The sequence below is a fragment of the Salipiger sp. D13 genome, assembly GCF_003703915.1.
In the GTDB taxonomy this organism is placed as follows: domain Bacteria; phylum Pseudomonadota; class Alphaproteobacteria; order Rhodobacterales; family Rhodobacteraceae; genus Salipiger; species Salipiger profundus.
This window is the reverse complement of record NZ_ML112598.1, coordinates 56,425-112,825: the sequence shown is the minus strand read 5'-3', so window position 1 is coordinate 112,825 and position 56,401 is coordinate 56,425. Positions and strand designations below refer to the sequence as shown.

Below are 56,401 nucleotides of genomic sequence, written 5' to 3'. Positions count from 1 at the left end.
GCGCGGAGGCGGTGTCTGGAGGGGGCCCGGACGGCATGTGCCTCCGGGTGCAGGCCTGCGTGCAGAGCGCCGTTGGGCAGGGTGGCTGCGCGCTTCATGCGCATTGCGCATGCCCCTGGTCCGATTGGTCATTAGGTTCTTTGCGCCTGTTTGCGGGATAGTCGCATACGAACACTCCCTGATTGCGACGAAAAGCCGGGCGTGCCCGGTTGTCCTGCGGCCCCCGCAGGGCAGTGCCGCTCCGCCCCCGGTGGCGCGCGCCCTCAAAGGCCAGACATGACGAATTTCCTCAACCGCGCGCGCCTGTCCCGGACGCCTCTCGCCGGAGCGGATCCGCGAGACGGACTTGCGCGCTGCTGCAGTGCCCTGGCGCTGACGATGATCGCGACGCAGGTGCTGGGCCGGCTCGGCGAGGCGCTTCTGCCGGCCGCCTTCCTGCCCGCCACCGGCACGCTTCTCACTGCCTCGGCCTGTGCCGCCGTGGCGCTGGCCGCGTTGCGCCTGCCCGACGTGCAGCGGCTTACGCAGGTTTTCGCGTTCATCGCCCTGTTCTGCGCTGCGCTGCTGCTGATCACGACCCCCGGGGCCGCACCGGTCCTGCGGCAGGCGCTCTACCAGGGCACCGCCTTCGGAGCCTTCCTGACCGCGCTGGGGCTGGTGCGTGCGCCCGTCCGCCGGTCGCCGCTCGTGGCGCGGGCCGCGGCGCGGCTTTTCGCCTTTCCCGCCCGGCGACAGGGCGCGGCGGTGCTCTACGGCACGCAGGTTCTCGCGGTGCTGTTCAACCTCGGGACCATCGGCATGATGTCGGACATCGCCCGCAGGCAGGCCGACACCCGAGACACCGGCGAGACGCCCATCGACCCCGACGGACTGACCCTCGCGGCCCAGCGAGGGGCGATCCTGGCGACGCTCTGGAACCCGATCGGCGTGGGCTTCGCCATCGTGACCTCGGCCATTCCGGGACTGGAGCCCGGACGTTTCCTGTTGCTCAGCCTTGCCTGCACCACGCTTCTCACCGGCGGCGTGCTGCTGGCCCTGCCCGCCCGGCGCCCCGCCGCCGGGGCCGGGACCGCACCACCGCACGGCGTCATTCCGAACGGGGCCCCCGGCGCGGAAGACCGGGCGCTCGAGATCCTCGTCGTGGCGGTGCTGGCGTTGATCGCGGCCACGCTGCTGCTGCACTGGCTGCTGTCGGTCAGTTTCATCGTCGCCGGCTGCATGGTCCTGCCTGCCCTGGCGCTGGCCTGGTCGCGACTGGACCCGGCCGTGCGCTCGGAACCCGGCACCCGCCCTTCCCGGGCCCTCGCCGAAGCCTCGGCGGGCATGGCCAACGAGGCGACGATCTTCCTTTGCGCAACCGTGATCGCGGCGGCCGTGTCGCTGTGGCTCACCCGGCTCGGTCTCGGCGGGCTGCTGCAGGCCACGGCGGTGCCACCGCTGATGATGCTGCTCGGCGCGATGCTCCTGCTGCCGCTCAGCGCAGCGCTCATGGTGCCGCCGTCCGTCGTCATGGTCATGGCCGCGCAGGTGCTGGGTGCCGGTGCCCTCGGTGCCGACCACCCGGTGGCGCTCGCACTCGCGCTCTGCCTCGGCTGGGCGACGGCGATCGCGGGCTCGCCCCTCTCGGCCATGACGCAGCTTGCCGCGCGCCTGCTCCGGGTGTCGCCCGCCCGCCTCGCGTTCCGGGTCAACCGGGGATTCAGCCTGTTCTGCCTCGGGGTCGGCGCGGTGATGGTCAGCCTGACCTACGCCTTCGGGTGACCCCGGTCAGGCAAGCGGGCGGAACGACACGGCGCCGATCATCCAGTCGCGGAAATCCCGGGCCTCGTCGGCGCGGCCCTCGGGGGTGGCGATGTAGTAGGCCTTGTCGGTCGACAGCGGGATGTCGAGCGGTATCTTCAGCTCGCCCCTCGCAAGCTCGCTCTCGATCAGGTAGCGCGGCAGCAGCCCGTAGCCGAGCCCGGACTTGACCGCCTCGATGGTCAGGCTGAACTGTTCGAACCAATGCCCCTCGTTGGGCGCCTGCAGCTCGACCTCGGCGCGCTTGAACCAGTCCGACCAGAGGTGCGGGCGCTCGGTCTGGTGGATCTTGGGCGCCTCCGCGAGATCGCGGGCATCGCGGACCATCGTGTCCAGCAGCGCCCCGCCGGCAACCGGCACGACCAGCTCGCTGCACAGGTAGGTGCAGACCGCGCCCGGCCAGATCGGCTGTCCGAAGTGGATCGCCAGGTCGCATTGCGTGGTCGCGAAGTCGAAGACATCGCGGCGCGTTCCGATGTCGAAGCGCGTGTGCGGGTGATGCGCGAGGTAGCCCGACAGGCGGGGCACCAGCCAGCGCGAGGCAAAGGTCGGCGGCGCATTGATCGCGAGCACGCGTTCGCCCTGCGACCCGGCGGTGACGTGGCGCATGGTGCTGTTGGCCATGTCGAGCAGGGTTTCGACCTCGGCAAGGAAGGCCCGCCCGGTCTGCGTGGTGATCACACGCCCGCGCACGCGCTCGAACAGGGGTTTGCCGATCTGCGCCTCGAGATCCCGGATCTGGCGGCTGACGGCGCTCTGCGTCAGCGCCAGTTCCTCGCCGGCGCGGGTGAAGTTGCCGTGACGGGCGGCGCATTCGAAGGTCAGCAGCATGCGCATGTCGGGAAGGTATCGGCGTTGCGAGATCATTCCGGGGCTCTCCGTTGGCGTTTTGCACGCGTCCCGATGCATGTAACGCAAGCCGTCAGGGGAACTCCATGCGTTTTCGGAATGGGGTGATCGTCAGGGGTCGTTGGGCGGTCGGGTAAAACGCCTCTATCATGCTCACAGATCATTGTTACGAACGGAGCGGACATATGGCTGCCGAACACGCAAACCCCGATGACATCCGCGCCCTCTTCTCGCGCGCCATGTCGGCGATGTATCGCGACGAGGTGCCGGCCTATGGCACGCTCATGGAGCTGGTGCGGGACGTGAACGCCGATGTCCTCGCGACCGCGCCCGATGAACGCGCCCGTCTCGAGGCTCTCGGCGAGCTGGAGCGCATCGACGAGGAACGCCACGGCGCCATCCGCCTCGGCACCGCGCGCGAGCTCTTCACCATGCGGCGGCTGTTTGCCGTGATGGGCATGCACCCGGTCGGCTACTATGACCTTTCCGTCGCCGGGGTGCCGGTGCATTCGACCGCGTTCCGCCCGCTCGACGAGGCGTCGCTGCGGCGCAACCCCTTCCGGGTCTTCACCTCGCTGCTGCGGCTCGACCTCGTGGCCGATGCCGAGCTGCGCGCCGCCGCCGCCGAGGTGCTGGAGGCGCGCGAGATCTACACCCCGGGCTGTCTCGCGCTGATCGACAGGGCCGAGGCCGACGGCGGCCTGTCGCAGGCCGATGCCGAACGCTTCGTGGCCGAGGCGCTCGAGACCTTCCGCTGGCACGCCGAGGCCAACGTGCCGCACGATCTCTACCGTCGCCTGCACGACGCGCACCGGCTGATCGCCGACGTGGTGGCCTTCAAGGGGCCGCACATCAACCACCTGACCCCGCGCACGCTCGACATCGACCGCGTGCAGGAGATGATGCCCGGGCGCGGCATCACCCCCAAGGCGGTCGTCGAGGGCCCGCCGACCCGGAGCGTGCCGATCCTGCTGCGCCAGACCTCGTTCAAGGCGCTGGAAGAGCCGGTTAGCTTCCCCGCGTCTGCCTCCGTTTCCGCCGCGGACGGCGATGCGCAGGCCACGACCGGCCGCCACACCGCCCGCTTCGGCGAAATCGAGCAGCGCGGCATCGCCCTGACACCTGCCGGGCAGGCGCTTTACGACAGGCTGCTGGCCGAGACCCGCAGCCGCATCACCCCGGCGGCCGACGGCTCGAACGCCGACGCCTATCGCGCGACGCTGGCCGAGGTGTTCTCGGCCTTCCCCGACGACCTTGAAACCCTGCGCAAGGACGGGCTCGGCTACTTCCGCTACTCGGCGACCGGCAAGCCCTGCGCCGATCCCTCGCGCGGGGTCGATGCGCTGGTCGCGCAGGGCTGCCTGCGCGCCGACCCCATCGTCTACGAGGATTTCCTGCCGGTCTCGGCCGCGGGGATCTTCCAGTCCAACCTCGGCGACGGCGCAGCGCAGGCCTTTGCCGCCAATCCCAACCGGGCGCGGTTCGAGGAGGACCTCGGCGCGCCGGTGCATGACCTCTTCCGCCGCTACGCGGAGACCGAGGCGCGCTCCCTTGCCGAAGCCCGGATCGCGCTGAACCCGGCACCGCAGACCGCCTGATCGCCGGCGCATTGCCGCGCCGAACCAACCGACAAGAAGTCCAGACCCCAAGGAGCTCCCGATGAGCACGTCCCTCAAGCAGACCGCCGCCGAAACCATGGCCGCCTGCGGCGCCACCGCCGATCTTGCCGTCGAGGGCGGCATGACCGTCATCTCTCCCATCACCGGCGAGCCCGTCGCCAGCCTCGCCGAGCATTCGGTCGCCGATACCGAGGCCGCGATCGCGCTCGCCGCCGACGCCTTCCGCGCGTGGCGGCTGGTGCCCGGCCCGCGCCGCGGCGAGCTGGTGCGGCTCTTTGCCGAAGAACTGCGCAAGTCCAAGGACGATCTCGGGCGCATGGTCTCGATCGAGGCCGGCAAGTCGCCCTCGGAAGGCGCCGGCGAAGTGCAGGAGATGATCGACATCTGCGACTTCGCCGTGGGCCTCTCGCGCCAGCTTTACGGGCTGACCATCGCGACCGAGCGCCCGGGCCACCGCATGATGGAGACCTGGCATCCGCTGGGCGTGGTGGGCATCATCACCGCCTTCAACTTTCCCTGCGCGCCGTGGTGCTGGAACTCGGCGCTGGCGCTGGTCTGCGGCGACCCGGTCGTCTGGAAGCCGTCGGAAAAGACCCCGCTGACCGCGCTTGCCTGCCAGGCCGTGTTCGAGCGCGCCCTCGCCCGCTTCGGCGACGATGCGCCCGCCGGTCTCAGCCAGGTGCTCGTCGGCGGCCCCGCCGTGGGCGAGGCGCTGGTCGAAAGCGAGAAGGTCGCGCTGATCTCGGCCACCGGCTCGACCCGCATGGGCCGGATCGTCGGCCCCAAGGTCGCGGCCCGCTTCGGCAAGTGCATCCTCGAGCTGGGCGGCAACAACGCCGGCATCGTCTGCCCCTCGGCCGACATGGACATGACGCTGCGCGCCGTCGCCTTCGGCGCGATGGGCACCGCCGGGCAGCGCTGCACCACGACGCGCCGCCTGTTCGTGCATGAAAGCGTCTACGACCAGATCGTGCCCGCCCTGAAAAAGGCCTACGCGTCGGTCTCGGTCGGCAACCCGCTCGAGACTCAGGCACTGGTCGGCCCGCTGATCGACAAGAGCGCCTACGACCAGATGGTCGCGGCGCTGGCCGAAGCCGCCGAGATGGGCGGCACCGTGCATGGCGGCGCCCGCCAGGATGTCGGCCCCGATACCGCCTATTACGTCAAGCCGGCCATCGTCGAGATGCCCGCCCATGACGGCCCGGTCCTGCGCGAGACCTTCGCCCCGATCCTCTACGTCATGAAGTATTCCGACTTCGACGATGCGCTCGAGCAGCACAACGCGGTCGGCGGCGGCCTCAGCTCGTCGATCTTCACCACCGACCTGCGCGAGATGGAGACCTTCCTTTCGGCGCGGGGCTCCGACTGCGGCATCGCCAACGTCAACATCGGCACCTCGGGCGCCGAGATCGGCGGTGCCTTCGGCGGCGAGAAGGAAACCGGCGGCGGCCGCGAGAGCGGTTCCGACGCGTGGCGCGCCTACATGCGCCGGGCGACCAACACCATCAACTACTCGACCGAACTGCCCCTCGCACAGGGCGTGGTCTTCGACATCGACTGACCATGAAGGACGCAGTCGCATCCGACTTCCGGCCCGCCGAGCGCATCGAGTCGCTCGGCGTGTCCGAAATCCTCGCGATCGGGGCACGCGCGGCAAAGCTGCGCGCCACGGGCCGGGACATCGTAAGCCTCGGGGCGGGCGAGCCCGACTTCGACACGCCCGACCACATCAAGCGGGCCGCATGGGAGGCGATGCAGCGCGGCGAAACCAAGTATACCGCGCTGACCGGCACCGCCGCGCTCAAGACCGCGATCATCGGCAAGTTCGAGCGCGAGAACGGGCTGACCTTCGAGCCCTCGCAGATCATCGCCAGCACCGGCGCGAAGCAGGTGATCTACAACGCGATGATGGCGTCGCTGAACCCCGGCGACGAGGTCATCATTCCGACACCCTACTGGGTCACCTACTCCGATGTCGTCGAGCTGTGCGGTGGCGTGCCCGTGCTGGTGCCCTGCGCCGCCGAGCAGGGCTTCCGGCTGGGCGCCGATCAGCTACGGGAGGCGATCACGCCGCGCACCCGGTGGCTGATGCTGAACTCGCCGTCGAACCCCTCGGGTGCGGCCTACGCGGCCGAGCACCTGCGCCCGCTGCTCGACGTGCTGCTCGAGGCGCCGCATGTCTGGCTGATGGTCGACGACATGTACGAGCATATCGTCTACGACGGCTTCCGCCATGTCACGCCCGCCGCGCTGGAGCCGGCTTTGAAGGGCCGCACGCTGACCANTCACGCCCGCCGCGCTGGAGCCGGCTTTGAAGGGCCGCACGCTGACCATCAACGGCGTGTCCAAGGCCTATGCCATGACCGGCTGGAGGCTGGGTTACGGCGGCGGGCCCGAGGCACTCGTCAAGGCCATGTCGGTCATACAGAGCCAGTCGACCTCGGCCCCGAGCTCGATCGCTCAGGCGGCTGCCATCGCCGCGCTCGACGGGCCGCAGGACTTCCTCGCCGACCGCGCCGAGGCCTTCCGCCTGCGCCGCGATCTGGTTGTCGCCGCCCTGGATGCCATCCCCGGCCTCGCCTGCCGCACCCCCGAAGGCGCCTTCTATGCCTTCGCCGAATGCGACGGGGTGATCGGCCGGCGCACGCCGGAGGGCCGCATTCTGGAGACCGACCGCGACTTCTGTGCCTGGCTGATGGAAACCGCCGATGTCGCGGTGGTGCCGGGCACGGCCTTCGGCCTGCCGGGTCATTTCCGGGTGTCCTATGCCACCGACACCGAAACCCTGAAGACCGCCATGGCGCGCATCGCCGCCGCCTGCCGGACACTGGGCGAGCCGGCCTGAACCACGAAGGCATCCGGGCCATGCGGAGCCGGAATGCCATGCGCCTTGACCGGCTCTCCGACCCGGCGAACGGTGCTCGCAACAGCAATGAAACCGACCGGTTGGCATCGTGACCACGCGCCGCCCGTCAGGGGAGATCGCCGATGTCAGACACCCAAGGCCCGCAGGATGCAGGCGCGCCCGGCCAAGACCGGCTGCTCTACCTGTCCTCCGCCGATGTCGAGGCCATCGGGCTTTCCCCCGGTGAGCTGCGCACCGCCATCGCCGACGCGATCCGGCAGCGTCGTGCCGTTGTCGACGGCGGCCGGAAAATGCGCGTGCAGGTCGACGAGGCGCGTTTCTTCATGTCGATGGCCGACGCCGATCCCGGCCTCGGGTTCGGCGTCACCAAGTGGATCGGCTACGCCGCCGACAACGCGGACCGGGGGCTGCCGGCGATCAGCGCGCAGATCATCCTCAACGATATCGAAACCGCCCGGCCCGTGGCGATCATGGACGGCGCCTGGATCACCACCCATCGCACCGCCGCCATTTCGGCGCTCGCCGCCCGGTCGCTCGCCCGGCCCGGCGCGACCGACCTCGGCATCCTGGGCTGCGGCGTTCAGGGGCACAGCAACCTGATGGCCCTCGCCGACGCCCTGCCCGGCCTGCGCCGCGTCCGGGCGGCCTCGCGCAGCACCGCCTCCGCCGAGGCGCTTGTCCGTCGCGCGCAGGCCATGGGGCTCGAGGCCGAGGTGGTGCAGGACCCCGAAGCGGTGGTCGCCGCCAGCGATGTGGTGGTCAGCGCCCTGCCCAGCATCGACGGCATCACGCCGATCGTGCGTCCGCAGGCCATCCGGCCCGGAGCGCTGGCGCTTGGCGTCGACCTCGGGCGGGCATGGCACCGCGACGGCCTCGCGGCGCATGTCGACCTTTTCTTCACCGACGACCTCGCCGCGCTCGCGCGCAACGGAGGCAACCCGGCGCTGGCGCACCAGGGGAGCTACGACGGCGATCTCGCCGCGCTTCTGGGCAGCGCCCACCCCGGTCGCACCAGCGACACGCAGCGGATCATGTTCCTTTTCCCGGGCATGCCGCTGGCCGACCTCGCCGTGGCGCGGCTGGTCAGGAGCCGGGCCGCGGAGCGTGGTCTCGGCACCCGGCTGGCGCTCTGAGATGGCCCGTATCGCGGTCATAGGCGCGGGCATCGTCGGCAGCTGCATCACCGCGATGCTGCAGCGCGAGGGCCACGCCGTCACCTGCTACGACAGCAGGGGGCCCGGGCGGGCCACCTCCTTCGGCAACGCCGGCAGCATCGCCCCCGGCTCGATCGGGGGCACCTCGGGCCCCGGCATCCTCGGCGATGCGATCCGCTGGAGCCTTGCCGGCAATGGGCCGCTGCAACTGCACTGGCCCCGCCTGCCCGCCGCCGCGCCCTGGCTCTACCGCTTCGCCCGCGCCGGCAAGCCCGAGGGCATGCAGGCCACCGCCGCGGCCCTGCACCAGCTGCACCGCGACGCCATCGGGGATTACGCCTCGCTGCTCGGCCCGCGTCACGCCGACCTGCTGCGCACCAGCGGCCAGCTTTACGTCTACGACAGCGACACGGCCTTCGCGAAGGACGCGCCGGGGCGCGCCCTGCGACGCGACCACGGCGTGCGCATGACCGAGCTTTCGCCGGAAGAGGCGCTGGAGATGGAGCCGTCGCTGCGCCCCGGACTGGCGCGGGCGCTGCACTTTCCCGAGTTCGGCCAGACCCCGAACCCCGGCCGGCTCGTGCGCACCATCGCCGAGGACGCGGTGCGCGCCGGCGCGCGGCTCGTCGTCACCCGGGTTCACCGACTGAGCCCGGTTCCGGGCGGGCCCGGGATGCGCGTGCTGACCGACCATGGAGACATGGCCTTCGACAAGGTGGTCGTGGCCGCCGGGGTCTGGTCCAACCGGCTGCTGAAGCCGCTGGGGGCGGCGGTCCCGCTGGAAAGCCTGCGCGGCTACCACGCCACCTTCGACATGCCCCGGATGCCGGGCCAGCCCGTCTATCCCATTGCCGAGAAGGTCATGGCGACCCCGATGGAGGACGGGCTGCGGGTGGTCGGCGTCGTCGAGGTGGCGGGCCTGCGCAAGCCGCCCGAGTTCGAGAACGCCGACCGTCTCAGGGCCGCGGCCGGACGGATCTTCCGCGATGTCGGAGAGCAGCGTTCGGTCTGGATGGGCCACCGGCCGTCGACCCCGGACTCGGTGCCGGTGATCTGCCGCGCGCCGTCGCACCCCGACCTGGTGCTGGCGCTGGGGCACGGGCAGACGGGCATGTGCGGCGCTCCGGGCACCGCCGTGCTGGTCTCGGACCTGCTGGCGGAGCGGCAGGGCAGGATCGCGCCGCATCACTTCGACATCGCCCGCTTTCGCTGAGCTGTCCCGAAATGTGCAGCGCGGGAAAAGGGCGCGAGACGCGCCCTCCCCCCCCCTGTCCGCCGTGGATCAGGCGGTTTCCGACATCAGGCGGTCGCGCAGATCGAGCATCCCGGTGCAGACCGTCTCGAGATCGGCGACATCGAAACCGTCGGCATGGGCGAAGCCCTTGGCCCGAAGCAGCTCTGCAAGCCGGCCGTTGTACTGCGCCCGTCCGCCCGACACGGTAAGCCCGCCCTTGTGCTCGAAGGCGTCATTCCAGGCGATGGCCTCTTGCTCGGTGACGGTGTTCGGCAGATCGAGCGCCATGGCCCCGTCCTGCGATACCTTCACCGGGTAGCCGCCGGGCAGACCGTTCGGACCCGGCACGTGTCCAGCCCACTCCTTGCGCGCAGCAAGGGCGAGGATCAGGGTCACGCCGCTGGCGCCGGAAATCTCGATGGCAGGTTCCGGGGTCAGCTTGCAGTCGGCGAAGGTCTCGAAGGGGTCCGGGATCTCGGTGTCGTCGGCGAAGACACGCGGCGCGGGGCCGGTGCGGTCCGCCGCCGGCTGGCGCCAGGGCATCAGGCACTGGTAGTGTGCCAGCACCCGAAGCGTGCCACCCGGGCGACCCGGTGCCCCGCGGAACACGTTCGACAGGATGGCGACGTTGCCGGTGCCGCACAGCACGTCGTGGCCCATGGCCGTGATCATGCCGTTGACCACGTCGGGGAAGGAACAGTTGATCAGCGGCGTTCCCGGGCACAGCCGGGTGATCGCCGCGGCCATCCGGGACGAGATCAGCGCCTGGAAGACCGCGGTGGCGCTGAGCCCGCCCTCGGCGACCAGCTGCGTCCAGCGCGAGCCCTTGTCCGAGATCACCGAAGAGGTCTGGATGGAGGCGGCCTGCACCACGATGCGCGGCTTCAGCTCGGACAGGAGCCTGTCGCTGGCCCCCTCCTCCATCAGGTCGATCCGGTGCGCCCGGAAGGTGGCCGGGGTCCCGAACATGGCGGCGCGGGCGTTGCCCGCGGTCTGCAGCCAGTGCAGCCGGTCGAGGTTGCGCCCGGCGATGACCACGCTGACGGGCTCGGTCGCCGTGGCCGCGATGTCGAGAGCGATGCGGCCGGCGAACAGTCCGGTGCCGGTGATGAGAACGTCGGTGGTCATGCGGTATGGGCCTTTCTGGTGGTCTCGCGCTCCCAGCGGTCGGGCTCCTTCGGCAGCAGGTGCTTGCGGATCCGCTGGCTGGGCGTCTTGGGAAATTCGTCGATGAAGGCGATGAAGCGCGGCTGCTGGTAGGGCGCGAGCTTGTCACGCAGCCAGGCGCTGATCGCCTCCGCCTCCAGCGTGCTTCCGGGGGCGCGGCGGACAAAGAGCTGGATGTCGTTCTCGCCGATCTCTGCCGGAACGCCCACCATGGCGGTTTCCTCGATCTCTGGGTGACGGTTGGCGACGCTCTCGACCTCGTGCGCCGAGACGTTCTCGCCCTTGCAGCGCACGCTGTCGCCGACACGGCCGTGGAAGCGCAGCATGCCGTCCTCGCCCCAGGAGCCGAGATCGCCGGTGTGGAAGCCGTCGGCCTGCAACGCCTTGGCCGTCGCCTCCGGGGCGTTGTGATAGCCCGAGAAGATGGCACCTTCGATCGTCGAGGTTATCACCATCTCGCCCCGGCCTTCACCGGCGCCGAGGCGGCGTCCGTCCGCGTCCTTGACCTCGATGCGGAACCACGGAAGCGGGCGCCCGATGGCGCCGACGACACCTTCGGAGTTGGCGCAGCTGATCGACGAGGCCTCGGTCTGGCCGTAGCACTCGGTGATCGTGACGCCGAAGCGGTCCTCGAAATCGCGCCATGCGGAGGCCGGGCAGCCGCCGCCCCAGGCGATGCGCACGCGGTGCGCCCGGTCGAGCGGGCCGGGCGGCTGCTTGAGCAGGATCTGCAGGATGCCGCCGAGGTGGTGGATATGGGTGCAGCCCGCATCCGACACCTGTTGCCAGAACCGGCTGGCAGAGAAGCGGTCGGCGATGGTCAGGCTGACATCCCGAAGGATCGGCAGAACCATGACCTGCGCCCCGCCGACATGGTAGAAGGGCTCCCACATGAAGAGGTTGTCGCCGGATTGCAGTTGGCCGACCTCCTCGACCCCGCGGGCCGCGATCTCGAGCATCGTCTGCGTGACGCGCACGCCCTTGGCCGGGCCGGTGGTTCCCGAGGTGAACATGATCGCCGCGAGCCCGGTCGGCCCGGCGACCGCGCAGGCCGGTCGCGTCTTCGGCGCGGGGGGAAGCGCGCGATCGTGCAGGACGAGGATTCCCTCGCGCGGCTGCGCCTCGCAGGCCGACAGCGTGGCTTCGAGCTCGGGATCGCAGACCGCGATGGCCGCATCCACGAGACGGATGGCATGGACCAGCCCGTCCCCGACGAGCGCGGGGTTCACCGGCACCCAGACCATGCCCGCCCGCAGCAGGCCGTGCACGAGTGCAAGCGTGGCCGGGCTGTTGCGCGTCATGACGGCCACGGTGTCGCCGGGCCGCACGCCGTGCTCCGCAAGCCATGCGATCATCGCGTCCGCCGCGTCGGAAAGGGCGCGGAAGCCGAGTTCGGTGCCATCGGTGGTGCGGGCAAAGATGCGGTCCGGGGTCTTGTCGGCCTGCTCGATGAAGCTTTGGGCCAAGCCTTTGATCTTCATGTTCTTCCTCGAAATGGAGAAGGGGGCCGCGCCACCGGACGTGGCGCGGCCGCGGGAGATTGCCTCAGGATTTCTGCACACGCTGGGCCAGCAACAGGATCGCCGTGACGATCACCAGCACCACGACGGACACTGCGGCCAGCGTCGGGTTCAGCTGAAGGTACATGTCGTCCCACATCTGCTTGGGCAGGGTCGATTTCAGCCCGCCCGAGATGAACAGCGCGATGGTCAGCTCGTCGAAGCTGGTCACGAAGGCGAAGAGCGCGGCCGAGATGATGCCCCCGCGCAGCAGCGGCAGGGTGATCAGCCTCAGGACCGTGAGCCGCCCGGCGCCCAGCGTGGCAGCCGCCTGGTCGAGCCGCCAGTCGTAGCCCTTCAGCACCGCGCCGATGGCGATGAAGGTGAAGGGGATCGCCAGCAGGGTGTGGCCGATGATGAGACCGATGTTGGAGGCCACCAGCCCCATCTGCGCCATCAGGTAGAAGAGCCCCACGGCAATGACGATGCGGGGCACGATCATCGGCGCCAGCATCAGGCCGAAGACGGCCTTGCCGAAGCGGCTGTCCGAGCGCGCCAGCGCCAGCGCCGCCATGCCGCCCAGCACCGTGGCGAGGATGGCCGTGACGAAGGCCACGCCGAAGCTGCGGATGGTGGCCGAGATCCAGATCGGCGAGCCGAAATATTCCTCGAACCAGCGGGTGGAGTACTCCGGCGGCGGGAAGGTCAGGGTCTGATCGGCGGTGAACGCCAGCGGCAGCACGATGATGGCGGGGGCCAGCAGGAACAGGAACAGCAGGCAGAGATACGCCGCGCGCACCGGTTTCGGGCCCTCGGTGCCCCGGTCGCCCAAGTGGTTGAAGGGCGAGCAGATCAGGGCGAGGCCCTCCAGCACGCGCTGTCCCGCGCGGCGCAGCCATTTCGCGCCGCGTTTCGAGCCCTTGGGTCCGGCAGAGCTCGCCTGGGTCAGCGAGGACAGGCCGAAGAACTGGTCGTAGATCCAGATCGCCACGAGGGCGGCGACCACCAGCATGACCGACAGCACCGCGGCGAAGGCCCAGTTCACCAGCTCCTGCACCTGCATGATGATGATCTGCGCCAGCATGGTCTGGCCGCGTCCGCCAAGGTAGGCCGGGACGATGAAGAAGCCGAGCGAGGTGATGAAGGTCAGAAGCCCCCCGGCCGCGACGCCGGGCATCGCCAGCGGGAACTCGATCAGCCAGAAGCGTTGCGCGCGCTTGGCGCCGAGGCTGCCGGCGGCAAGCGGCAGGCGCTGGTCGATGCCCGTCATCACCGGCACCATCGTCAGGATGGCGAGCGGCATCATCGCGTGGACCATCCCGACCAGCACGCCAAGCTCGTTGTACATGAGGTCGAGCGAACTTTCGGTCACGCCGGTCCCGGTGAGGATCGACTTGAACAGCCCGCGGTCGCCCAGCATGATCATCCAGGCGAAGGTCTTCACAAGATACGAGGTCCAGAAGGGCAGCAGCACCAGGAACAGCCACTTGTTGCGGCTGGCATCGGGCAGCCGTGCCAGCCAGGCCGCGACCGGGTAGCCCAGCACAACCGAGAAGAACGCCGTCAGGAGCGAGATCCGGAAGGTGATCCACAGGATCCGCAGGTAGATCGGCGTGCTCGCGAGGTGCTCGTAATGTTCGAGCGAAACGCCGGCGGTGTCCTCGCCGGAGAAGCTCAGCCCGATCAGCCGCAGCATGGGCAGAAGCAGGAACACGGCGACAAAGGCCAGCGCGGGCGCCGCGAGCCACAGCGGGCCGGGCTTCAGGCGCGACAGGGTGCCGGCCCGGGTGATCGGGGTATCGGCCACGCTGCTCATGACACCACCCGTCCCGCCGTGATCGGCCAGTGAACGGTGACCTCCTCGCCGATCCCGGCGCCGATCTCGCTGCCGGGGTCGAGCCGCAGGGTGAACTCGGTGCCGTCGGGCAGGACCAGCATCAGCCGGTTGTCGGACCCGATGTAGACCACGTCGCGCAGCGTCGCGCGAAGCTCGTTCATGCCGGGGCCCGTGGCCGCGCCGAGGGTCACCCGCTCGGGACGCACGATCAGCGCGTGTTCGGCGGCATCGGCATCGCGGGCGCCCATGCGCCCGGCAAAGGTGCCGGCGGCGGTCCGGATCAGGGCGTTGCCCTCGGCGTCGGTGCCCGCGAGCGTGCCGTGCAGCAGGTTCGAATGGCCGATGAAGGTCGCCGCAAAGATCGTCTCGGGGTCCGAGTAGATCTGGCTCGGGGTGCCCAGCTGCTCGACCTTGGCGTGGTTCATCACGCAGATCCGGTCGGACATCACGAGCGCTTCTTCCTGGTCGTGGGTGACGTAGATCAGCGTCGTGCCGAATTCGCGGTGCAGGCGCCGGATCTCGAGCTGCATGGTCTCGCGCAGGGCCTTGTCGAGCGCGCCCAGCGGTTCGTCCATCAGGATGATCTCGGGGCGGAAGACGAAGCAGCGCGCAAGGGCCACCCGCTGCTGCTGACCGCCCGAGAGCTCGCGCGGGAACCGGTGCGCGAAGGCGTCGAGCTGCACCTTGGCCAGCGTCTCGGCCACGGCGGTGCGGATCTGGTCGGCCGGCTGATTGCGCATCTTCAGCGGAAAGGCCACGTTTTCTTCCACCGTCATGTGCGGGAAGAGCGCGTAGTGCTGGAACACCAGCCCCATGCCGCGCTCGTGCACGGGCCGGTTGGTCCAGTCCCCTCCGTCGATGCGAAGCCGTCCCGAGGTTGCGGGGGTCAGCCCCGAAACCATCTGCAGCAAGGTGGTCTTGCCCGAGCCCGAGGGCCCGAGCAGCGTGAGGAATTCACCGCGCTGCACATCGAGCGTCGTCGGTTCGAGCGCGGTGAACGTGCCATACATCTTTGACAGTCCGTCGATCCGGATCTTGGCGGCCGTGGCGGCGGGAGAAGGGGAAATATTCATGTAGATGTTGCCTCTGTCGGAGCGTGCCGGGCACGAGGGCTGTATCGGCGGCGGGCCGTGCTTGAGGCTCAAGCAAGGGGAACCGGTCACCGCGCGGGCGGACGTCCAGGGGATAATTTCAGTCAGGGCCCTGCCAGCGGCCACCGCGACGGCGCCGCTGGCAGGAGGTCGATCACATCAGGAGCCAGAGGTTGAAGCGCTCGGTCATCTCGGCGCGGTTCTCCTGCCACCAGCCTTCATCGGCCAGCACCATGCCTTCGAGGTTCTCGGGCGCGGTGGTGAGCACCGCGGCGCGCTCCGCCGGGATGTGGTCGTAGGCCGCGAGGTTGGTCGGGCCGTAGGACAGGTCGTCGGTGAACAGCGCCTGCTGCTCGGGGCGCGTGCAGAAGGCAAGGAACTGCCGTGCGGCCTCCACGTTCGGGCCGCCCTTGGGCAGGCCCCAGCCCTCGATCGAGTAGAGCCCCTGGTCCCAGACCAGTTTTGCCGGGGCGCCGGTGTCGATGGCCGACTGCAGGCGGGCGTTCCAGCCGGCCAGCATGTCGACCTCGCCGCTCTGCAGCAGCTGCGAGGACTGCGCGCCGCCGGTCCACCAGACGTCGATGTGCTCCTTGATCTCGTCGAGCTTGGCAAAGGCGCGGTCGACGTCGAGCGGGTAGAGATCCTCGGGCGCGACGCCGTCGGCCATGAGCGCCTGCTCCAGCGTGTCGATGGGATTGCGGCGCAGCGCGCGGCGGCCCGGGAAGGCCTCGGTGTCCCAGAAATCCGCCCAGTTCGAGGGGCCGTTTTCCAGGCTCTCGGTGTTGAAGGCAGAGATCGTGGCATAGACGTCGGTGCCGAGGAAGTTCGAGTGCACCGAGCCCGGCATCATGTTTTCGGCAAGGGCGGGATCGAGCTGGATGTCGTCGAGCAGGTCTTCCTGCTCGAGGATCAGACGCGCCGAAAGGGTCAGGGTGCAGACGTCCCAGATGTAGCTGCCGGTCTCGACGATCGACTTGAACTGCGCGGTCGGTTCCGCGTCGCGGGCGACGTTGACGATCTCGATGCCGGTTTCGGCGGTGAAGGGCTCGTAGAACGCCTTGCGGAAGCCTTCGCTGAACGGACCGCCCGGGTCCGCCACGGTCAGCGACGTGTTCTGCGCATTGGCGCGACGGCCCAGCATCGGGGTCGCAAGCGCGGCGGTGCCGATCGCCAGCATGCTGCGCCGGCTGAGGCGCGATCTGTCAGTCTTGGTCATGGTGTTTACCTCTGTTGGAAGGTGGGGTTGGTTTCTTTTGTTATTCTGCGGGGCCCGGCGCCCGCCGGTCGGGCGGAAACCGGGATCGTCGAGGGGAAAGCCGGTCACGGGCCGCTCAGGCCTTGGCGCGTTTCGCGAAGAACTCTTCCATCATCCGCTGCGGCTCGCCGGTGCCGTAGGCCTCGAGCTGGAAGCGGATGCCGGCCTGCATCGCGTCGTCGTAGCCTTCCTGGGTGATTTCCCTGATGCGCTGGCGGTTGAGGCGCATCGCCACCGGGGGCCTGGTTGCAAGGTCCCGGGCCAGCTCCATCGAGGCGGCCATCACCTGGTCCTCGTCCACGAGGCGGCTGATCAGCCCCCAGTCATAGGCTTCGCTGGCATCGAGCATGCGGCCGGTGAAGGTCAGGTCGATGGTGCGGGCGATGCCGATCATGCCGCGCATGATCCAGTTGCCGGTGACGGTGGGAATGCCCGAGAGGATCTCGGGCTGGCCCATGCGCACGCCGGGGTGGCCAACGCGAAGATCGCACAGAAGCGCCACCTGGAAAGCAGAGCCCGCCGCCACGCCGTTGAGCGCCGCGATGATGGGCTTGGAGCTGTCGCGCAGGCAGGCGTAGAGCTTTTTCCACTCGCCCATCCAGACCTCCGCCCGGTCCGCGTCGAAGCTCTTGCTCTCGCTCAGGTCCTGTCCGGCGCCGAACGCCCGGTCGCCGGCGCCGGTGAGGATGATGACCCGGACGTCGTCATCCGCCTCGGCGGCGGCGAAGGCCTCGATGAGCATGTCACGCATCGGGGCATTCCACGCATTCAGCTTCTCGGGACGGTTCAACGTGATGGTCAGAACGTTGCCGGATTTCTCGGTGAGGATGAAGTTGTCCATAGTAACCATTGCATTGTGATAGTTGTTATTGAATAGAATGACTGACCGTGCGTTTGTCAATCGTCTTGCGGCTGTCGGTTGAAATTCCTCTCTGCAATACTGAAGAGGGCGAGGCGCCTGCACAGGCAACGGGCGCGGATGAGTTCGGGAGCGAGAGGCGAGTTGGTGACAGACGAAAACAAGAAACCTGCAAAGCGGTCGGATCCGCTGATGGTGCAATCTGTGGCCAAGGCCTTTCGCGTGCTCGAGGCCTTTGACGGCAAGCATCCCCAGATGACCCTGTCGGACATCGCCGAGCAGACCGGCATGGACCTCAGCGGCGCGCAACGCTTTGCGCATACGCTGGAATCCCTCGGCTACCTCGAGAAGGACGCGCGCACCCGGCAGTTCCGGCTGTCGGTCAAGACGCTCGACCTCGCGCATCACTTCACCCGTACGTCGCGGCTCGTCGATCGGGCGATGCCGGTGCTGCAATACCTCAGCAAGGAAACGGAAGAGACGGTGAACCTGACGGTTCTCGACGGCACCGAGATCGTCTTCATCTCGCGCTTTCTCAGCCGCCACGTGCTGCACACGGACGTGACCATCGGCACCCGCCTGCCCGCCTACTGCATGGCGCCCGGCCGGGCGATGCTCTCGCGGCTGCCCCCGGAGGAGGTCGCGTCGATTCTCGAAAGATCGGATATCCGGGCGCACACCCAGAACACCGTGACCGACATCGACAGGCTCAAGGAGATCATCGAGGAAGCGCGTCTGAAGGGCTATGCCACCGCCTTCGAAGAGGTCTACCACGCCGACGCCTCGATCGCGGCCCCGATCCTGGGTGCCCAGGGCGAGATGATCGGGTCGGTGTCTTTGGCCCTCTCGACCTTGCGCTACACCGCCGAACAGCTCGAGACATCCTTTGCGCCCATGATCCTTGCGGCGGCCCGCTCGATCTCCTTCGCCTGACCTGCGATCCGAAGGCCCGGAACACCGGGTCTTGACGGTGGCGCAATTGTGCCCTCTCATACTGCCATAGCTACTATTGCATGGTAATATACATGGCAGACCGTCTCTTCCACCCCATCGCCGCCGGCGCGCCCCGCCCGCTGCGCTTCGAGTTCGACGGCGCCGAGATCACCGCCCGGCCGCACGACACCGTCCTTGCCGCCGTGCTGGCAGCGCAGGCGTCCTGCGGCGCGTCCGAGTTCGACGGCGGCGCACGGGCGGGGTTCTGCCTGATGGGCAGCTGCCAGGAATGCACCATGTGGGACGAGGCGGGGCACCGCCTGCGCGGATGCATGACCGAAGCGAAGGATGGCCTGCGCTTGCGCTCGCGCCCCTTTGACGGGGCGGTCTGAGCATGGACGACACCGCGACAATCGTCATCGTCGGCGCGGGTCCGGCCGGGCTCGCGGCTGCCCGGGCGCTGGTCGAGGCCGGCTTGCGGCCCATCGTCATCGAAGAGGCGTCGCAGCCCGGCGGGCAAGGCACACGGCGCCTGTCCCCCCTGACGGAGCCGCACCGCGAGGCGCTCTTCGGCAAGGCGGCCGATGCAATGGCCCGGCGTGAAGCGGCCGAAGACGCGCTCCTGCGCCGTTGCGACGTCCGCACGGGCACCCTGGTCTGGGCCTGCCATGACAATCGGCTGGAGCTGCTCGGGCCGGAGGGGTTCTCGAGCCTGCCCTACACCCATCTCGTCATCGCGGTCGGTGCGACCGACCGGTTGATGCCGGTGCCGGGCTGGACGTTGCCCGGCGTGTTCACGCTTGGCGGCGCACAGGTCGCGCTGAAACGCCACGCAAGCTTCATCGGGCAGAAGGTGGTCTTTGCCGGCTCCTCGCCGCTGCTCTATCTTGCCGCGGCCCAGTATCTGCGGCTGGGGCATCGCGCGCTGACCGTGCTCGACACCACCCCGGCGCGCGGCAAGGCGGGGGCGTTCCCGGCGATGCTGCGCCATGCCCCCCGCAGCGCGCTGCAGGGGTTGGCCCTGATCACCGAGCTCCGGCGCGGCGGCGTGCCGATGCACTGGGGCGTCCAGCTGGAGGCGATCGAGGGGGCCGGCCGTGTCGAACGCCTGCGCTACACGACGGCCCGGGGCGGGCCCGGCACCGCAGAGGCGGACGCGGTTGCCCTCGGACACGGCCTGAGGGCCGAAACCCAGCTCGCCGAGCTGGCAGGGGCCGCCTTCGATTACGACCCCGCGTTCCGGCAATGGTTCCCCCGGACCGACGAGATGGGCCGGGCAGGCGACCGGCTCTGGCTCGCCGGGGACAGTGCCCGCACCGGCGGCGCCGAGGCGGCGGATGCCGCGGGCCACCTCGCGGCGCGAAGCCTGCTCGAAAGCCTCGGACACCCGGTCGACGCGACCGCCGCCGGCCGGGACAAGCGGCGGCTGCGCGCACAGCAGTCATTCCAGCGGGCGATGACCGGCGCGTTCCGCTGGCCCGCCGAACAGGCGGCGGCCCTGTCCGACGACGTGCTGGTCTGCCGCTGCGAACGGGTCACTGCCGGCGAGATCCGCTCGGCACTCGCGACGCCCTCCGGCCCCACCGAGGTCAACCGCGTGAAATCCATCACCCGCTGCGGCATGGGGCGCTGCCAGGGCCGGTTCTGCGGCCAGGCGCTTGCCGAGATCGTGGCCTCGGCGACGGGCACCACGCCCGGCCGGCTGCGGGCGCAGGCGCCGATCCGCCCGATTCCGCTGGTCTTCGATTCCCCGCACCGGGAGGGCAAGGCTTGACCCGGACCACCGCAAGCGACGTCATCGTGGTCGGCGGCGGCCTGTTCGGCGCGTTCACCGGCCTCTTCCTCGCCCGCGCGGGGCTGCGGGTGACGCTGCTCGAAAAGGGACAGGTGGGGGCGCAGGCCTCGGCCACCAACTTCGGCAACCTGCGACTGCACGGACGCTCCGCCCGGCAATACCCGCTGTCCATCCGCGCCCAGGAGTTGTGGGAGGCCTACGAGACCCTGACCGGCGAGGGCTGCGAGATCATCCGCACGGGTCATCTCTACTTTGCCGGTGGCCCGCGCGGCGAGACCCAGCTGCGCAAGGACGTCGAGACCGCCACCCGCTTCGGCGTCGAGTCGCAACTGCTCGAAGGCAGAGCCCTGCGGGACCGGTTCGGCTTCCTGTCGCCGCGCATCCGTCTCGCCGCCTTCAGTCCGCGCAGTGCCGTGGCCAACCCGCGCCTCAGCACGCCGCCCGTGGCCCGGGCGCTGGCCCGCGCCGGCGGCACCGTGATCGAGGGCTGCGAGATCGCCGGCTTCGAGCTCACCGCGTCGGGGTTCGCGGTCACAAGCGCCGACGGCCGCCGTTTCGAGGCCCCGAAGCTGGTGAACGCGGCCGGGGCCTGGGCGGGCAAGCTCGCGGAACAGGCCGGGGAACCCGTGCCCATGTTCAGCGCGGGCCCGCCGCAGTTCGTCACCGAGCCCCTGCCCCACCGGCTGCCCCCCTCGGTGCACATGGTCGAGGGCGATGTCATCGTGCGCCAGATCGCGCGGGGCAACATCATCTTCTCGGGCTACCCGCGCACGCATTCCCTGCCGTCGGGCGAATTCACCCATGTTCCGCCCGCCAAGACACTTCGGGGCATGCGCGAGCTGGTCGACTGCATTCCGATGCTGGCGCGGGCCGAGATCATCCGCGTGTGGTCCGGTGTCGAGGGATACCTGCCGGACATGCTGCCGGTGATCGGGGCCAGCACCACGACGCCGGGGCTGTTCCATGCCTTCGGCGGCAGCGGCGGCGGCTTCCAGATCGCCCCGGCCGTCGGCGAAAGCCTCGCCGCACTGGTGCGGGGCGAGGCACCGCCGGTCGACGTCGCGGGCTATGGCATCGACCGCTTCACCGAAGACTCGGAGGTGTCCGAGAAGATCCACCTCGAGTTCGACAAGTGAGTTCCTGACAAAGCCCGCTGCACTGGCAGCCAACGGGCAACGGCAGTCCGTCGCGCTGAACTCTTGTCACCAGCGACCAGGACAACTGGCCGGACTCGTTCTGCACCGAGGTGGTCGCCATTTCCTCGACAGGTTCGCAGCGCTTCCGGGCTTGACTGTTGATCTTGCCGCAGCCTTGAGGCCAGGGCCGTTGAGGGCCTCGACCGGCATTCTGCCTCCGAGAGACGCACGCGGGCGCCCGGTGTTGCAGAAGGTCATCCCTCTGCCGTTCCCTGCCCAGGCCGCGGGCCCGGTTTCGAAGGCGTGGCGGCGGGCTCATGCCGGACTGCTGGACAATCCTCAGGACAGCACCCGGCGGCTCGCCCGGTCCCAAATCCCGACAAGGGAGCAGCAGCCACGCCGTGTCGGAGTGCAAGTGATGAACGTCCGGAGCTGGCCATCGCGGCCCGGAGAGTCATCGCCGGGAAACCGCCCGCTAGGCGCCCAGCCGGTCGGCCAGCAGACCCAGCGGGTGACGCATCGGCCGGCCGCCGTGCCGCGCCCCCTGGCAGCGGCAGGAAAAACCGGTGGCGGCGGCATCCTCGGCGCCTGCCAGCGGTGCGGCCCAGGACATCTCGAACAGCCGGCGCGACATCTCCTGGTGGCGGTCCTTGTGGCCGAACATCCCCGCCATGCCGCAACAGCCGGTGGCAGGGGTTTCGATACTCAGACCGAGGCCGGCGAAGACCTCCTGCCAGTCCGATCGCGCGGCGGGGGCCCCGGTGCTCTCGGTGCAATGGGTGAAGAGCGTGAGTGCCCCGCCCCCGGCCTGCGGGAAGACCGCGCCACGCCGCAGTTCGGCGGCCAGGAACTCCTGCGGCAAAAGCACCTCGGGCACGTCGAGCCCGGCCTTGCGGTAATCCTGCCGCAGCGCCATGACAAATGCCGGGTCGAGCCCGATCATCGGCACCTTGCGGGCCGCCGCCTCGCGCAGCGAGGCCGCGAGCGCCTCGGCCATGCGGCGAAAGCCCTTGCGATCGCCAAGATCGCCCGCGACCTTGCCCGCCGGGCGCATGTCGACGAACAGCGGCCGGTAGCCAAGCGCGGTGAGCCCGCGCCGCACGTCACGCTGGGTGGCGCCGTCGTAGAGCGCCGAGAACCAGTCCATCCAGACCAGCACCGTCCGCTCGGGCAGCGCCGCATCGCGCAGGTCGCCCGGCGCGATGCGCGCCGCACGCGGCAGCGGTCGCGCGATTTCCGACGGCAGGTCGGTCACGCCCAGCACCCGCTCGGCGATACGCCGCGCCAGCGGCCATGCCGGGCGCATGAGCGGCGCGGCGCGTTGCAGCCACGGGCTCAGCCGCTCGGCCAGCAGCATTGCCCGGTCGGTCAACGGCCGCGCGTGGCGGGCGTAATAGTCGGCGAAGAACGCCGCCCGCATCGAGGGGATGTCGACCTGAACCGGGCAGCTCGAGGCGCAGGCCTTGCAGCCGAGGCAGGTGTCGAGAGTCCCGAGCAGGTCGGCCTCGTCCACCTCCTGCGTGCCGTGCCTCCGGTCCTCGTGCCACGCGCGCAGCGCATCGGCGCGGCCCTTGGGCGACTGCCGCAGGTCGGCGGTGGCCTTGAACGACGGGCACATCGGCACGCTCGCGGCGTAGCTCAGGCATTGCGCGTTGCCGTTGCAGCGGAACGCCTTTTCCAGCGGGTCGCCCTCGGGCGCGTTGAACGGGCGGAAGGGCGTGGTGGCGATGCCCATCACCGGGGCGTCGACCGACACCAGCTTGCCCGGGTTGAAACGCCCCGAGGGGTCGAAGGCCGCCTTGACGCCCTGCAACGCGGCATAGGCCTCGGGGCCGATCCAGCCCTCGAGATAGGCGCCGCGCACGCCCTTGCCGTGCTCGCCCCAGAAAATGCCGCCGTGACGGTTCACCAGCGCAAAGATCGCGTCGGAGACCGCGACCAGCGTCTCGCGGTCGCGCTCGGCGTCGATGTCGAGCGCGGGCCGGATGTGCAGACAACCGACGTCGACGTGGCCGTAGATTCCGAAGCCCAGCCCCGCCTTCGTCAGGATGTCGAGAAACCCGTCGAGGAAGGCCGGCAGCTCTTCCGGCGGCACCACGCAATCCTCGACGAAGGCCACCGGGCGGGCGCGGCCCTCGACCTTGCCGAGCAGCCCCACGCCGGCCGAGCGGATCGCCCAGAGCTCGCGGATCTCGTCGGGGTCGGGCGCGACATGCACCGCGCGGATGCCGGGCAGGTCGCGCAGCCGGGCCTCGCAGGCCGCGAGCCTCGCGTCGAGCTCGGCCGGATCGTCCCCGTTGAACTCGACGAAGGTATAGGCGACGGCCTCGCCGCCGGTCGGGCGCAGCGCCTCGGGCAGCCGCATCAGCAGCCCGGCCTCGCCCGCGAGCGCCTGCACCCGCTCGTCCATCACCTCGATGGCGGTGGGATCGTCCTGCATCAGCGGCAGCGCCGCCGCCAGCGAGTCGCGGAAGCTCGCGAACCCCGCGACCACCAGCCGTTTCACCCCGGGCAGCGGCCGCAGCTTGACCCGGATGCGGGTGATCGGGCCCAGCGTGCCCTCGGAGCCGGGAAACAGCCGCCACCACTCGAAGCCGCCCTCCTCGGGGCAGGCCCGTTCGAGATCGTAGCCGGTGTAGCGCCGGTTGAGCTTCGGCGTGTTGGCGACGAAGGCCGCGCGCCCGGCGCGTGCCGCCCGCTCGGCCCCGGCAAGCATCGGTGCGGCCCAGTCCGGCGCGGGATCGAGGCTCGAGACCAGCCCCTGCCCCCGCGCGATCTCGACGCCGAGCAGGTTGTCGGAGGTCTTGCCGTAGATCCGCGAGCCCTTGCCCGAGGCATCGGTCGAGACCATGCCGCCGACCGCGCAGCGGGTCGAGGTCGAGGTCTCGGGCGCGAAGAACAGCCCCCGGGGGCGCAGCTGCGCGTTGAGGTCGTCGAGCACGATGCCCGGTTCGACGTCGGCCCACTGCCCCGCCGGATCGACCGCGAGCAGCCGGGTCATGTGGCGCCGCATGTCGAGGATCACGCCGCGGTTCAGGCTCTGCCCGTTGGTGCCGGTGCCGCCGCCGCGCGGGGTGACGGGGATTCCGGCGAACCGGTCCTCTTCGAGCACCGCCATCACGGTCACCACGTCGGCGGCATCGACCGGCGCGACGACGAGGTCGGGCAGGATGCGGTAGACCGAGTTGTCGGTCGACATCGCCGCCCGGAGCGCGCTGTCGCGCTCGACGTCGCCGCGAAAGCCCGCCGCGCGCAGGGCGGCGGGCAGGCCGGAAAGGGCAGAGGTGAAATCGGGTTGCGGTGCGGTCATCTGGGCATCTCCTGTCGGGTCGCATATTGACCGCCCGCGCGCGTTCTTTGAAATTGAAAGTTATGAAGTTGGATTCGGAAAATACGAACTTCAACCTGCGGCACTTGCGGGCGATCCACGCCGTCTGGTCCGAGGGCAGCTTTGCCCGCGCGGCGGACCGGCTCGGCGTCGTGCCCTCGGCGCTGACCGAGACCGTGCGCCAGATCGAGGAGATCGCCGGCGGCGCGCTCTTCGACCGGCGCAGCCGGCCGCCGGCACCGACCCCGCTCGGGCTGGCGTTCCTCAAGGACACGGCGCCGGTGCTCGAGGCGCTGGACCTGTCGCTTTCGCGGGTGCGCGACCGGGCGCGCGGACGGCAGGCCAGCCTGCGGATCGGGGCGACACCTTCGGCGATCACGCCGCTGGTGGCGCCCGCGATCATGGCGTTCCGGCGCGCCCACCCCGAGGTCACGCTGACCCTGCACGACGACATCGCCGAGACGCTGGCCGAGATGGTCGCCGACGACCGGCTCGACCTTGCCGTCGCGGGGCGCGCGCGCAGCTCGCCCGATCTGGTGCAGACGCCGGTCGCCTCCGACCCTTTCGGCCTCGCCTGCCCCGCCCCGCATCCCTTTGCCGCCCGAGGTGCGCCGGTCTCCCTTGCCGAGATCGACCCGGAGGAGGTCATCCACCTCAGCACCAACACCGGCACCGCGCGGCTTCTGGCGGGCGCGCCCTCGCTGCCCGAGACGCTGAAGACCGGGCGGCTGCGGACGCATTCCACCGTGGCACAGCTCTGTCTCGTGCGGGCGGGCGTCGGTGTCGCGCTTCTGCCGCGCAACGCGGTCACCCTGTTCAACGACCCCGCCATCGCCTTTGTCCCGCTGGCCGATCTCGTGCTCGACCGGGTGCTCTACCTGCTGCGCCCGGCGCGGCGCACGGCCTCGCCCATGGCGCTGCGCTTCGAGGAAATGCTGGCGCTGCCCGCGACCGGGTAACCCCCGGACCGACCGCAGAAATCACCGAGATGTCACCAAAGCGTAGCGCCGCTGAAACGCGGGCGCGCGGTTGATGCGCGCGATGCCCCCTTTTCCCGAAGAGCAACAGGACACCGCCCATGCCCGCACTCAGGCCCCCGCTCAGGATCGGCGCCGCGCTGACCGCCGCCGAGATCGCCACCCACCGCGACTGGCTGTTCGACCACGACCGCGACATCGAGATCCAGGACTTCATGTCCCACGCGGCGCTCACGCACGAGCGCGACGACCGCGTCGCCGCCGTCCGCGCGGCGCTTGACGGCCATGCCGGCAGGCGCGGCATCCACGGCCCCTTCGAGGGGCTCGACATCGACAACAAGGACCCCGAGCTGCGCCCGCTCATCACCGCGCGCTTCCTTGCCGCGCTCGAGGCCGCCGACCGGATCGGCGCGCGGCAGATGGTCATGCACTCGCCCTACACCCGCTGGTACGAGTACAACCGCCTCGCGCAGCCTGACTACGCCGCGACGAAGCTGGCGCTGGTCCATGACGTCATGGCCCCGGTGGTGCGCAAGGCCGGCGAGATGGGCATCACGCTGGTGATCGAGAACATCCACGACGTCCGCCCCGAGACCCGCCGGGAGATGGTCGAGAGCTTCGGATCGGAGGCCATCGCGCTGTCGATCGACACCGGCCACGCGCAGCTTGCGCGGCGCATGTCGGGCGCGCCGCCGGTGGATTACTTCGTGCGCGACGCGGGCGCGCGGCTGGCGCATGTCCACCTGCAGGACCTCGACGGCCACGCCGACCGCCACTGGGCCCCGGGCGAGGGCGAGATCGAATGGCCGGCGGTGTTCCGGGCGCTCGCCGATTGCAACGGCGCGCCGCATCTGGTGCTGGAACTCGCAGACAGCGCCGACATCCCGGCGGGCTTTGCCCACCTGCAGCGGCTGGGGCTCGCGGTCTGAGGCGCCCGCCTCAGGCCGGGTTGGCGCGGGCGGGAGCCGGGACCGCTTCCCAGCTTTCGCCCATGGCGACGATGCAGGCGGTGCCGCTGCTGTAGCTCTGCACGAGAATCCAGTCGCCGCTGTCCGGCGCGACCCAGATCTCGAGAACGGTATCGGGCCCGCGCAGGCCCTGCCCCTGCCGCGTGGCGCCCTGCACCGTGGCAAGCCTCTGTTCGAGCCTCGCGCGGTCGTCGCAGATCACCTCGGCCAGCTGGGCCGGGGCGGCGGCGGGCAGCATCAGGCAAGTGAGGAGGGCGGCGCAGGCAAGACGGGTCATCCTCCGAGGCTAGCAAAGCGGGCGAGTCGTGTAACGCTTTTATGACGCGGCGCACCGTTTCGGGTGGCGGATGCCGGAAACCCCGGCACACCGCCGCACGGACAGGCGCTGTCATCGCCCCGATACAAAACCTTCGGAAATCCGTTTCCAAACCGTCACCGAAGCGTCGGGAACCCTGAAGTAGGTCCGCTACAAATTCGAGGGGATACGATGCTGGACGTACAGGCACTGACGAAGACATTCGGTGACAAGACCGCCGTGGACCGGGCGAGCTTTGCCGTCGACCGCCCCATGATGATCGGCATCATCGGGCGTTCGGGCGCGGGCAAGTCGACCCTGCTGCGGATGCTGAACCGGCTCAACGACGCGAGCGATGGTGCCATCCTCTTCGAGGGTCACGACATCACCGCGCTGCGGGGCGCCGAGCGCCGTCAATGGCAGTCGCGCTGCGCCATGATCTTCCAGCAGTTCAACCTCGTGCCGCGCATGGATGTGGTCTCGAACGTGCTGCACGGAACGCTCAACCGCCGCTCGACATGGGCCACGATGTTCAACCTCTACCCGCAGGAGGACATCCACCGCGCCATCGAGATCCTCGACCGGCTCGGCATCGCCGAGCAGGCACCCAAGCGGGCCGAGGCGCTTTCGGGCGGGCAGCAGCAGCGCGTCGCCATCGCGCGGGCGCTGATGCAGGACCCGGCGATCATCCTCGCCGACGAGCCCATCGCCTCGCTCGACCCGATGAACGCACAGATCGTGATGGAGGCGCTGCGCCGCATCCACGAGGAAGACGGCCGCATGGTCATCGCCAACCTGCACACGCTCGACACCGCGCGGCGCTACTGCGACCGGGTCATCGGCATGCGCGACGGGCGCATCGTCTTCGACGGCACCCCGGCGCAGCTGACCACCGGCGTCGCGCGCGACATCTACGGCGCGGGCGCCGGCTTCTCCGAGGCCGCGACCTCGACGCAGATCGAGACCCTCGACCAGACGCTGCTCGAAGAGGCCAAGGCCGAAGCGCTCGTCTGATCCGGAAGACCCAAAACGACCACAGACATCCCTTCATCCATGGAGACCCTGATGAACAAGATCATCGCAGCCGCACTGGCGACCACCGTTCTGGCCGGCACCGCCGGCGCCCAGGAAATCGAGGAGTTCCGCATCGGCATCCTCGGCGGCGAGAACGCCCAGGACCGCATGAACTCGTATTCCTGCCTGCAGACCTACGCCGAGGAAGAGCTGGGCGTTCCGGTCAAGCTGTTCGCCCCCGCCGACTACAACGGCGTGATCCAGGGCCTGCTGGGCGGCACGCTCGACATGGCTTGGCTCGGCGCGTCGGGTTACGCGGCCACGTTCCTGCAGGACCCCGAGGCGGTCGAGCCGGTGCTGGTGAAGCAGAACCTCGACGGCTCGATCGGCTACCACTCGATCGGTTTCGCCCGCAAGGACAGCGGCATCGCCTCGCTGGAAGACATGCAGGGCAAGGTCTTCGGCTTCGGCGACCCGAACTCGACCTCGGGCTACCTGATCCCCTCGATCGAGATCCCGCAGGAAGCCGACGAGATCACCATGCAGCCGGGCGACTACTTCAAGGACGTCGTCTTCACCGGCGGCCACGAGCAGACCATCGTCGCGGTGAACAACGGTGACATCGACGGCGGCGTGACCTGGGCCGACGGCCAGGGCAACTGGGAAGACGGCTACAACTCGGGCGCCCTGCGCAAGGCCGTGGACGCGGGCCTCGTCGACATGAACGACCTCGTGCAGATCTGGCAGTCGAAGGTCATCCCCGAGGGCCCCGTGGTCGTCCGCAAGGCGCTGCCGCAGGACGTCAAGGACCGCATGACCGCCCTTGTCGACACCCTCTACGAAACCGACCCCGACTGTGCCTACGGCGTTGCCGCCGGCGACACGCTCGGCTTCCAGCCGGTGACCCACGACACCTACCTGTCGGTCATCGAGGCTCGGAAGGCCAAGATCGGCGGCTGATCGCGCGGCACCGACACGGTGCCGGTGCGGCGCGACCGCGAAGGCGCGCCGCACCGCTGATCCGACAGACCGCGACACGCCCCGGGCCACAGGCCCGGGGCATCCAATGCAAGGCCCTCCCCATGACAGATGCCTCACTGACCGGCCCCCGGGCCGTCGATTCCATTCAGCACGCCTACATGGCGCAGGTCCGGCGCAAGCGGCTCTACGGCGGCCTCGCGCTGGCGATCTTCGCGCTGCTCATGGTGTCGGGCTTCAACCTTGCCGACGCGCGCAACGCCGGCGGCTTCTGGGACGGGCTGCACAACATCGGCGACTATCCCGCCGACGTTCTGTCCGAGGCGTGGGAGAAACGCGCCGACCTGCCGGCGCTCATGGTGGAATACTTCCCCGCGCTGGTCGAGACCATCAACATCGCCGCCGTCTCCACGCTGCTGGGCGCCAGCGCCGGGCTGGTGCTGTCGCTGCTGGCCACCCGCGGACTGGCGCGCTGGCCGCGGCTGATCCCGCTGTTCCGGCGCCTGATGGACATCATGCGCGCCATCCCCGAGATCGTCATCGCGCTGGTGCTGATCTTCGTGCTGGGCGGCGGGCCGGTGCCCGCGATGATCGCCATCGCCATCCATACCGCCGGCGCGCTCGGCAAGATGTTCTCGGAGGTGGCCGAGAACGCCGACCTCAAGCCCGTCGAGGGCCTCGCGTCGACCGGCGCGTCCTGGGCGCAGCGCATGTGGCTCGGGATCCTGCCACAGGTGGCGCCCAACTACGTCAGCTACGCGCTGCTGCGCTACGAGATCAACATCCGCGCCTCGGCCATCCTCGGCTTCGTCGGCGCCGGCGGGCTCGGCTACGAGCTGCGCAACGCCATGGCCTGGGGACCGGGCCGCTTCGACGAGGCCGCCGCGATCTTCATCCTGCTGTTCGGCACCATCGTCTTCTTCGACCAGCTCTCGAGCCGTTTCCGCAACCGCCTGACCGAAGGGGCCTGACATGACCGCCACCGACCTCGGCCTCGCCAAGGCCAACGCCGACCGCCTCTTCCGCCGCAAGACCCTGACCGCCGTCGCGTGGCCGGGCCTCGTGCTCCTTTACTTCGCCTACATCTTCTTCGCCTTCGACCTGCCCGGCCTCGCGCAGCGCGCCAACTGGGACAACGCCGTCACGCTCGCCTCGGACAGCTGGTCCTACAAGACCCATGTCACCCGCTCGAACCGCACGGGCGAGATCACCTATGCCGTCGAGGGCGAGCGCAAGGGCACCTACCCCGAGGGCCAGCGCCCCGACTGGGTGAGCGGCGACGACGTCGTGACCGTCGACATGGGCGGCGACCACGTCGTGCGGCTGCTGCCCGACAACCGGGTCGAGATCGCGCTGCCCGGCTACCCCGACATCGAGGCCCGGATCGAGGGCCGCACCGTCACCACCAACCTGCCCGACACCCCGCCCGAGTGGATCAGCGCCTCGTCGCGCCGGGTGGGCATCACCACGCCCGAGGGCCGCATCACGCTCACCGGCTCGAAGACCGAGATCTTCAACTACTTCCCCGGATGGGAGCTGTTCTGGTTCACCTTCGAGAGCCCCTACCACGGCCACGGCATCGGCGAGATCCTCTTCGGGCCGCGCCTTGACGAGAGCCGCGCCAACATCGCCGGCGCGGTGCAGGACTGGTGGAACAACCCGATGTGGCGCCACAAGGACGTGGCCTGGGCCATCGGCGAGACCATCCTCATGGCCTTTCTCGGCACCATGGGGGCGGCGATGATCGCGCTGCCTCTGGCCTTCCTCGCGGCGAAACGCTTCACGCCGCTGGTGCTGCTGCGTGCAGCGACGCGGCGGGTCTTCGACTTCGTGCGCGGCGTCGACGCGCTGATCTGGACGGTGGTGCTGGCCCGCGCCTTCGGTCCGGGCCCGCTGACCGGGGCGCTGGCGATCCTCGTGACCGACACCGGCACCTTCGGCAAGATCTTCTCGGAGGCGCTCGAGAACGTCGACGGCAAGCAGATCGAGGGCGTCGCCTCGACCGGCGCCAAGCCGCTGCAGCGCTACCGCTTCGGGGTGATCCCGCAGGTGGTGCCGGTGCTGCTGGCACAGTTGCTCTACTTCCTCGAATCCAACACCCGCTCGGCCACCATCATCGGCGCCATCACCGGCGGCGGCATCGGGCTGATGCTGACGCAGGCGATCCAGACCCAGAAGGACTGGGAAGAGGTCGGCTACTACATCATCCTGATCGTGCTCATGGTGATGGCGATGGACTCGGTCTCGGGCTGGCTGCGGGCAAAGCTCATCGGGCGCGCCGACTGATGCCGCGCCTGTCGCCCGACGCCCCTCTCGTGCATCCCGACTGCGAGATCGCCGACAGCAGCTTCGGCGCCTACACCGAGGTCGGGCGCGGCAGCCGCATCGCCCACAGCAGCCTTGGCGATTACAGCTACTGCGACCGCTACGCCGACATTGCCAACGCGACCGTGGGCAAGTTCGCCAACATCGCGAGCTTCACCCGGATCGGCGCGACCGACCATCCGCTCGACACCGCCGCCTGCCACCACTTCCTGTATCGCTCCGACGACTACTGGGACGACGCCGACCGCGACGCGGCGTTCTTCGCACACCGGCAGGCGCGCCGCGCGCGGGTCGGCCATGACACCTGGATCGGCCACGCCGCGATGATCAAGCCCGAGGTCACCGTGGGCGACGGCGCGGTCATAGCCGCCGGGGCCATCGTGACGAAGGACGTGGCGCCCTACACCATCGTCGCGGGCACCCCGGCGCGGCCGATGCGCCTCCGCCAGCCGCCCGAGATCGCCGAACGGCTCATCGCGATGGCGTGGTGGGACTGGCCGCATGACGCGCTGCGCCTCGCGCTCGACGATTTCCGCACGCTCTCCGCCGAGGCCTTCCTCGAGCGCTACGGCGGCTGAGGCGCGGCTCAGGAGTCGAGCGTCAGCGTCACCCGCTCGCCCGCCCACCAGGTGGTGCCGTATTCGACCGGCCGGCCCTCGGGGTCGGCGTTGAGACTGCGGGTGCGCACCAGCGGCGCGCCCTCGCTCACCTGCAGGTGCAGCGCCTGCGTGGCATCCGCCGGAACCGCCGTGATCCGGGTCGAGAGCCGCGTGTAATCCGCCACCCCGGCCCGGCTCAGCGCATGGGTGACGCCCCTGCCCTCGGCCAGCGCCTCCTCGATCCCCGGCAGGCGCGCGCAGGGGTAGATCGACTCCGCCAGCGCCAGCGGGTGCCCGTCGCCCAGCGACAGGCTGTGCGTGGCGACGACCGGCGCGCCCTCGGGGATCTGCAGCGCCGCCGCCTCGCCGGCGGTCGCGGCGCGCGGCTCGATCGACAGGATGCGCCGACCGGGGAAACGCCCCGCGCGGCGCAGGTTCTCGGTGAAGCGGGTGCGCCGGCCGATCGGGTAGTCGGTGGGCGCCATCGCCACGAAGGCCCCCGCCCCGCGCCGGGTCCGCACCAGCCCCTCGTCGACCAGCGCGCTCAGCGCGTGGCGCACCGTGTGGCGGTTCACCCCGAAACGCGCGGCCAGCGCCGCCTCGGTCGGCAGCTTGTCCCCGGCGGCGTAGCGGCCCTCGGACATCTCGCCGCGCAGGCTGTTGGCGATGGCCTGCCAGACCGGCGTGCGGCCCCGTCGCGATGCTGTGTCGTCACCCAAGTTTCACAAATCTCCGCTGTGCCCCGAAGGAGAATCTGGTAAGATGTGTCTAGTTGTATAGGAATAACGAAAGTTGTCGAGATGAAAGACACCCTCGACCCCGATACCGCCCGGAAGGACCGGATGGGGCTCATGGCGAAATCCGCCGAGGGCCGCCTGCCCGCCCTGCTCGAGGCCGCCATGCCCCGGCCCGCGTTCAGCTGGCTGCGCCCGCCCGAGGTCGGCAGCGTCATGGTGCGCGGCCGTGCCGGCGGCACCGGCGCGCCGTTCAACCTCGGCGAGATGACCGTCACCCGCTGCGCGCTGAAGCTCGCCTCGGGCGAGGTCGGTCACGCCTATGTCCAGGGCCGCCGCAAGGCCGATGCCGAGGCCGCCGCGCTGGTCGACGCGCTGATGCAGACCGATGCGGCGCCGGCGCTGCGGGACACCGTGCTCGCGCCGCTCGAGACCGAGGCCGCCGACCGCCGCGCCGCCCGTGCCGGCAAGGCCGCCGCCACCAAGGTCGATTTCTTCACCATGGTCCGGGGAGAGGACTGATGCAGGCAGACACGCTCGACGGCGGCTTCGCCGATCCCGCCACCGACGCCGCACACGCCTTCCGCGCGGTGATGGAGGCGATGGCCCGCCCCGGCACGCTCCGCGAGATCACCGGGGCCACCCCGCCCGCGCCGCTGTCACCCGCCGCCGGCGCCGCGATCCTGACGCTGTGCGACACCGACACGCCGCTGCATCTCGCAGGCAGCGCCGACACCGAGGCCGTGCGCGCCTGGGTCGCCTTTCACACCGGCGCGCCCTTCGCGGGGCCCGAGAATTGCACCTTTGCCGTGGGCCGCTGGGAGACGCTGGCGCCGCTCTCGGCCTATCCTGTCGGCACGCCCGACTACCCCGACCGCTCGGCCACGCTGATCGTCGAATGCACGACGCTCGCGGCAGAGGGGGCCGCACTGTCCGGTCCCGGTATCCGCGACCGTGCGGCGCTGTCGCTGCCCGAGGTCGCCGCCTTCCGCGACAACCACGCGCGCTTCCCGCTGGGGCTGGATTTCCTCTTCACCTGCGACACGAGCATCGCGGCGCTGCCGCGCTCGACGCGGGTCCACGACGCGGAGACCGTCTGATGTATGTTGCCGTGAAAGGTGGCGAACGCGCCATCGAGAACGCCCACGCGTGGCTCGCCGAGGAGCGCCGGGGCGACCCCGAGGTCCCGGAGCTGGGCGTGCCGCAGATCCGCGAGCAGCTGGCGCTGGCGGTGAACCGGGTGATGGCCGAGGGCTCGCTCTACGATCCCGACCTTGCGGCGCTGGCGATCAAGCAGGCGCGCGGCGACCTGATCGAGGCGATCTTCCTGGTCCGCGCCTATCGCACCACCCTGCCCCGCTTCGGCGCCTCGGGTCCGGTGGACACCGCCGACATGGCCTGCGACCGGCGCATCAGCGCCACCTTCAAGGACCTGCCCGGCGGGCAGGTGCTGGGGCCGACCTTCGACTACACGCACCGGCTGCTCGATTTCAAACTCGCCGCAGAGGGCGAGACGCCAGAGGCCCCGCTGCGCGAGGCCGACCCCGCGCCGGTGCCGCACGTGATGGGCTTTCTCGACCGCGAGGGGCTGATCGAGGACGCGCCCGCCTCGGACGCGGAGCCGCCGGACCTTACCCGCGAGCCGCTCGAGATGCCCGCCGACCGCGCGCTGCGGCTGCAGGCGCTGACGCGTGCGGACGAGGGCTTCACCCTGTCGATGGCCTATTCCACGCAGCGCGGCTACGCCCGCAACCACGCCTTCGTCGGCGAGCTGCGCATCGGCACCGTGCCGGTCGAGATGGAGATCCCCGAGCTGGGCTTCGCCGTCGAGATCGGCGAGATCACCCTGACCGAATGCGAGACGGTCAACCAGTTCAAGGGCTCGAAGACCGAGCCGCCGCAGTTCACCCGCGGCTACGGTCTCGTGTTCGGACAGACCGAGCGCAAGGCGATCTCGATGGCGCTGGTCGACCGGGCGCTGCGCTGGGAGGAGCTGGGCGAGGACGACACCGGCGCCCCGGCGCAGGACGCGGAGTTCGTGCTCTACCACGCCGACAACATCCAGGCGACGGGCTTCCTCGAACACATCAAGCTGCCGCATTACGTCGATTTCCAGTCCGAGCTGGAGCTGGTGCGCAAGCTGCGCCGCGAGGCCGAGGCGGCCAGCGATCAAGCAAGAGAGGCCGCGGAATGACCCAGGACGCCTACAACTTCGCCTATCTCGACGAACAGACCAAGCGGATGATCCGCCGGGCGATCCTCAAGGGGCTGGCGATCCCCGGCTACCAGGTGCCCTTCGCCAGCCGCGAGATGCCGATGCCCTACGGCTGGGGCACCGGCGGCGTGCAGGTCTCGGCCGCCGTGCTGACCCCCGAGGACCGCTTCAAGGTCATCGACCAGGGCGCCGACGACACCACCAACGCGGTCTCGATCCGCAGCTTCTTCGAGCGCACCGCCGGCATCGCCACCACCACGGCGACCGCCGAGGCGAGCGTGATCCAGACCCGCCACCGCATCCCCGAGGTGCCGCTCGCCGAGGGGCAGATCCTCGTCTACCAGGTGCCGATCCCCGAGCCGCTGCGCTTTCTCGAGCCGCGCGAGAGCGAGACCCGCAAGATGCACGCGCTGTCGGAATACGGGCTCATGCACGTCAAGCTCTACGAGGACATCGCGCGGCACGGCCACATCGCCACCGCCTACGCCTATCCGGTGAAGGTCGAGGGCCGTTACGTCATGGACCCCTCGCCGATCCCCAAGTTCGACAACCCCAAGCTCGGGCAGAACGCGGCGATCCAGCTTTTCGGTGCGGGCCGCGAGCAGCGCATCTACGCGCTGCCGCCGTGGACGCGGGTCGAGAGCCTCGATTTCGAGGACCACCCCTTCGAGGCGTCGAAGGCCGACCACCCCTGCGGGCTCTGCGGCGCGCGCGACAGCTACCTCGACGAGGTCATCACCGACGACGCGGGCGGGCGGATGTTTGTCTGCTCCGACACCGACTTCTGCGAAACCCGGCAGGCCGCCGGCCACAAGGGAAAGGACGCCGCATGACCCCCCTGCTCTCGGTCCGGGACATCCGCAAGACCTACGGCGGCCATATCGGCTGCGCGAATGTCTCCTTCGATCTCTACCCCGGCGAGGTCATGGGCATCGTCGGCGAAAGCGGCTCGGGCAAGTCGACGCTGCTGAACTGCATGGCGGGCCATGTGGCGCCCGACGGCGGGCAGGTGATCTTCGACACCCGGGGCGACGGCCCCCGCGACACCGTCACCATGAGCGAGCCCGAGCGGCGGATGCTGTCGCGCACCGACTGGGCCTTCGTGCACCAGCACGCCCGCGACGGGCTGCGGATGGGCGTGTCGGCGGGCGGCAACGTCGGCGAACGGCTGATGGCCGTGGGCGCGCGCCACTACGGCGACATCCGCGCCCGCGCCACCGACTGGCTGGACCGGGTCGAGATCGCGGCCGACCGCGTCGACGACCGGCCCGGCACGTTCTCGGGCGGGATGCAGCAGCGGCTGCAGATCGCGCGCAACCTCGTCACCGGGCCGCGGCTGGTGTTCATGGACGAGCCCACCGGCGGGCTCGACGTGAGCGTGCAGGCCCGGCTTCTCGACCTGCTGCGCGGGCTGGTGCGCGACATGGGGCTGTCGGCGATCATCGTCACCCATGACCTTGCGGTGGTGCGGCTGCTCGCCGACCGGCTGATGGTGATGAAATCCGGCCACGTCGTCGAGGCCGGGCTGACCGACCAGGTGCTCGACGACCCGCAGCACGCCTACACGCAGCTGCTCGTCAGCTCGGTCCTGCAGGTCTGAGCCATGATCCCCAGCGACGAAACCAGGACCCGGCAGCAGGAGCCCCCCATGATCGAGATCACCAATGTCTCCAAGACCTTCACCCTGCACAACCAGGGCGCGGCAGTGATCGAGGTGCTGACCGGCGTCACGCTGTCGGTCCGGCCCGGCGAATGCGTCGCGCTCACCGGAGCCTCGGGCGCCGGCAAGTCGACGCTGATGCGGATGATCTACGGCAACTACCGCGCGCAGGCCGGCAGCATCCGGATCGGCGGCACCGACCTCGTGCAGGCCGAGCCGCGCGAGATCATTTGCCTGCGCCGCGACCAGCTGGGCTACGTCAGCCAGTTCCTGCGCGTGGTCCCGCGCGTGCCGACGCTCGAGGTCGTGGCCGAGCCGCTGCGCGCGGTGGGCGTGTCCGCCGCGGAGGCCGAGGCCCGGGCGCGGGCGCTGCTCGAGCGGCTCAACATCCCCGAACGGCTGTGGGCGCTGTCGCCCACCACCTTCTCGGGCGGCGAGCAGCAGCGGGTGAACATCGCGCGCGGCTTCGCGCACCGCTATCCCGCCATGCTGCTCGACGAGCCGACCGCCAGCCTCGACGCCGCCAACCGCGAGGTGGTGCTGTCGCTCATCGAGGACGCCAAGGCGCGCGGCGCCGCCATCGTCGGCATCTTCCACGACGAGGCCGCCCGTGCCCGGGTCTGCGACCGCGAGATCGACGTGGGCCGCTTCACGCCTGCGAGGGCGGCATGAGCGGCGGGCGCCTCGTCGCCGTCGTCGGCCCCTCGGGGGTCGGCAAGGACAGCGTGATGGCCGGCATCGCCGCGGCCGCGCCCGGGTTTCGGCTGGTGCGCCGCTGCATCACCCGCGCGCCCGGCCTTGGCGGCGAGGACTACGAGCCGCTCACGCCTGCGGCCTTCGCCGCGCGCGTGGCATCGGGCGGCTTCTGCCTGCACTGGGAGGCCCACGGTCTGCACTACGGCATCCCCGCCGGGGTCCGCGACGAGCTGGCCGCCGGCACCGACTGTCTCGCCAACCTGTCGCGCAGCGCCCTGCCCCGCGCGGCGCAGGTGTTCGAACGGCTGCGCGTGCTGCATGTCACCGCCGCGCCCGAGGTGCTGGCCCGCCGTCTTGCCGCCCGTGGCCGCGAGAGCGGGCCCGACATCCGCAACCGGCTGGCGCAGGCCGACAAGCCGCTGCCCCCGGGGCTCGACGTGCTGCGCGTCTCGAACGACGGTGCGCTCGACGACACCGTGGCAGCCGCCCTCGCCGCGCTGCAGGCGGAGCGGGTCTGATGGCCCGTCCCTTCGCCCCGCGTTGGCGTTTTCATGCCCCGCGCGGCCCGCGCGCCAAGACCGGGCTTGAGCGGGCCCCGGAAACGCGCTCTGCTGGGCGCTGCCGTCCCGACAGCCGATCCGCCGCCGCCCCGGCGGCCCACCGACCGCAAACCGAGTATCCGACATGAATTCCCCCTTCTCTCCCGCCTCGCTCGCAGACGCTCACGACGGCACCGTGACCGGCGACCTCTGCCTCGCCAACGCGACGCTGGTGCTGCCCGACCGGATGGTGACCGGCCGCGTGACCGTCGAGGCCGGCGTCATCACCGCCATCGACGAGGGCGACCATGTCCCGGAGGGCGCCGTCGACTGCCGGGGCGACCACGTCACCCCCGGCCTCGTCGAGCTGCACACCGACAACCTCGAGCGCCACATCGAGCCGCGCCCCTCGGTCGACTGGCCGCACATGCCGGCGCTGCTCGCGCATGACGCCGAGCTTGCCTCGACCGGGATCACCACCGTGTTCGACGCGCTGCGGGTGGGCTCGATCCACGACAGCAAGGCGCGCTACGACGCCTATGCCCGCAACCTCGCCAACGAGCTGCTCGCGGTGCGCGCGGCGGGCCACCTGAAGATCAGCCACTTCCTGCACCTGCGGGCCGAGATCTGTTCGGAAACCCTGCTCGAGGAGATGGCGCAGTTCGGCCCCGAGGACCGGGTGGGCATCGTCTCGCTGATGGACCACACGCCGGGGCAGCGGCAGTTCCGCGACCTCGGCGCGCTCAAGACCTATGTCGCGAAAAAGCGCGGCATGACCGATGCCGAGTTCGTCGAGCATGTCGCCAACCTCAAGGAGCTGCAGCGGCTCTACGGCGCGCGCCACCAGGCCGGCGCGGTGACCGAGGCGGCGCGCTACGGCGCGGTGCTGGCCAGCCACGACGACACCACCGCCGCGCAGGTCGCGACCTCGCGGGCGAACGGCGTGGGCTTCGCGGAGTTCCCCACCACCCTCGAGGCCGCCGAGGCCTGCCACGCGCAGGGCATCGCGGTGATGATGGGCGCGCCGAACCTGATCCGGGGCGGGTCGCACTCGGGCAACGTGGCGGCGCAGGAGTTGGCCGAGGCCGGGCTGCTCGACATCGTGTCGTCGGATTACGTGCCCTCGGCGCTGCTGCTCTCGGCCTTCCGGCTCGCGGCGATCTGGGACGACCTGCCCCGTGCCATCGCCTGCGTGAGCCGCAACCCCGCCCGCGCCGCGGGGCTCGACGATCGCGGCAGCCTCGCCACCGGACAACGCGGCGACCTGCTCCGCATGGGGCTCGCCGGCGACGTGCCGCTGCTGCGCGGCGTCTGGAGCCGGGGCGTGCGGGTGTCCTGAGGCACGGCAAAGGGGCGCGGCGTTTGCCCGCCGCGCCCCCGTCGTTCCGGTCCGTCCCGCGCGCTGCGCGTCAGGTGATGCGCTGGATGCTGGCGGCGACCTCGTCCATCTCGAAGACCTTCTTCCAGTCGTCGCGCATCAGCGCCGGCTTGCCGAACTCGATCGCCTTGTTGCAGGCGTCCGAGAACTGGCCCTCGACCTCGTCGAAGATCACCGCGCCGAGGATGTTCATGTGCCCCAGCAGGAAATCGCGGGCGCAGTCGTAGCTCACCCCGCGCGAGACGACCTCGTCCATGGCCTCGCGCATCACCACGAGAAGCGAGGCGCAGACGGTCTCGGACAGGCCGGGCTCGAGCAGCGCCATCTGCTCGACGGTGACACGATGGCTGCGCGCCACCGGGGCGTAGATCGCCTTGGCGACGGACTCGCCCAGGGCATAGTGCTCTTCCGGCCCCTGCATCAGCGCATTGACCACGCCCTGCTGCGCCGCGACGCCGCCGAAGTGGTCCTTGCGGCCGGCCTCGGTGCTCTCGTCGTTGAAGATCGGCGGATGGCAGGGGTGGGTGACGAAATAGGTGATATCGTCCCGCTCGGGCAGATGCCCGGCATAGGGCGCCGCGGCGTCGAGGATCACCACCATCGTGCCCGGCGCGAGCCCCGGCACCACCTTCGCCGCAACCTTGCCGATGACCGTGTCCGGCACGGCGAGGATGACGACCTCGGCCCCCTCCAGCCCGGTCTCGGCGTCGACGGCCTCCACGCCGACCTCGGCGCGAAGCCGGTCCTTGCCGGGGTCGCTGATCTCGATGTGGGCGACGTCGAAATCCGTCTTCGCAAGGTTCAGCGACAGACGGACCCCCATTTTGCCGCCGGCTCCGAAAAGCGCGACTTTGGTCATTGCAGGTTCTCCTCCGGGTTCAGGGGTTGTTCAACTGGTATGATCAGATAATATGCAACAGGTAATGTCAACTGCGATTGTCCGCGGTGGCAGCAACGGGAGGAGCACGCGATGACGCCGAAACTGGCCTGGCTGGGGGATGATTTCACCGGTTCCGCCGCCGTGATGGAGGTGCTTGCCTTCGCCGGCCTGAAGACGGTGCTGTTCTCCGACATCCCCTCCGAGGCGCTGGCCGCGCGCTTCGCCGACGCCGACGCGGTGGGCATCGCCACCACCGCCCGCACCCACGGGCCGGACTGGATGCGCGCGCATCTGCCCGCGCCGCTCGCGTGGCTCGACGCGACCGGGGCCGAGATCCTGCACTACAAGGTCTGCTCGACCTTCGATTCCTCGCCCACCTCCGGCAACATCGGCGCCGCCATCGCGCTCTGCCTCGCGCAGCGTCCCGCAGACGCCGTGCCGCTGGTGACCGCCGCGCCGCAGATGCGCCGCTACCAGTCGTTCGGGCACCTCTTCGCCGGCACCTTCGAAGGCGTCTTCCGGCTGGATCGCCACCCGGTCATGTCGCGCCACCCGGTGACGCCGATGACCGAGTCGGACCTGCTGCGCCACCTCGCGGGCCAGACCGACCTGCCCGCGCGGCTCATAGACCTCGAGGCGCTCTGGTCCGACGATCCGCAGACCGCGCTGGAGACGGCGCTGGCCGAGGGTGCGCGCATCCTGTCGTTCGACGACATGGAGCCCCGCAGCGAGGCCGCCGTGGGCCATCTGATCTGGCAGAACCGCGCCCGGCTGGGCGTGGCGGTGGGCTCGCAGGGACTGGAATACGCGCTCGTGCGACACTGGCAGGAGACCGGCGCGCTGCCGCAACCGCCCGCGCCCGCAAGCGCCGGGAGCGTCGACCGGATCGCCGCCGTCTCGGGATCGGTCTCGCCCAGCACGGCAAAGCAGCTCGCGTGGTCGGCGGCGCATGGCTTCGCGCTCATCCCCTTCGACACGGTCGCGGTGCTGGGGGCGCCCGAGGCGCTGGAGGCGGAAATCGACCGCTGCGCCACCGCCGCGCTGACCGCCGCGGACCGGGGCGCGAGCCCGCTCGTCACCTCGGCCGAGGGGCCGAAGGACCCCCGCGTCGCGGCCTTTCGCGCGGCGCTCTCGGCCAGCGCGGTGGACGCGGAAACCGCCAACGCCCGCATCGGGCAGGCGCTGGGGCGCGTGCTCGACCGGGTGCTGCGCAAGAGCGGCCTGCGCCGCGCGGTGATCTCGGGAGGCGACACCTCGGGACACGGGATGCGCGCGCTCGGGCTGGAGGCGCTCGAGGCGCTGGCGCCGACCATTCCCGGCGCGGCGCTCTGCACCGGTCACGGCGGCGGCGCGCACGACGGGCTGCAGATCGCGCTCAAGGGCGGGCAGATGGGAAGCGAGGACTTCTTCGGCTGGATCCGCGACGGCGGCGGCCCGCGCTGAGCGGACCGGCCGCGCGCCCGGTGTCAGTCGCGCGGCTCGAAGACGATGCGCGACCGTTCGAGGTGGCGGCGCATCTCCTCGACCGCACCCTCCACGTCGTGCTCCTCGATGTGATCGACGATCTTGGCGTGTTCGGCCAGCGTCACGTCCTCGCTGCCCGAGCGGTGCAACAGGCTCACGTGATACTCGAAGAGCCAGCCCAGCATCGCGTCGGAGACCGACAGGATGATCGGGTTGTTCGCCAGCGACGCCAGCTTGCGGTGAAACGCCATGTCGGTCGAGATGAAGGCCGTGGCATCGCCCAGCTTGCTGCGCTGGGTCTCGATCAGGCCGCGCAGCTCGGCGATGTCCTCGGGCGTCGCGTTCTCGGCAGCGACGCGGACCATGCCAAGCTCGAACATCTGCCGCGCGTGTTTCAGGTGGTCGAGGTTGGCGGGCGCGGAATCCAGCACCAGCCGCGCCAGCTCGTCGGATTTCGACAGCACGCTCGCGGCGTTCAGTTCGTTCACCCGCGAGCGTTCGCCGTGGTTGATGGTGATGAGCCCGCTGTTGTGCAATGATTGCAGCGCCTCGCGCACGGCGGGCCGTCCGACCCCGAAGCGCTCCATCAGCGTGCGTTCCGAGGGCATGAATTCGCCGGGCTTGAGTTCATGCGTGCGGATCATCTCGTGCAGCCGCTCGAGAACCTGCTCCGAAAGCTTGCGGCGGACGATCTTGTCGCCCTTGGCGTGCGTTCCGCTGTCCATGACGTGGGCCCTCCGGCGTCTACTGGTCTGTCAACCTGATAAGTAATCCCTCCGGGCGGGAGTCTCAATCTCTGTGCCGCGCGCGAGATGCCAGCCGTAGGGCGGCAGCCCCCCATTGTCGGACGCCGTGAGGTTGGCCGACAGCCGCGCGCCGTCGGTCGCCAGCGTGGCGATCCCCTCGGCAATGCCGGCCTCGCGGACCGTCTCGCCGGCAAGCTCCGACAGCGCGCGCAGCACGCCCGCAAGCGGCAGAGGGCCATCGTCGCCGAACAGCCCGCGCGGGCCGTAGAGCGCGGCGGGCGTCCAGACGGCGATGTCGAAGGGCGCAAGTGCCGCCGCCAGCCCCAGCGCGTAGGCGGCGCCAAAGGCCCCCCGGTGGCGCGGGTCGTCGTCGGTCATGCAGACCCGCCCGCCGCCGGGGTTGGGAATGGTGCGCGAGCCGTAGGGGTTCTGCCGCATGGCGATGGTCGCAGGCCCGATGCGATACTCTGCCTCGCCGATGATGGCGCGCGCCGAGCGGGCGACATGCGGAATGGTTTCAAGGGTTTCCATGACGTGTCCGTCATCGGCGGCATGGACGATCGGGCACAGCCCGTGGCTCACGAAATCGAGCTGCCCGACCGGCGGACGCTTGCGGTTGAGCTCGGTGAAGAGGCTCGCCATCCCGCCGCCTCTCGGCAGGTCGGGAAAGGCACGGGCGGCCGCGGCGTGGATCTCTTCGAGCGGCGGGCAGTCTGGCCACGCGGAGCCCGGCGGCGTCGACTGGCGGTCCACCGAGGGGCAGACGAAGACCGACGCGGGCACCAGCCCGCTGTCGCGGACGGCGGCGGAATGGGCGTCGAGTTCCTCGCGCGGGGTCTGGCTGCCATCGAAGCGGCCGATGAGTTCGAGGTCGAAGAGGATGCCGGGCAACACCGCCTGCGCTTCGGCGAAGGCGGCGATCTGTGGCGCCGCGGGCGCCGCCGCCGCGTCGACGTGACACAGCAGCCGCTGCGGGCGCACGACGTCGAGGTCATCGGGCTGACGCGCCAGCCGCCGCGCCTCCTCGGCGGTGAGCACCAGCGCGGTCTGCGGCACCCGCGCGGTCAGAGCCGCGCCTGCGGGACGCGCCGGCACGCTGTCCGGGGCGGCCTCCCACGTGATCTCGCAGGATTGCGCCACCGCCGCGCCGTCTTCGAGGACATGGGGCCAGGGCAGCGCGAGGGGCCGGTTGTAGGTCTTGTAGGACGCATCGCCCCACTGGCGCTGGTCCTCCATCTCGAAGGTGTCGCCGGTGAAGGCGCAGCGCACCCGCATCCCGTTCGCCGCGTGTTCGAGCGCCGCGATGTCCATGAACGGCTGCCACGGCTCGATGAGCTCGGGAAAGCGGCTGTCTTCGGTCCGACCGTCGGAATGGGTGACGCGGGCCGGGCAGCCGGCCACCCCCTCGATCGGGTGCAGCACGGTGAAGCCCGCGCGGTTGGTCTCGAAATCACCCTGCGCCCGCCCCTCGGCCGTGACCGAGAGCCGTCCCTCGGCGATCTGCACCTGCAGCGTCACGTCGAGCCGGGCGGTGCCGGTGTCGAAGCCCATGGGCAGCACGAGCCGCAGCGTGCCGCCGTCCTCGTGCCGCTCGAGCGTGCCGAGCTCGGGCGCGATGGTGCCCCAGTCGCGGTCGCGGGCGAGAAAGGCGACCGACCGGATGATCTCGGTGCCGCCCACGCGGATGTGGCGCAGCGCACCCTCCTGCAGGGTCAGCGTCACCGCGCCGTGGCGCAGCTCGGTGGCGGGGGCCGGCGGCACCGCGGTGCCGTAGAGCGCGACGGGGTCGGTCATAGCTCGGCCAGCGCCACGGTGCGGCCCTCGGCGGCCGAGAGATAGGCCGCCTCGACCAGCGCGAAGGTCTTGAGGTTGTCGTCGCCCGAGGTCTCGGGCGCGCAGCCCGCGCGCAGGCAGTCGACGAAATGCTGCTGGATGAGCGCCACGCTCTCCTGGATGTTGTGCCAGGGCCGCTCGGCCCAGGGCAGCACCGGCGGCGCCACGTCGCGGATCTCTTCGCCGCCCGCCGCCTGGATCGTCAGCCGGTAGCCCGCGTCGAGCCGCAGCGTGCCGCCGGTGCCGTCGATCTCGAGCAGCGTCTCGGGAAAGGTCTCGGGGGTGCGCCGCGTCGCGTAGGAGCAGTCGACCACGCTGGTGACGCCGCCTTCGTGGGCCAGCAGCATGGTGGCGACGTCCTCGCCCCGGATCTCGGGGTTGATCCGCGTGGTGGTGGCGGTGATGCGCGCCACGTCGCCGAAGAGCGCCCGCGAGATGTCGAGGATGTGAATCCCGAGGTCCTCGATGATGAAGCGCGCGCCCTCGGCAAGGTAGGGCTGGCCCGAGAACACGTCGTAACCCGAGCGGAAGCTCACCCGGCCGAAGAACGGCGTGCCGATGGCGCCGCCGCGCAGCGCCTCGATGGCCGCGCGCACCGCCGACTGCCAGCGGAAGTTCTCGTGCACCATGAGGGTCTTGCCGGTGGCCTCGACGGCGGCGATCATCGCCCGCGCGTCCGCCATGTTCTCGGCAAAGGGCTTCTGGCAGATGACATGCACCCCCGCGCCGTCCCCGGCCCGCGCCGCCATCTCGACCAGCGGCCGGTGCGAGGGCACGGTGGTGGCGATGTCGACGAAGTCGAAACCACCCTCGTCGAACATCCGGCCCGCGTCGGTGTAGCGGCGGGCGATGCCGAAGGCGTCGCCGGTCTCGGCCAGGCGGGTCTCGTCGCGGTCGCAGATCGCCACGATCTCGACCCCCTCGATCCCCTGCCAGGCGTGAAGCTGGTTGCGGGCGAAGAACCCGCAACCGATGAGTGCGCCCCTGATGCGGCTCATGTGGCCTCCCTCACTTGCCGACCGCGGCCTGCGCCTGCAGCGCGACCTTGGCCTGGACCTTCTGCTGCGCCTGGTCGATGACCACGGCGGCGATGATGACGATACCCTTGATGACGGTCTGCCAGAAGGCCGAGACCCCCATCATCACCAGCCCGTCCGACAGCACGCCGATCACGAAGGCGCCGACGATGGTGCCGCCGATCTTGCCGCGTCCGCCCGACATCGAGGTGCCGCCAAGCACCGCCGCCGCGATGGCGTTGAGCTCGAAGGTGTCGCCGGTCGCCGGGTGCGCAGCCACCAGCTGCGACGAGATGATGATGCCCACCAGCGCCGCGCAGAAGCCCGAGAACATGTAGACGAAATACTTGACCCGGGTCACCTTCACGCCCGACAGGCCGGCCGCGCGCTCGTTGCCGCCGACCGCGTAGATGAAGCGCCCCAGCGGAGTGCGCTTGGCGATGTAGGCGGCCAGCAGGCCCACGGCGATCAGCATCCAGATCGAGACCGGGATGCCGAGAAACTCGCCCGAGCCGATCATCCGGTAGGTCTGCGAGCCGTATTCGGCGTTGCCGGTCAGGTTCGGGAAGGTCTCGCCCTCGCTCGACAGCATCGCCGCGCCGCGCGCGATGTAGAGCGTGCCCAGCGTCGCGATGAAGGGGGCCACGTTCAGCTTGGTGACGAGGAAGGCGTTCAGCGCCCCGATCGCGATGCCCACGAGCGCGACGATCAGGCAGATCTCGAGCGTGTTGAACTGCACCGACCAGCCCAGCCCGATGTCGATGCCGTTGAGCAGCAGGTAACCCGCGACCATGCCGCAGAGCCCGACGATCGAGCCCACCGACAGGTCGATGCCCCCCGAGACGATGACGAAGGTCATGCCGATGGCAAGAAAGGCGTTCAGCGCGACGTGCTTCGACATGATCACCATGTTCGCCGTCGACAGGAAGTTCGGCGCGAAGATCGAGAAGAAGACGAAGACGAGGATCAGCGCGATGAAGGTCCGGGCCTTCAGCAGCAGCAGAAGCGTGTTGTTCGGCCCCGCCTGCGTCGCGGCGGGGGATGCGGTGGTGTCGGTCATTATGCGGTCTCCCTTTCCGCGCGGTCGGGCGCATGGCCCACGGCGGACGCGGTCACGAGCTTGGTCTCGGTGACCTCCTCCTTGCTGAATTCTCCGGTGATCCGGCCGTTCGACATGACGATGATGCGGTCCGAGAGGCTGAGCACCTCCTCGAGGTCCGAGGTCACGAAGACGATGCCGAGACCCTCGGAGGCGAGCTGGCGCATCACCCGGAAGACCTCGGCCTTGGCGCCGATGTCGATCCCGCGCGAGGGCTCGTCCATGAGCAGCACCCGCGGCCCGGTCATCAGCGCCTTCGAGATCACCACCTTCTGCTGGTTGCCGCCCGACAGCGCCGAGACCGGGTTCTCGGGCGAGGCGATCTTGATCACCATGCGCTTGACGAACTCGGCCACCCGCGACCGCTCGCCGCCAAGGTCCATATGGATGCCGCGGGTGAAGGCATCGACCGACGACAGCGTCATGTTCTCGCGGATCGACAGGATCTGCACGAGCCCGTCGTGCTTGCGGTCCTCGGGGATCAGCGCGAGCCCCTTCGCGATGCGGTCGGCGACGCGCGGCTTGCCCATCTTCTCGCCGTGCACCCAGACATCGCCGGTGACGTGGTGGTGCCGTCCGATGATCGCCTCGAGCAGCTCGGTGCGCCCTGCGCCCATCAGCCCGTAGATCCCGAGGATCTCGCCCTGCCGCAGCGACAGCGACACGCCGTCGACGGCGAAGCCGCCGCCGCTGTCGGCCAGCCGCATGTTCTCGACCCGCAGCGCCTCCTCGCCGAAGGGGTGGTCGATTTCCTTGGCGAAATCCTTGGAACTCTCGCCGATCATGTTGCGGACGATCCACGGGATGTCGACGCCCTCCATCGACTGTGCCCCGGTGATGACGCCGTCGCGCAGCACGGTGATGTAGTCGCCCACGCGGATCAGCTCCTCGAGCCGGTGCGAGATGTAGACGATGCCCACGCCCTCGGCCTTCAGCTCCTCGATGACGCGGAACAGGATCTCGACCTCGGCGTTCGACAGCGCCGAGGTCGGCTCGTCGAGGATCAGGATGCGGGCGTCGCGCGACAGGCTCTTGGCGATCTCGACGATCTGCTGCTGCCCGACCTTGAGGTCGCCGACCAGCGTGTCGGGGTCGATGTCATGCTCGAGCCGCTGCATCAGCGCCCGGGTCTCGGCCCGCTGCGCCTCGGCGTCGATGTCGACGCCCAGCCGGGTCTTTTCGTGCGCCATGAAGATGTTCTCGGCGACGGTGAGGTTGGGAAAGAGGTTCAGCTCCTGGAAGACGATGCCGATGCCGTGGCGCTCGGCGTCGTCGGTCGAGTGGAAATGCACCTCGCGGCCATCCATCTCGACCCGCCCCGAGGTCAGCTGCTCGACCCCGGCGATGACCTTCATCATCGTCGACTTGCCGGCGCCGTTCTCGCCCACCAGCACGTTGACCGCGCCCATGCGCAGGTCGAAGTCGACCGCCTTCAGCGCCACGGTGCCGGGGTAGACCTTGGTGCCCTCGCGGATGCTGAGGCCTACGGGATGCGCGGGCCCGCTCATGGCGCACCGCCCATCTCGAGCTCGGTCGGCACGATCTCGGGGGTGTCGCCCGCGGCGCGCAGGGTGAAGACACCGGTAAAGCTGACCTCTTCGCCCACCACCTCGCCCTCGGGCTTCTCGAGCCCGGCGCTGGCGCGTTCGTTCATCGCGCGGGCAAGCTTGGCGAACTCGATCTGGTCGCGGAAATCGGTGAAGACGATGAAGGGCATGGCATCGCGCAGCGCGGTGCCCCGGATCACCGGGCCGAGCTGCAGCGTCACGTCGGCAGTGCCGTCGCCGTCCATGTCGACCTGCATCTTCGCGGCGCGGCTGTCGAGCTTCGCCTCGGTCACGGTGCCGCTGCCGCTCACGACGAAATTCCACGGGTTCGCCTCGCCCTCGGGCCGCAGGCCGTGGGCCGCGCCGGCGGCGTCGAGCCCCTCGCCGAGCCTTGCCTGCAGGTCGTCGTAGGCGACCGTGTTCTCGGAGATGACGGGCAGGACCTCGCCCTGCCACCGGTCCTCGACGTAGGCCGCCATGCGGGCTTCGTCGGTCTGGGCGGCCGAGGCTTCGGACTGGGCGTCGGGGTCGGGGTTCGGCACGATCTTGCAGGCCGCGGCGGGCAGCATGAGACAGGCGAGCGCCCCCGAGAGTATCGCTTGGCGCATGGGATATCCGGCGTTTGTCTGGAAGTGGGACGGCCCGGCGCGGGGCCGGGCCGTCGCGTCGTCGCTCAGCTCGAGAGCGCGAAGGTCTCGAGGTCGCCCGCATTCTCGGGCGTGATCAGCACGCAATCCATGAGCTGCTTCTCGGGCTGGCCGGTCGAGCCGGTCTCGAGATACTGGTCGGCCTGCTCGACGGCGAGCTGCGCCTGCCGGTAGGCGGGCTGCAGGACGGTCGCCTTGATGCCGCCGTTGATGATCGAGTCGCGCACGTCGTTCGAGCCGTCGAAGCCCACCACGATCACGTCGGTGCGGCCGGCGGCCTCGAGCGCGGCCCAGGCCCCCATCGCCATCGTGTCGTTGCCGCAGATCACGCCCTTGATGCCGGGGTTGGCCTGCAGGATGGTCTCCATCTTCTCGTAGCCCTCGGTCTGCGACCAGTTGGCGGACTGCTGCGCGACCATCTCGAGATCGGGGAACTGGTCGATGATGTCGTGGTAGCCCGCAGAACGGATGCCGGCGTTGGTGTCGGCCTCGCGACCCAGAAGCTCGACGTAGGGGCCCTCCTCGCCCATGAGCGAGACGAACTCCTCGGCCCCGAGCTGCGCGCCCTGGTAGTTGTTCGAGACGATCTGGCTCACCGCGATGCCGCTTTCCTTGATCTCGCGGTCGATGAGGAACGACGGGATGCCCGCATCCTTGGCGCGCTGCACCGGCGCCACCGTGGCATCGGCCCCGGCGTTGTCGAGGATGATCGCCGAGGCGCCCCGCGCGATGGCGGTGTCGAACATCTCGGACTGCTTGTTGGGGTCGTCGTCGTGCACCAGCACGATGGTCTCGTAGCCCAGCTCCTGCGCCCGCTTCTCGGCGCCGACGGCCTCGGCCTTGAAGAACGGGTTGTCGTGGCTCGGCGTGATGATCGCGATCAGCCCCTTGTCCTGCGCCCGGGCGGCGCGAACGGTGGGCAGCACGGCGGTGACGGCCAGGCCGGATACGAAAAGGCGGCGGGTAATGCTCATGTAACTCTCCTCCACTGATCAGACCGGCCCCGACCGGAGCCTGCTCCTCCCTGATCGAGGGTCAGCCTGTGTTATGACATTGTGATTGTCAACAGGTATGATGAGTATTACTGTTCGGAAAAATCGAGGAGAGCCCATGTCCGATGAAATGATCCGCGTCACCTATCGCATCGAATGCCCCGGCAGCGTCGAGGCGATGGCGGAAAAGATCGCCTCCGACCAGTCGACGGGGACCTTCACCGCGCTTCCGGGCGAGACCGACGCGGTGCGCAAACGCTGCGCGGCGCGGGTCGAGCGGATCATGCCGCTGGAGCCGGCGGCGTACCCGGGCTTTCCCACCGACGTGCCCGGCCCCTACAACCGCGCCGATGCGGTCATCGCCTTCCCGATCGAGGCCATCGGCACCGATATCGCCGCGCTGATGACCGTGGCGATCGGCGGTGTCTTCGCCGCCAGCGGGCTTACCGGGGTGCGCGTCATGGACATCGACCTGCCCCCGAGCTGGGCCTGCCACCCCGGTCCGCAGTTCGGCATCGCCGGCTCGCGGCGGCTCATGGGCGTCGCCGAGGGGCCGATGATCGCCTCGATCATCAAGCCGTCGCTCGGGCTGACACCCGAGGAAACCGCCGAGGTCGTCGCCGAGCTCTGCGCCGCGGGTGTCGACTTCATCAAGGACGACGAGAAGATGATGAACCCCGGCTACGCCCCGCTCGAGGCGCGGGTTGACGCCATCATGCCGGTGATCGAGGCGCACGCGCAGAAGACTGGCAAGCGGGTCATGTATGCCTTCGGGATCTCCTCGGCCGATCCGGACAGGATGATGCGCAACCACGACTACGTCGCCGCCCACGGCGGCAACGCGGCGGTCGTGAACATCAACTCCATCGGCCACGGCGGCATGAGCTTCCTGCGCAAACGCTCGCAACTCTGCCTGCACGCCCACCGCAACGGCTGGGACATCCTGACCCGCCACCCGGCGCTCGGGCTGGAGTTCCGCGCCTACCAGAAGATCTGGCGGCTGCTCGGCGTGGACCAGTTCCAGATCAACGGCATCGCGGCGAAATACTGGGAGCCCGACGACAGCTTCGTGAAATCCTTCCACGACGTGATGACGCCGATCTTCTCCGAGGCCGACCGCCCGCTGCCGGTGGTCTGCTCGGGCCAGTGGGGCGGCCAGGCCGTCGAGACCTTCGAGCGCACGGGCCGCACCCTCGACCTGATGTATCTCGGCGGCGGCGGCATCCACGGCCACCCGATGGGCGCCACGGCCGGTGTCCGCGCGATCCGGCAGGCCTGGGACGCGGCGGCGGCGGGGCTGTCGCTCGACGAGATGGCCCGCGACCACCCGGAGCTGCGCGCCTCGCTCGACAAGTGGGGCTGACACGGCCCCGCGCGTCGGCCGGCTGAGCCCCGGCCGACGCAAGATCAGGCGCATGATCCGGCGCCCGCCACGCCCGGGCGCCGGCGCAACCCCGAGCGAAGAACCCCCTGCGCGAATCGACCAAGGCGGGCATCGCCCACGCCCTGCGCAGGGCCTCTCCATCCCCTTCATTCTGAAAAAACGATGTGTCACCGGGCCGCGAAAGCGTTGCCCGTAACAGGTGTATTCCGTGCTTTTCCAGCGCCTTGAGAACGTTTCCTCACAGATTTTCAGAGCGCTCGAAAAACCGGCATGAACGCTTGTAATTCAAAATTTACATTTGTAGCCTGACCGGGCTTCCGATGGGGAAGCAGGAGGAACGCGACCGGCACGTCACGCTGGCGCGAGACATTGATGGGAGGACTTTTCATGTCGAAACTGACAGCAGCGCTTGTTGCCGCAACGTGCCTTGCAACCGCCACGCCCGTGCTGGCGCAGGACGCACCCGGCACCACCACGAAGGACAGCTACCGCTTCGTGATCGTGCCCAAGGTCGTGCATCCGTGGTTCGACAAGGTGAACGACGGCGCGCAGATGGCCGCCGAGGCGCTCGAGGCGCAGACCGGCGCCGACATCGAGATCACCTATTCCGCGCCGCAGTCGGCGGACGTGATCCAGCAGAACCAGATCATCGAAAGCTCGATCGCCACCCGTCCCGACGGTATCGCCGTCGACCTGCTCGACCCCGAGGGCAACCGCGCCTCACTCGAGGACGCGCAGTACCAGGAAATCCCGCTGACGCTGTTCGACAGCGTGCCGCCCGAGGGCATGGACATCCCCTACATCGGCTCGGACTTCTGCGAGCAGGCCAAGATCGCCTCGCGTCGCCTTGTCGAGCTGCTCGACGAAGAGGGCCAGGTCGCGATCATGATGGGCGTGCCGTCGGCTCCCAACCACGCGATCCGTGCCGAGTGCCACCGCGAGGTGTTCGCCGAGTACCCCAACATCGAGGTCGTGGCCGAGGGCATCGACAACGACGACATCCAGGTCGCGCAGCAGCAGGCCGCCGCGATCATGCAGGCCAACCCCGAGCTTGACGGCTGGGTCGCCTCGGACGCCGCCGGCCCCGTCGGCATCGGCCAGGCCATCGTCGAGGCAGGCAAGCAGGGCGAGGTCCAGCTCGTCGGGCTCGACAACCTCAACGAGATGCTCGACCTGATCCGCGACGGCGTGGCCGACAGCTCGTCGGCATCGCAGCCCGAGCTGCAGGGCTACTGGTCGGTGATGCTGCTGTGGCAGCAGGCGACTGGCGCCCCGGTCCCGAGCTTCATCGACACCGGCAACGCCTTCCTGACCAAGGACAACGTCGACGGCTGATCTCCTCCCCGACCGTCGCAGGCGGGCCGGCAACGGCCCGCCGATCTTTTCATTCCAAGGGAGGACTCCGCATGGCCTATCTCGAGGCCCGCGGCCTTGGCCGCGACTTTCCCGGCGTCACCGCGCTTGACGATGTCGACATCGACATCTCCTCCGGCCGCACCCACGTGCTCGTCGGCGAGAACGGCGCCGGCAAATCCACCTTCGTCAAGATGGTCACCGGGACCGACCGGCCGAGCCGCGGCACCATCCGCATCGACGGCAAGGACGCCCACGACCACCCCGAGCTGTTCCGCTACGTGGCCTATGTCCCGCAGGAGCTGAACCTCTTCCCGCACATGAGCGTGGCCGAGAACCTGCTGATGCCCTTCGCCCGCTCGGGGCACCACGGCATCGTGCGCAGGCGCGCGCTCGAGGCCGAGGCGCAGACCTATCTCGACCGCTTCGGCATCGAGGCGCGGCCCTCGGACCTCGTGCGCAACATCTCGGTGCCCGACCAGCAGCTTCTGCAGATCGCCCGGGCCTCGACGAACAAGGACATGAAGGTCCTGATCCTCGACGAGCCGACCTCTTCGCTGACGCCGATCGAGGTCGAACGGGTGTTCCGAGTCATCCGCGATTTCCACGACCGTGGCGTCGCCGTGGTCTTCATCTCGCACAAGATGGACGAGGTCTTCGACATCGGCCACGACTACACCGTGCTGCGCAACGGCCGGAAGATCGAGGCCGGCAAGCTCTCCGAGGTGAACGAAGAGGCGCTGATCCGCGCCATGTCGGGCCAGAAGCTCGAACTCGGCACCGTGTTCCGCCCGGAGTCCGAACGCGGCGCAGCGCTGCTCGAGGTCGACGGCCTGTCGGGCCCGCGCTTCGACGACGTGAGCTTCACGCTCGACGCCGGCGAGATCCTCGGCTTCGCCGGGCTGGTGGGCTCGGGCCGGTCGGAGCTGATGCAGACCATCTTCGGCTTCCGCAAGGCGCGCGGCGGATCGGTGCGCATGAACGGCGAGGACTGGCCGCTCGGCGACACCACGAAAAGCGTGCGCGGCGGGATGCTCTACCTCTCGGAAGAGCGCAAGCATCACGGCATCTTCCCGAACCTGTCGCTGCGCGAGAACATCGGCCTGTCGATCACCGACCTGACGAACTCGCCGCTGGGGATATCCGCCAGCAAGGAACGCGCCGCCGTCGACGGCATCATCGACGACTACGAAATCCGCACCGCCTCGCGCGAGAAGAAGATCTCGTTCCTGTCGGGCGGCAACCAGCAGAAGGCGATCATCGGCCGCGCGATGGCCATGGCGCCGAAGATCCTGATCTTCGACGAGCCCACCAAGGGCATCGACGTCAGGACCAAGGCCCAGATCTACGGGATCATGAAATCGCTCGCGGAAAAGGGGATCGGCATCATCCTCGTCTCGTCCGAGATGGACGAGCTTCGCAAGTGCGCGAGCCGCATCATCACCATGCATTCCGGCCGGGTCACCGGCGAATTCGACAGCGCCACGACCGAGGGAGAACAGCTCGTCGGGGCCATCTTTGCCAGGGAGGCGGACCATGTCTGACATCAACGAAACCGCGGGCGGCTCGACGTCCGGCCGCAAGGGGGCGCTGATGGAGCTCATGCGGCACCCCATCCTCGGCGTGCTCGTCGTGCTGGTGGTCATCTTCGTGGCCTCGGCGCTGCTCTCGCCCTACTTCCTCACGCCCTACAACCTGAGCGTCGTGGCGCGCGGGCTGGCCTTCGTCGCGCTGGTGACGATCGGGCAGGCCTCGCTGATGATCCTCGGCGAGCTCGACCTCTCGCTCGGCACCATCGGCGGGCTGAGCGGCATCCTGGTCGGGATGCTGATGGTCAACGTCGGCCTGAACCCGTGGCTCGCGATCCTGATCGCGCTGGCCATCGGCTCGGCGCTCGGCTTCATCAACGGCTTCCTCACCGCCAAGCTCAAGCTGCACTCGCTGGTGCTGACCATCGGCACCGCGGGCATCTACGGCGGCGCCATCCTCGTGCTGACGCGCGGCGTGGCGATCACCGGCATCCCGCGCGAGATCCAGTTCCTCGGAAGCGGCAGCCTGCTCGGCGTGCCGATGCCGTTCATCATCATGCTGGTGATGCTCGCCGCCGGTGCGTTCCTGACGCTCAAGACCCCCTTCGGCCGCTACATGTATGCCATCGGCAACAACCGCGACGCGGCCCGGATGCTCGGCATCCCGGTGGACCGTATCCGCATCCTCGTGTTCGTCATGGCAGGCTTCCTGTCGGCGCTGGCCGGGGTGCTGCTGGTGGCGCGGCTCGGCACGGCGCAGCCCTCGATCGGCGACGCATGGGTGCTCGGCCCGATCGCGGCGGCGGTCATCGGCGGCGTCGCCACCACAGGCGGCGTCGGCATGATCGTCGGCGCCATCTTCGGTGCGGGCATCATTGCCATCATCGAGAACATCATCGTTCTCTTCGGCGTCTCCCCCTACTGGCAGGGGATCGTCAGCGGTGCGATCGTGGTGATCGCCATTTCCTTCGACGCAATCTCGCGGCACTGGCTGCGGAAAGAGAGCTGAACCATGAACATCATGTCATCCGAACACCGCGCGAAGAAGCTCATCAACGCGCCCGAGGACATCATCTCGGAAGCCATCGCCGGCATGGTCGGCGCCCACCCCGACATGCTGCGCCTCGAGGGCAACACCGGCCGCGCCGTGGTGGCGCTCGACGGGCCGCGTGACGGCAAGGTCGGCGTCGTGGTCGGCGGCGGCTCGGGCCACGAGCCCGCCTTTGCCGGCTACGTCGGGCGCGGCCTTGCCGACGCGGCGGCGGTGGGCAACGTCTTCGCCTCGCCCTCGCCCGAGCAGATCCTCGACGCGACGCGCGCCGTCGACGGTGGCGCGGGCGTGGTCTACCTGTACGGCAACTACACCGGCGACGTCATGAACTTCGACATGGCCGCCGAAGAGGCCGCGACCCTCGGGATCGAGTGCCGCTCGGTCGCCGTGGCCGACGACATCGCCTCGGCGCCCAAGGGGCGCGAGGGCGAACGGCGCGGCATCGCCGGCGACTTCTTCGTCTTCAAGATCGCCGGGGCCGCCGCCGAGGCGGGCCGCGACCTTGCCGGCGTCGAGGCCGCCGCGCAGCACGCGCTGGCCTCCACCCGGTCGATGGGCGTGGCGCTGACCCCCTGCTCGATGCCGCAGACCGGCAAGCCGAACTTCGAGATCGGCGACGACGAGATGGAAATCGGCATGGGCCTGCACGGCGAGCCCGGCATGCGCCGTGGCGACATGGCCTCCGCCGACGAGGTCGTCGACGAACTGATGGCGCCGATCCTCGACGAGATGGCGTTTCGGCCCGGCGACGAGGTCGCGGTGCTGGTCAACGGTCTTGGCGCGACCGGCCTGCTGGAACTCTACATCCTGCACCGCCGCGTTGCCGCGATCCTCGCCGAGAAGGGCGTGAAGATCCACTATTCGTGGGTCGGCGAATACGCCACCTCGCTCGAGATGGCCGGCGCCTCGATCACGCTGATGAAGCTCGACACCGACCTGCGCAAGCTGCTCGACATGCCCTGCCGCACCCCGGCGCTGACCGTCGGCACCCTGCAGGACGCGCCGCGCCAGGCGCGCTCGACCGTCTCGGCGCGCCCGGTGGCCGAGACCGCCCGCGAGGAAAGCCGCAGCCGCGAGCTGGCCACCGACGGGCCGATCACCCCGGCGCTCTTCCGCACCATGATGGTCGCCGCCGGCGAACGCATCTCGACCGAGGCCGACCGGCTCTCGGCGCTCGACGGTGTCATCGGCGACGGCGACCACGGCGTGACAATGGACATCGGCTGGAAGGCGGTCCGCGACGCGCTGGCGCAAAGCCCCGAGGACGAGACCATCGAGACCTCGTGCAAGCGCATGGCCAAGGCGTTCCTCGACGCCGTGGGCGCCTCGTCCGGGCCGCTCTACGCCACCGCCTTCCTGCGCGCGGGCACGGCGGTGAAGGACCGGCTGAACCTCGACGCGGCCTCGATGGCCGCATGGATCGAGGCCGCCTGCGAGGGCGTGCGCGAGCGCGGCCGGGCCGCGCCGGGCGACAAGACCATGGTCGACGCCTGGGTGCCTGCCGTCGAAGAGGCGCGCGGCGCGGTGACCGGCGGTGCCGACGTTCTGGGCTGTCTGGATGCCGCCTGCGAGGGCGCCGAGCGCGGCATGAACGCCACCCGCGACATCGAGAGCAAGCGCGGGCGCTCGTCGAAGCTGGGCGCGCGGTCCGTGGGTCACATCGACCCCGGCGCGGCCTCGACCGTGGTGATCCTCACCGCGATGCGCGACACCGCCCGCGAGGCGCTGGCCTGAACCGGGCCTGAACGCGGCCTGAACCGGGCCCTCGACAAGAGCCCCGGGCGTCAGCTTTCGAGCAGCGCCCGGGCCACCCCCTCGTTGGTCGCGAGACGGTTGACGTAGCCACCGCGCAGGATCGCCCGCATCACGGTGAGCTTGTTCATGCCCCCCGACACGAGGATCGACTCCGGCTTCATCTTCAGCTTGTCCGGCGGCAGCGCGATGATCGTGTCGTTGATGAAGTGATCGACCGGCCGGCCATCGGCGTCGATGAAGCAGCCCAGGATCTCGCCCACGGCCCCGGCGGCGACGATGTCGTCGAGATGGTCCTTGATGACCCG

At 69.8% G+C, this 56,401-nt stretch carries 50 protein-coding genes and 1 pseudogene (1 of these 51 cut by a window edge); 32 read left to right on the top strand and 19 right to left on the bottom strand.

The window, feature by feature from the left end; genetic code table 11:
• The first annotated feature begins 276 nt into the window (after positions 1-276).
• Positions 277-1,761 carry a hypothetical protein gene (locus D6860_RS13530; protein ID WP_083697973.1) on the top strand — a complete coding sequence of 495 codons (1,485 nt, stop codon included), beginning with the start codon at positions 277-279 and terminating at the stop codon, positions 1,759-1,761.
• 6 nt (positions 1,762-1,767) lie between these two features.
• Here the strand turns inward: D6860_RS13530 and D6860_RS13525 are convergent, their stop codons facing one another.
• Complete coding sequence (locus D6860_RS13525; RefSeq protein ID WP_076625700.1) at positions 1,768-2,667, bottom strand: LysR family transcriptional regulator; 900 nt, start codon at positions 2,665-2,667, stop codon at positions 1,768-1,770.
• Positions 2,668-2,834: 167 nt separating this feature from the next.
• Here D6860_RS13525 and D6860_RS13520 point away from each other — a divergent pair, with 167 nt between their 5' ends.
• From D6860_RS13520 to D6860_RS13500, 6 genes and pseudogenes are all read left to right on the top strand, one after another.
• A complete protein-coding gene (locus D6860_RS13520) occupies positions 2,835-4,247 on the top strand; it encodes a 2-oxoadipate dioxygenase/decarboxylase HglS (RefSeq protein WP_076625701.1) in 1,413 nt (470 codons plus the stop codon).
• 61 nt (positions 4,248-4,308) lie between these two features.
• Positions 4,309-5,829, top strand: coding sequence for an L-piperidine-6-carboxylate dehydrogenase (locus tag D6860_RS13515; protein WP_076625702.1), 1,521 nt, complete (start codon positions 4,309-4,311; stop codon positions 5,827-5,829).
• Positions 5,830-5,831: 2 nt separating this feature from the next.
• A pseudogene (locus tag D6860_RS25700) lies at positions 5,832-6,552 on the top strand (aminotransferase class I/II-fold pyridoxal phosphate-dependent enzyme); the annotation flags it as partial.
• 75 nt (positions 6,553-6,627) lie between these two features.
• On the top strand, positions 6,628-7,113 hold the full coding sequence (locus D6860_RS25695; RefSeq protein ID WP_371683197.1) for an aminotransferase class I/II-fold pyridoxal phosphate-dependent enzyme: 486 nt from the start codon (positions 6,628-6,630) through the stop codon (positions 7,111-7,113).
• Positions 7,114-7,256: 143 nt separating this feature from the next.
• A complete protein-coding gene (locus D6860_RS13505; protein WP_076625703.1) occupies positions 7,257-8,267 on the top strand; it encodes an ornithine cyclodeaminase family protein in 1,011 nt (336 codons plus the stop codon).
• A gap of 1 nt (position 8,268) precedes the next feature.
• Positions 8,269-9,501 (top strand): NAD(P)/FAD-dependent oxidoreductase, encoded by a 1,233-nt coding sequence (locus D6860_RS13500; protein WP_076625492.1) that lies wholly within the window; start codon positions 8,269-8,271, stop codon positions 9,499-9,501.
• 69 nt (positions 9,502-9,570) lie between these two features.
• Here D6860_RS13500 and D6860_RS13495 read toward each other — a convergent pair whose 3' ends face one another.
• The 6 genes from D6860_RS13495 to D6860_RS13470 all read right to left on the bottom strand — a co-directional run bounded on the left by D6860_RS13495 (position 9,571) and on the right by D6860_RS13470 (position 17,212).
• The gene (locus D6860_RS13495) at positions 9,571-10,650 is read right to left on the bottom strand and encodes a hypothetical protein (RefSeq protein WP_076625493.1); all 1,080 of its coding nucleotides are present in this window, start codon (positions 10,648-10,650) and stop codon (positions 9,571-9,573) included.
• On the bottom strand, positions 10,647-12,170 hold the full coding sequence (locus D6860_RS13490) for a class I adenylate-forming enzyme family protein (RefSeq protein WP_076625494.1): 1,524 nt from the start codon (positions 12,168-12,170) through the stop codon (positions 10,647-10,649). The genes D6860_RS13495 and D6860_RS13490 overlap by 4 nt, the downstream gene beginning before the upstream one ends.
• Positions 12,171-12,234: 64 nt before the next feature.
• Positions 12,235-14,004, bottom strand: coding sequence for an ABC transporter permease subunit (locus D6860_RS13485; protein WP_083697964.1), 1,770 nt, complete (start codon positions 14,002-14,004; stop codon positions 12,235-12,237).
• Positions 14,001-15,098: an ABC transporter ATP-binding protein gene (locus D6860_RS13480; RefSeq protein WP_076625495.1), complete on the bottom strand. Its 1,098-nt coding sequence runs from the start codon at positions 15,096-15,098 to the stop codon at positions 14,001-14,003. Before D6860_RS13480 ends, D6860_RS13485 begins: the two co-directional genes overlap by 4 nt.
• Positions 15,099-15,270: 172 nt before the next feature.
• Positions 15,271-16,332 carry an ABC transporter substrate-binding protein gene (locus D6860_RS13475; protein WP_076625496.1) on the bottom strand — a complete coding sequence of 354 codons (1,062 nt, stop codon included), beginning with the start codon at positions 16,330-16,332 and terminating at the stop codon, positions 15,271-15,273.
• Between the two features lie 115 nt (positions 16,333-16,447).
• Entirely contained in the window at positions 16,448-17,212 is a 765-nt protein-coding gene (locus D6860_RS13470) for an enoyl-CoA hydratase/isomerase family protein (protein WP_017468152.1), read from the bottom strand.
• A 165-nt stretch (positions 17,213-17,377) separates the two neighbouring features.
• Between D6860_RS13470 and D6860_RS13465 the strand changes: the two genes are divergently transcribed.
• The 4 genes from D6860_RS13465 to D6860_RS13450 all read left to right on the top strand — a co-directional run bounded on the left by D6860_RS13465 (position 17,378) and on the right by D6860_RS13450 (position 21,094).
• Complete coding sequence (locus D6860_RS13465; RefSeq protein ID WP_237218908.1) at positions 17,378-18,163, top strand: IclR family transcriptional regulator; 786 nt, start codon at positions 17,378-17,380, stop codon at positions 18,161-18,163.
• 92 nt (positions 18,164-18,255) lie between these two features.
• A complete protein-coding gene (locus D6860_RS13460) occupies positions 18,256-18,555 on the top strand; it encodes a 2Fe-2S iron-sulfur cluster-binding protein (RefSeq protein WP_076625498.1) in 300 nt (99 codons plus the stop codon).
• Between the two features lie 2 nt (positions 18,556-18,557).
• The gene (locus D6860_RS13455) at positions 18,558-19,937 is read left to right on the top strand and encodes an FAD/NAD(P)-dependent oxidoreductase (RefSeq protein WP_076625499.1); all 1,380 of its coding nucleotides are present in this window, start codon (positions 18,558-18,560) and stop codon (positions 19,935-19,937) included.
• Positions 19,934-21,094: an NAD(P)/FAD-dependent oxidoreductase gene (locus D6860_RS13450; protein WP_076625500.1), complete on the top strand. Its 1,161-nt coding sequence runs from the start codon at positions 19,934-19,936 to the stop codon at positions 21,092-21,094. The genes D6860_RS13455 and D6860_RS13450 overlap by 4 nt, the downstream gene beginning before the upstream one ends.
• 475 nt (positions 21,095-21,569) lie before the next feature.
• Here D6860_RS13450 and D6860_RS13445 read toward each other — a convergent pair whose 3' ends face one another.
• Positions 21,570-24,404, bottom strand: coding sequence for an FAD-binding and (Fe-S)-binding domain-containing protein (locus D6860_RS13445; protein WP_076625501.1), 2,835 nt, complete (start codon positions 24,402-24,404; stop codon positions 21,570-21,572).
• 62 nt (positions 24,405-24,466) lie between these two features.
• Between D6860_RS13445 and D6860_RS13440 the strand changes: the two genes are divergently transcribed.
• Both D6860_RS13440 and D6860_RS13435 read left to right on the top strand, forming a co-directional pair.
• A complete protein-coding gene (locus tag D6860_RS13440) occupies positions 24,467-25,381 on the top strand; it encodes a LysR family transcriptional regulator (protein ID WP_076625502.1) in 915 nt (304 codons plus the stop codon).
• 119 nt (positions 25,382-25,500) lie between these two features.
• Entirely contained in the window at positions 25,501-26,328 is an 828-nt protein-coding gene (locus D6860_RS13435; RefSeq protein WP_076625503.1) for a sugar phosphate isomerase/epimerase family protein, read from the top strand.
• 10 nt (positions 26,329-26,338) lie between these two features.
• Here the strand turns inward: D6860_RS13435 and D6860_RS13430 are convergent, their stop codons facing one another.
• Entirely contained in the window at positions 26,339-26,644 is a 306-nt protein-coding gene (locus tag D6860_RS13430; protein WP_076625504.1) for a hypothetical protein, read from the bottom strand.
• 210 nt (positions 26,645-26,854) lie between these two features.
• Here D6860_RS13430 and phnC point away from each other — a divergent pair, with 210 nt between their 5' ends.
• The 5 genes from phnC to D6860_RS13405 all read left to right on the top strand — a co-directional run bounded on the left by phnC (position 26,855) and on the right by D6860_RS13405 (position 31,557).
• On the top strand, positions 26,855-27,676 hold the full coding sequence (gene phnC / locus D6860_RS13425) for a phosphonate ABC transporter ATP-binding protein (RefSeq protein ID WP_017467664.1): 822 nt from the start codon (positions 26,855-26,857) through the stop codon (positions 27,674-27,676).
• A gap of 51 nt (positions 27,677-27,727) precedes the next feature.
• On the top strand, positions 27,728-28,636 hold the full coding sequence (gene phnD, locus D6860_RS13420) for a phosphonate ABC transporter substrate-binding protein (protein WP_076625705.1): 909 nt from the start codon (positions 27,728-27,730) through the stop codon (positions 28,634-28,636).
• Between the two features lie 122 nt (positions 28,637-28,758).
• Positions 28,759-29,625: a phosphonate ABC transporter, permease protein PhnE gene (gene phnE, locus D6860_RS13415; RefSeq protein ID WP_076625505.1), complete on the top strand. Its 867-nt coding sequence runs from the start codon at positions 28,759-28,761 to the stop codon at positions 29,623-29,625.
• Between the two features lies 1 nt (position 29,626).
• A complete protein-coding gene (gene phnE, locus D6860_RS13410) occupies positions 29,627-30,940 on the top strand; it encodes a phosphonate ABC transporter, permease protein PhnE (RefSeq protein WP_076625506.1) in 1,314 nt (437 codons plus the stop codon).
• Positions 30,940-31,557, top strand: coding sequence for an LbetaH domain-containing protein (locus D6860_RS13405; RefSeq protein ID WP_076625507.1), 618 nt, complete (start codon positions 30,940-30,942; stop codon positions 31,555-31,557). The genes phnE (D6860_RS13410) and D6860_RS13405 overlap by 1 nt, the downstream gene beginning before the upstream one ends.
• An 8-nt stretch (positions 31,558-31,565) precedes the next feature.
• Here D6860_RS13405 and phnF read toward each other — a convergent pair whose 3' ends face one another.
• Positions 31,566-32,297: a phosphonate metabolism transcriptional regulator PhnF gene (phnF, locus tag D6860_RS13400; protein WP_076625508.1), complete on the bottom strand. Its 732-nt coding sequence runs from the start codon at positions 32,295-32,297 to the stop codon at positions 31,566-31,568.
• 81 nt (positions 32,298-32,378) lie between these two features.
• Here phnF and phnG point away from each other — a divergent pair, with 81 nt between their 5' ends.
• From phnG to D6860_RS13360, 8 genes are all read left to right on the top strand, one after another.
• The gene (gene phnG, locus D6860_RS13395) at positions 32,379-32,834 is read left to right on the top strand and encodes a phosphonate C-P lyase system protein PhnG (protein WP_076625509.1); all 456 of its coding nucleotides are present in this window, start codon (positions 32,379-32,381) and stop codon (positions 32,832-32,834) included.
• Positions 32,834-33,412, top strand: coding sequence for a phosphonate C-P lyase system protein PhnH (gene phnH, locus D6860_RS13390; RefSeq protein WP_076625510.1), 579 nt, complete (start codon positions 32,834-32,836; stop codon positions 33,410-33,412). Before phnG ends, phnH begins: the two co-directional genes overlap by 1 nt.
• Positions 33,412-34,506, top strand: a complete 1,095-nt coding sequence (locus D6860_RS13385) for a carbon-phosphorus lyase complex subunit (protein WP_076625511.1) — start codon at positions 33,412-33,414, stop codon at positions 34,504-34,506. The genes phnH and D6860_RS13385 overlap by 1 nt, the downstream gene beginning before the upstream one ends.
• Positions 34,503-35,360: an alpha-D-ribose 1-methylphosphonate 5-phosphate C-P-lyase PhnJ gene (locus D6860_RS13380; RefSeq protein ID WP_076625513.1), complete on the top strand. Its 858-nt coding sequence runs from the start codon at positions 34,503-34,505 to the stop codon at positions 35,358-35,360. The genes D6860_RS13385 and D6860_RS13380 overlap by 4 nt, the downstream gene beginning before the upstream one ends.
• Positions 35,357-36,127, top strand: coding sequence for a phosphonate C-P lyase system protein PhnK (gene phnK / locus D6860_RS13375; protein WP_076625514.1), 771 nt, complete (start codon positions 35,357-35,359; stop codon positions 36,125-36,127). The genes D6860_RS13380 and phnK overlap by 4 nt, the downstream gene beginning before the upstream one ends.
• Positions 36,128-36,175: 48 nt before the next feature.
• On the top strand, positions 36,176-36,859 hold the full coding sequence (gene phnL, locus D6860_RS13370; protein WP_076625515.1) for a phosphonate C-P lyase system protein PhnL: 684 nt from the start codon (positions 36,176-36,178) through the stop codon (positions 36,857-36,859).
• Positions 36,856-37,401 carry a phosphonate metabolism protein/1,5-bisphosphokinase (PRPP-forming) PhnN gene (phnN, locus tag D6860_RS13365; protein ID WP_076625516.1) on the top strand — a complete coding sequence of 182 codons (546 nt, stop codon included), beginning with the start codon at positions 36,856-36,858 and terminating at the stop codon, positions 37,399-37,401. The genes phnL and phnN overlap by 4 nt, the downstream gene beginning before the upstream one ends.
• Positions 37,402-37,567: 166 nt before the next feature.
• Complete coding sequence (locus tag D6860_RS13360) at positions 37,568-38,761, top strand: alpha-D-ribose 1-methylphosphonate 5-triphosphate diphosphatase (protein WP_179949497.1); 1,194 nt, start codon at positions 37,568-37,570, stop codon at positions 38,759-38,761.
• 70 nt (positions 38,762-38,831) lie between these two features.
• Here D6860_RS13360 and D6860_RS13355 read toward each other — a convergent pair whose 3' ends face one another.
• Complete coding sequence (locus tag D6860_RS13355) at positions 38,832-39,659, bottom strand: phosphogluconate dehydrogenase C-terminal domain-containing protein (protein ID WP_076625517.1); 828 nt, start codon at positions 39,657-39,659, stop codon at positions 38,832-38,834.
• A gap of 111 nt (positions 39,660-39,770) precedes the next feature.
• Here D6860_RS13355 and D6860_RS13350 point away from each other — a divergent pair, with 111 nt between their 5' ends.
• Positions 39,771-41,123, top strand: coding sequence for a four-carbon acid sugar kinase family protein (locus tag D6860_RS13350; protein WP_076625519.1), 1,353 nt, complete (start codon positions 39,771-39,773; stop codon positions 41,121-41,123).
• A gap of 23 nt (positions 41,124-41,146) precedes the next feature.
• Here D6860_RS13350 and nanR read toward each other — a convergent pair whose 3' ends face one another.
• The 7 genes from nanR to D6860_RS13315 form a co-directional block, all read right to left on the bottom strand.
• Positions 41,147-41,869: a transcriptional regulator NanR gene (gene nanR, locus D6860_RS13345; RefSeq protein WP_076625520.1), complete on the bottom strand. Its 723-nt coding sequence runs from the start codon at positions 41,867-41,869 to the stop codon at positions 41,147-41,149.
• Between the two features lie 30 nt (positions 41,870-41,899).
• Positions 41,900-43,684, bottom strand: coding sequence for a D-apionate lactonase family protein (locus tag D6860_RS13340; protein WP_076625521.1), 1,785 nt, complete (start codon positions 43,682-43,684; stop codon positions 41,900-41,902).
• Positions 43,681-44,721, bottom strand: a complete 1,041-nt coding sequence (locus D6860_RS13335; protein ID WP_076625523.1) for a Gfo/Idh/MocA family protein — start codon at positions 44,719-44,721, stop codon at positions 43,681-43,683. The genes D6860_RS13340 and D6860_RS13335 overlap by 4 nt, the downstream gene beginning before the upstream one ends.
• A 10-nt stretch (positions 44,722-44,731) precedes the next feature.
• On the bottom strand, positions 44,732-45,799 hold the full coding sequence (locus tag D6860_RS13330; RefSeq protein ID WP_076625524.1) for an ABC transporter permease: 1,068 nt from the start codon (positions 45,797-45,799) through the stop codon (positions 44,732-44,734).
• A complete protein-coding gene (locus tag D6860_RS13325) occupies positions 45,799-47,346 on the bottom strand; it encodes a sugar ABC transporter ATP-binding protein (RefSeq protein WP_076625525.1) in 1,548 nt (515 codons plus the stop codon). The genes D6860_RS13330 and D6860_RS13325 overlap by 1 nt, the downstream gene beginning before the upstream one ends.
• Complete coding sequence (locus D6860_RS13320) at positions 47,343-47,993, bottom strand: DUF2291 family protein (protein ID WP_076625526.1); 651 nt, start codon at positions 47,991-47,993, stop codon at positions 47,343-47,345. Before D6860_RS13320 ends, D6860_RS13325 begins: the two co-directional genes overlap by 4 nt.
• A gap of 65 nt (positions 47,994-48,058) precedes the next feature.
• Entirely contained in the window at positions 48,059-49,006 is a 948-nt protein-coding gene (locus D6860_RS13315) for a D-ribose ABC transporter substrate-binding protein (protein ID WP_017469396.1), read from the bottom strand.
• Between the two features lie 136 nt (positions 49,007-49,142).
• Between D6860_RS13315 and oiaX the strand changes: the two genes are divergently transcribed.
• The 5 genes from oiaX (at position 49,143) to dhaL (ending at position 56,075) form a co-directional block, all read left to right on the top strand.
• Complete coding sequence (gene oiaX, locus D6860_RS13310; RefSeq protein ID WP_083697965.1) at positions 49,143-50,387, top strand: 3-oxo-isoapionate-4-phosphate decarboxylase OiaX; 1,245 nt, start codon at positions 49,143-49,145, stop codon at positions 50,385-50,387.
• Between the two features lie 408 nt (positions 50,388-50,795).
• A complete protein-coding gene (locus D6860_RS13305; protein ID WP_093411889.1) occupies positions 50,796-51,743 on the top strand; it encodes a substrate-binding domain-containing protein in 948 nt (315 codons plus the stop codon).
• A gap of 71 nt (positions 51,744-51,814) precedes the next feature.
• Positions 51,815-53,305, top strand: coding sequence for a sugar ABC transporter ATP-binding protein (locus D6860_RS13300; RefSeq protein ID WP_076625529.1), 1,491 nt, complete (start codon positions 51,815-51,817; stop codon positions 53,303-53,305).
• Positions 53,298-54,299 (top strand): ABC transporter permease, encoded by a 1,002-nt coding sequence (locus D6860_RS13295; protein ID WP_076625531.1) that lies wholly within the window; start codon positions 53,298-53,300, stop codon positions 54,297-54,299. The genes D6860_RS13300 and D6860_RS13295 overlap by 8 nt, the downstream gene beginning before the upstream one ends.
• A 3-nt stretch (positions 54,300-54,302) precedes the next feature.
• Complete coding sequence (dhaL, locus tag D6860_RS13290) at positions 54,303-56,075, top strand: dihydroxyacetone kinase subunit DhaL (RefSeq protein WP_242662656.1); 1,773 nt, start codon at positions 54,303-54,305, stop codon at positions 56,073-56,075.
• Positions 56,076-56,125: 50 nt separating this feature from the next.
• Here the strand turns inward: dhaL and D6860_RS13285 are convergent, their stop codons facing one another.
• A protein-coding gene (locus tag D6860_RS13285) for a sugar-binding transcriptional regulator (protein WP_076625532.1) crosses the window boundary here: on the bottom strand, positions 56,126-56,401 show its final stretch. 669 nt of this gene lie beyond the right edge of the window; 276 of the gene's 945 nt are visible here — the last part of the coding sequence; the start codon falls outside the window, past its right edge — the gene reads right to left on this strand; it ends in the stop codon at positions 56,126-56,128.

Coding starts and splice junctions, on each gene's coding strand:
- D6860_RS13470 (WP_017468152.1), bottom strand. CDS start 17,212: ATGGACAACTTCATCCTCACCGAGAAATCCGGCAACGTTCTGACCATC.
- D6860_RS13355 (WP_076625517.1), bottom strand. CDS start 39,659: ATGACCAAAGTCGCGCTTTTCGGAGCCGGCGGCAAAATGGGGGTCCGT.
- phnN (WP_076625516.1), top strand. CDS start 36,856: ATGAGCGGCGGGCGCCTCGTCGCCGTCGTCGGCCCCTCGGGGGTCGGC.
- oiaX (WP_083697965.1), top strand. CDS start 49,143: ATGTCCGATGAAATGATCCGCGTCACCTATCGCATCGAATGCCCCGGC.
- phnD (WP_076625705.1), top strand. CDS start 27,728: ATGAACAAGATCATCGCAGCCGCACTGGCGACCACCGTTCTGGCCGGC.
- D6860_RS13305 (WP_093411889.1), top strand. CDS start 50,796: ATGTCGAAACTGACAGCAGCGCTTGTTGCCGCAACGTGCCTTGCAACC.
- D6860_RS13495 (WP_076625493.1), bottom strand. CDS start 10,650: ATGACCACCGACGTTCTCATCACCGGCACCGGACTGTTCGCCGGCCGC.
- D6860_RS13500 (WP_076625492.1), top strand. CDS start 8,269: ATGGCCCGTATCGCGGTCATAGGCGCGGGCATCGTCGGCAGCTGCATC.
- phnK (WP_076625514.1), top strand. CDS start 35,357: ATGACCCCCCTGCTCTCGGTCCGGGACATCCGCAAGACCTACGGCGGC.
- D6860_RS13475 (WP_076625496.1), bottom strand. CDS start 16,332: ATGACCAAGACTGACAGATCGCGCCTCAGCCGGCGCAGCATGCTGGCG.
- D6860_RS13350 (WP_076625519.1), top strand. CDS start 39,771: ATGACGCCGAAACTGGCCTGGCTGGGGGATGATTTCACCGGTTCCGCC.
- D6860_RS13380 (WP_076625513.1), top strand. CDS start 34,503: ATGACCCAGGACGCCTACAACTTCGCCTATCTCGACGAACAGACCAAG.
- dhaL (WP_242662656.1), top strand. CDS start 54,303: ATGAACATCATGTCATCCGAACACCGCGCGAAGAAGCTCATCAACGCG.
- D6860_RS13530 (WP_083697973.1), top strand. CDS start 277: ATGACGAATTTCCTCAACCGCGCGCGCCTGTCCCGGACGCCTCTCGCC.
- D6860_RS13520 (WP_076625701.1), top strand. CDS start 2,835: ATGGCTGCCGAACACGCAAACCCCGATGACATCCGCGCCCTCTTCTCG.
- D6860_RS25695 (WP_371683197.1), top strand. CDS start 6,628: ATGACCGGCTGGAGGCTGGGTTACGGCGGCGGGCCCGAGGCACTCGTC.
- D6860_RS13315 (WP_017469396.1), bottom strand. CDS start 49,006: ATGAGCATTACCCGCCGCCTTTTCGTATCCGGCCTGGCCGTCACCGCC.
- D6860_RS13330 (WP_076625524.1), bottom strand. CDS start 45,799: ATGACCGACACCACCGCATCCCCCGCCGCGACGCAGGCGGGGCCGAAC.
- D6860_RS13440 (WP_076625502.1), top strand. CDS start 24,467: ATGAAGTTGGATTCGGAAAATACGAACTTCAACCTGCGGCACTTGCGG.
- phnE (WP_076625505.1), top strand. CDS start 28,759: ATGACAGATGCCTCACTGACCGGCCCCCGGGCCGTCGATTCCATTCAG.
- phnG (WP_076625509.1), top strand. CDS start 32,379: ATGAAAGACACCCTCGACCCCGATACCGCCCGGAAGGACCGGATGGGG.
- D6860_RS13480 (WP_076625495.1), bottom strand. CDS start 15,098: ATGAATATTTCCCCTTCTCCCGCCGCCACGGCCGCCAAGATCCGGATC.
- D6860_RS13295 (WP_076625531.1), top strand. CDS start 53,298: ATGTCTGACATCAACGAAACCGCGGGCGGCTCGACGTCCGGCCGCAAG.
- D6860_RS13385 (WP_076625511.1), top strand. CDS start 33,412: ATGTATGTTGCCGTGAAAGGTGGCGAACGCGCCATCGAGAACGCCCAC.
- D6860_RS13300 (WP_076625529.1), top strand. CDS start 51,815: ATGGCCTATCTCGAGGCCCGCGGCCTTGGCCGCGACTTTCCCGGCGTC.
- D6860_RS13325 (WP_076625525.1), bottom strand. CDS start 47,346: ATGAGCGGGCCCGCGCATCCCGTAGGCCTCAGCATCCGCGAGGGCACC.
- D6860_RS13435 (WP_076625503.1), top strand. CDS start 25,501: ATGCCCGCACTCAGGCCCCCGCTCAGGATCGGCGCCGCGCTGACCGCC.
- D6860_RS13460 (WP_076625498.1), top strand. CDS start 18,256: ATGGCAGACCGTCTCTTCCACCCCATCGCCGCCGGCGCGCCCCGCCCG.
- D6860_RS13320 (WP_076625526.1), bottom strand. CDS start 47,993: ATGCGCCAAGCGATACTCTCGGGGGCGCTCGCCTGTCTCATGCTGCCC.
- phnH (WP_076625510.1), top strand. CDS start 32,834: ATGCAGGCAGACACGCTCGACGGCGGCTTCGCCGATCCCGCCACCGAC.
- D6860_RS13430 (WP_076625504.1), bottom strand. CDS start 26,644: ATGACCCGTCTTGCCTGCGCCGCCCTCCTCACTTGCCTGATGCTGCCC.
- D6860_RS13515 (WP_076625702.1), top strand. CDS start 4,309: ATGAGCACGTCCCTCAAGCAGACCGCCGCCGAAACCATGGCCGCCTGC.
- D6860_RS13335 (WP_076625523.1), bottom strand. CDS start 44,721: ATGAGCCGCATCAGGGGCGCACTCATCGGTTGCGGGTTCTTCGCCCGC.
- D6860_RS13525 (WP_076625700.1), bottom strand. CDS start 2,667: ATGATCTCGCAACGCCGATACCTTCCCGACATGCGCATGCTGCTGACC.
- phnE (WP_076625506.1), top strand. CDS start 29,627: ATGACCGCCACCGACCTCGGCCTCGCCAAGGCCAACGCCGACCGCCTC.
- D6860_RS13505 (WP_076625703.1), top strand. CDS start 7,257: ATGTCAGACACCCAAGGCCCGCAGGATGCAGGCGCGCCCGGCCAAGAC.
- D6860_RS13485 (WP_083697964.1), bottom strand. CDS start 14,004: ATGAGCAGCGTGGCCGATACCCCGATCACCCGGGCCGGCACCCTGTCG.
- phnC (WP_017467664.1), top strand. CDS start 26,855: ATGCTGGACGTACAGGCACTGACGAAGACATTCGGTGACAAGACCGCC.
- D6860_RS13445 (WP_076625501.1), bottom strand. CDS start 24,404: ATGACCGCACCGCAACCCGATTTCACCTCTGCCCTTTCCGGCCTGCCC.
- D6860_RS13490 (WP_076625494.1), bottom strand. CDS start 12,170: ATGAAGATCAAAGGCTTGGCCCAAAGCTTCATCGAGCAGGCCGACAAG.
- D6860_RS13405 (WP_076625507.1), top strand. CDS start 30,940: ATGCCGCGCCTGTCGCCCGACGCCCCTCTCGTGCATCCCGACTGCGAG.
- nanR (WP_076625520.1), bottom strand. CDS start 41,869: ATGGACAGCGGAACGCACGCCAAGGGCGACAAGATCGTCCGCCGCAAG.
- phnL (WP_076625515.1), top strand. CDS start 36,176: ATGATCGAGATCACCAATGTCTCCAAGACCTTCACCCTGCACAACCAG.
- D6860_RS13455 (WP_076625499.1), top strand. CDS start 18,558: ATGGACGACACCGCGACAATCGTCATCGTCGGCGCGGGTCCGGCCGGG.
- D6860_RS13360 (WP_179949497.1), top strand. CDS start 37,568: ATGAATTCCCCCTTCTCTCCCGCCTCGCTCGCAGACGCTCACGACGGC.
- D6860_RS13340 (WP_076625521.1), bottom strand. CDS start 43,684: ATGACCGACCCCGTCGCGCTCTACGGCACCGCGGTGCCGCCGGCCCCC.